Here is a 57,671-nt window from a genome sequence, read left to right as displayed (position 1 = left end):
CGCTGTTCCCGGCCGACCGTGGCTGGGACATCGAGGACCAGTTCATCGAGGACCCGGATCGTCCCGGCACGAAGTACGCGCTGGCCGGCGGGTTTCTGCATGACGCACCGGAGTTCGACCCCGCGTTCTTCGGGATCTCGCCGCGTGAGGCGCTGGCGATGGACCCGCAGCAGCGGCTGCTGCTCGAAGCATCGTGGGAGGCCTTCGAGCGCGCCGGGATCGACCCGGCGTCCGTACGCGGCAGCTCAACCGGTGTCTTCGCCGGCGTGATGTACCACAACTACGCCGCTCGCGTGACGGACATCCCTGACGGCGTCGGCGGCTTCCTCGGCACCGGCAACTCCAGCAGCGTCGTGTCCGGCCGTGTCTCGTACACGTTCGGCCTTGAGGGTCCGGCCGTGACCGTGGACACCGCATGCTCGTCCTCGCTGGTCACGCTGCACCTGGCTGTTCAGGCGCTGCGCCGGGGAGAGTGCTCGCTGGCGCTTGCCGGCGGCGTCACCGTCATGCCGAACCCGGACACCTTCATCGACTTCGCACTCCAGGGCGGCCTGGCCGGAGACGGCCGCTGCAAGGCCTTCGCCGGCGCCGCGGACGGAACCGCGTGGTCCGAGGGTGTGGGCATGCTGCTCGTCGAGCGGCTGTCGGACGCCGAGCGCAACGGCCACAAGGTGCTTGCGGTCGTCCGCGGCTCCGCCGTGAACCAGGACGGCGCGTCGAACGGTCTGACCGCTCCGAACGGTCCCTCGCAGCAACGCGTCATCCGCCAGGCACTGGCGGGCGCGGGCCTGTCCACGGCCGATGTCGATGTGGTCGAGGCGCACGGTACGGGCACGCGGCTCGGCGACCCGATCGAAGCTCAGGCGCTGCTGGCCACGTACGGCCAGGGGCGCGAGGGCGGGGAGCCGTTGTGGCTCGGCTCGATCAAGTCCAACCTCGGCCACACCCAGGCAGCGGCCGGTGTCGCCGGCATCATCAAGATGGTCCTGGCGCTGCGTAACGGCGTCATGCCCAAGACCCTCCACATCGACGAACCCTCACCGCACGTCGACTGGTCGGCGGGTGACGTCTCCCTGCTGACCGAGGCGCGGGAGTGGTCCGAGCTCGACCGTCCACGGCGAGCGGCAGTGTCGTCCTTCGGCATCAGCGGCACGAACGCGCACATCATCCTGGAACAGGCGCCGGTCGAGAACTCCGATGCGGTGGCTGTGGCTCCGGTGGTTGGCGGGGTCGTTCCGTGGGTGCTGTCGGGCAAGACTGAGGATGCGCTGCGGGCGCAGGCCGATCGGCTGTACTCCTTCGTGGAGGAGAGCTCTGAGCTGGGTCTCGCGGATGTGGGTTACTCGCTGGCGGTGTCGCGGGCGCGGTTCGAGCACCGGGCCGTCGTCACCGGCACTGACCGGGACGAACTCCTCGCGGGAGTACAGGCGTTGGCCGCCGGTGAACCGTCCGGCGTACTGACCACCGGCAGCGTGAACCGTGGCCGGTTGGCGTTCCTGTTCACGGGACAGGGCAGCCAGCGGACCGGAATGGGCCGGGAGCTGTACGAGGCGTATCCGGTCTTCGCTGAGGCCTTCGACGAGGTCTGTGCGCACTTTGACGGGCACCTCGAGCGCCCACTGAAGGACCTCATCTTCGGCACGGACAACGCGGACTCCGGTCTGCTGGACCAGACGGTATTCACGCAGGCCGCACTGTTCGCCATCGAGGTCGCACTCTTCCGCCTGGTCGAAGCCTGGGGCCTGACCCCGGACTTCCTCGTCGGCCACTCCGTCGGCGAACTCGCTGCCGCACACGCAGCAGGCGTCTTCACCCTCGAAGACGCCACCAAGCTGGTCGCTGCGCGAGGCCGTCTCATGCAGGCCCTCCCGGCCGGTGGAGCCATGGCCGCGATCCAGGCCACCGAAGCGGAGATCCAGCCGCTGCTGGAAGGCCGCGAGACGGAGATCGCCATCGCCGCGATCAACGGACCTTCGTCGGTAGTGGTCTCCGGTGACGAGAACGCTGTCGTGGAGGTGCTGGAGTACTGGCGGGAGCAGGGCCGCAAGGTCCGCCAGCTCCGCGTCAGCCACGCCTTCCACTCCCCCCGCATGGAACCCATGCTCGAGGAGTTCCGCACCATTGCCGCAAGCCTGACCTACTCGACCCCGAGCATCCCGGTCGTCTCCAACCTCACCGGCCAACTGGCTGCACCCGAGGACCTCGGCACCGCCGACTACTGGGTACGCCACGTCCGCCAAGCAGTCCGCTTCGCCGACGGCATCACCCACCTCGCCACCCAAGGCGTCACCACCTTCATCGAGCTGGGCCCCGACGGAACCCTCTCCGCCATGGCCCAGGAAACCCTCACCGACGCCCATGACGACATGGTCTTCACCCCCGTCCTGCGCAAGAACCGCCTCGAAGCCGACACCCTCACTCAGGCCATCGCCCACGCACACGTCCACGGGACAGAACTCGACTGGAACGGCGTATACGCGGGCCGTGGTGGGCAACGTGTGGAGCTGCCGACCTACGCCTTCCAGCACCAGCACTACTGGCTGCGGGCCACAGCCGCAGCCGGTGACGCCACCAGCCTCGGACTCGGCAAGACCGGCCACCCGCTCCTCGGCGCGGCGATGTCGCTGCCCGAGACGGACAGCATCGTCCTTACCGGCCGTCTCTCGCTGCAGTCGCACGCTTGGCTGGCCGACCACACCGTCATGGACACCGTCCTCGTCCCCGGCACCGGACTGGTCGAGCTCGCGATCCACGCCGGCGACCAGGTCGGCTGCAGTTCCTTGGAGGAGCTGACGCTCCAGGCCCCGCTGGTCCTTCCCGAACGCGGCGGTATCGCTGTCCGGGTGGCGGTCGACGCTGCCGACGACAACGGGCGGCGGCAGGTCGCGATCTTCTCGCGGCTGGACGAGGCGGATGTTGCGGAGCCGTGGACCCGTCACGCGGTCGGCTTCCTGACAGAAAGCACGCCAGACGCGTCATTTGATCTGTCGGTGTGGCCGCCGAAGGGCGCTGAGTCCGTTGGAGTTGAGGATCTCTACGAGAACCTCGCCAGTACGGGCCTGTCCTACGGCCCGGTGTTCCAGGGTCTTCGGGCTGCGTGGCGACTGGGCGGCGACGTGTTCGCCGAGGTCGCACTTCCCGAAGGCACCACCACCGACGGCTTCGGACTGCACCCCGCACTCCTCGACGCCGCCCTGCACGCCGTGGCCCTCGGGGACTTCGTCGAAGCATCGGACCAGGCACGACTGCCCTTCGCCTGGAGCGGCGTGTCTCTCCACGCCACCGGCGCCTCCGTGCTCCGCGTCAAGCTCTCGGTAGCCGGCACCGATGCCGTATCGATCAGCGCAGCCGACGAGACCGGAACCCCCGTCGCAACCGCAGACGCCCTGGTACTCCGCACCGTCACAACCGAACAGCTCACAGCAGGCTCTGAGGGCTTCAACGACTCGATGTTCAGCATCGAGTGGCCGGAGCTGTCGCTGCCGTTGGTCGAGCCGGGTACGTGGGCAGTGCTCGGCGGTCAGCAGGGCGTCTTTGCCGACGGCCCGGTGTTCTCGAGCCTGGCCGAGCTCACTACCTCCGACACGATCCCCGAGGTCGTCTTCGCTCCCCTCGCGGCGTACGAAGGCACGGACACAGCCACCGCCGCTCACGAAGCGACATACCGCGCGCTGGCTCTCGTGCAGGGCTGGCTGGCAGAGGACCGCTTCGCCGACTCCCGCCTGGTGTTCGTCACCCACGGCGCAATCGCTGCCGGCTCGGCCGACACCGTCAGCGACCTGGCCAACGCACCCATCTGGGGCCTCGTACGAACGGCCCAGTCCGAAAACCCCGACCGCTTCGTACTCCTCGACACCGACGACAAGTCACCCGAACTCAACTCGCTGTGGCTGGTCCTCGGCTCCGACGAACCCGAAGCCGTACTCCGCAACGGCGCCATACGTGCACCCCGCCTGGCCCGCCCGACGATCGCCGAGACCACCACACCCCTGGACGCCTCCGGCACCATCCTCATCACCGGCGGCACCGGCGCCCTCGGCTCCCTCGTCGCACGCCACCTCGTCACCCAACACGGCGCACGCAACCTCATCCTCACCAGCCGCCGCGGACTCGACGCCAACGGTGCACCCGAACTGGCCACCGAACTGGCCGAACTCGGCGCGGACAAGGTAGAGATCGCCGCCTGCGACGCTGCGGACCGCGAGGCCCTCGCAACCCTCTTCGCCGCCGTCCCCGCCGAGCGCCCCCTCACCGCCGTGATCCACACGGCCGGTGTCCTGGACGACGGCGTCATCAACTCCCTCACCCCCGACCGACTCGACGCGGTCCTCCGCCCCAAGGCCGACGCCGCCCTCAACCTCCACGAACTGACAGCCGACACAGACCTGACCGCATTCGTCCTCTTCTCCTCCGTGGCCGGCGTCATGGGCAGCCCGGGTCAGGGCAACTACGCCGCCGCCAACACTTTCCTCGACGCACTCGCCCACCACCGCCGCTCGCTCGGCCTGGCCGCAACCTCTCTCGCCTGGGGCGCCTGGGAGCAGGCAGGCGGCATGGCCGGAAACCTCGGAGACGCCAACGCCAACCGCATGAGTCGCGGTGGCATGACCGGTCTCTCCCACGCCGAGGGCCTGGAACTCCTCGACGCCGCATGGCCCACCGACAAGGCCCTGCTCGTACCGATGCACATGGACCTGGCCGCCGTACGCGCCCAGGCATCATCGGCCGGCGTACCGCCCCTGATGCGCGGACTCGTACGAACTCCCGTCCGCCGCACCGCCCACACCGCAACCGTCGAGACCGGAGCCCTGGCACAACGCCTCACCGGCCTCTCACACGAAGAGCGCCACACACTCCTCCTCGACCTGGTCCGCACACACGTCGCCAATGTCCTGGGATACGAGAACGCCACTACCGTCGAACCCGCCCGTGCCTTCAAGGAGTTGGGCTTCGACTCACTCACCGCAGTCGAACTGCGCAACCAACTCGGCACAGCCACCGGACTCCGACTCCCCGCCACCCTCGTCTTCGACTACCCGAACGCAACTGCCGTCGCCGATTACCTCATCGCCGAAGTCATGGGCACCCAGCCCGAGGTGACCGCCGCCGTAGCGGTCCGCGACAACACCGACGACGAGCCGATCGCAATCGTCGGCATGGCCTGCCGCTACCCGGGCGGAATCACCACTCCCGAGGAGATGTGGCAGTTCCTCCTCACGGACGGCGACGGGATCACGCCCTTCCCGACCGACCGCGGCTGGGACCTGGACGGACTCTTCGACGGCGACACGGATCGGCCGGCGTCGGAGTACGCGCTGGAAGGTGGCTTCCTGCACCAGGCCGCCGACTTCGACCCGACCTTCTTCGGTATCTCGCCGCGTGAGGCAGTGGCGATGGACCCGCAGCAGCGGCTGCTGCTCGAGGCTTCATGGGAAGCGCTGGAGCGCGCGGGCATCGATCCGGCATCCGTACGCGGCAGTTCAACAGGTGTCTTCGCCGGCGTGATGTACCACAACTACGCCTCCCGGCTCACCGAAGTGCCGGACGAGGTGGCGGGCTTCCTCGGCAACGGCAGTGCGAGCAGCATTGCGTCCGGCCGTGTCTCGTACACGTTCGGTTTCGAGGGTCCGGCTGTCACTGTGGACACCGCGTGCTCGTCCTCGCTGGTCGCCCTGCAGATGGCGACGCAGTCGCTGCAACGTGGCGACTGCTCGATGGCGCTCGTCGGTGGTGTCACCGTCATGCCGACACCGGACACGTTCGCCAGCTTCGCCCTCCAGCGCGGCCTCGCGCTGAACGGCCGCTGCAAGCCCTTCGCCGGCGCAGCCGACGGCACCGGCTGGTCCGAAGGCGTGGGCATGCTGCTCGTCGAACGCCTCTCGGACGCACAGCGCAACGGCCACAAGGTCCTTGCGGTCGTACGCGGCTCCGCCGTCAACCAGGACGGCGCATCCAACGGCCTGACCGCTCCCAACGGCCCGTCGCAGCAGCGCGTCATCCGCCAGGCCCTCGCCAATGCCGGTCTGTCGACAACCGATGTGGATGTCGTCGAGGCGCACGGCACGGGCACACGCCTGGGAGACCCGATCGAAGCTCAGGCGCTGCTGGCCACGTACGGCCAGGGACGCGACACCGACCAGCCCCTGTGGCTCGGCTCGATCAAGTCCAACCTCGGCCACACCCAGGCAGCGGCCGGCGTCGCCGGCATCATCAAAATGGTCCTGGCACTGCGCGCAGGTGTCATGCCAAAAACCCTCCACGTGGACGAGCCCTCACCGCACGTCGACTGGTCGACGGGTGACGTCTCCCTGCTCACCGAGGCACGGGAATGGCCCGACCTGGACCGCCCGCGCCGCGCCGCCGTCTCGTCCTTCGGCATCAGCGGCACCAACGCTCACGTGATTCTGGAGCAGGCGCCGGCCGTGGAAGCTGTTGAAGCTTCCGAGACTCCGGTGGTTGGTGGGGTCGTTCCGTGGGTGCTGTCGGGCAAGTCTGAGGGTGCGCTGCGGGCGCAGGCCGAGCGGCTGTACTCCTTCGTGGAGGACTCCGAGCTGGGTCTGGCGGATGTGGGTTACTCGCTGGCGGTCTCGCGGGCGCGGTTCGAGCACCGGGCCGTGGTCTCGGGTGCGAGCCGTGAGGAGCTGCTGTCCGGGCTGGAGGCTCTCGCCGCCGGACGGACGGCCCCAGGACTGGTCGACGGATCGACCGGTACGGGCGGCAAGCTGGCGTTCCTGTTCACGGGACAGGGCAGCCAGCGGACCGGCATGGGCCGCGAGCTGTACGAGGCGTATCCGGTCTTCGCGGCGGCCTTCGACGAGGTCTGTGCGCACTTTGACGGGCACCTTGAGCGTCCGCTGAAGGACCTCGTCTTCGGCACGGACAACGCGGACTCCAGTCTCCTGGACCAGACCGCGTTTACGCAGGCCGCGCTGTTCGCCATCGAGGTCGCCCTGTTCCGACTGGTCGAGGCGTGGGGACTGACCCCCGACTTCCTCGTCGGCCACTCCGTCGGCGAGCTCGCTGCCGCACACGCAGCAGGCGTCTTCACCCTCGAAGACGCCACCAAGCTGGTCGCGGCGCGCGGCCGTCTCATGCAGGCCCTCCCGGCCGGCGGAGCCATGGCCGCGATCCAGGCCACCGAAGCCGAGATCCAGCCGCTGCTGGAAGGCCGGGAGACGGAGATCGCCATCGCCGCGATCAACGGACCTTCGTCCGTGGTCATTTCCGGTGACGAGAACACTGTCGTGGAGGTGCTGGAGTACTGGCGGGAGCAGGGCCGCAAGGTCCGCCAGCTCCGCGTCAGCCACGCCTTCCACTCCCCCCGCATGGAACCCATGCTGGACGAGTTCCGCACCATCGCCGCAAGCCTGACCTACTCGACCCCGAGCATCCCGGTCGTCTCCAACCTCACCGGCCAACTCGCCACACCCGAAGACCTCGGCACCGCCGACTACTGGGTACGCCACGTCCGCCAAGCAGTCCGCTTCGCCGACGGCATCACCCACCTCGCCACCCAAGGCGTCACCACCTACCTGGAACTCGGCCCCGACGGAACCCTCTCCGCCATGGCCCAGGAAACCCTCCCCGACGCCCATGACGACATGGTCTTCACCCCCGTCCTGCGCAAGAACCGCCCCGAAGCCGACACCCTCACTCAGGCCATCGCCCACGCACACGTCCACGGGACAGAACTCGACTGGAACGGCGTATACGCGGGCCGTGGTGGGCAACGTGTGGAGCTGCCGACCTACGCCTTCCAACACGAGCACTACTGGCTCCACGCAACAGCCTCGTCCAGTGACGCCACCAGCCTCGGACTCGGCACGACCAAGCACCCGCTGCTCGGCGCCGCGATCGCTCTCCCGGACTCCGACGGCGTACTGCTTACCGGCCGCCTGTCCCTCCAGTCCCACCCCTGGCTCGCCGACCACATCGTCATGGACACCGTTCTCCTCCCCGGCACAGCACTGGTCGAGCTCGCCATCCACGCCGGCGACCAAGCCAGCTGCAACTCACTCGAGGAACTGACGCTCCAAGCCCCACTCGTACTCCCCCAACACGGCGGCATCGCCCTCCGCGTGACCGTCGGCGCCGCCGATGACAACGGGCACCGCCACGTCACCATCCACTCACGCCTCGACAACGCCGAGGCAGAAACACCGTGGACCCGCCACGCCACCGGGCTCCTGTCCGAGGGAACTGCCGACGGCAGCGCCGACTTGTCCGTCTGGCCGCCCAAGGGCGCCGACACCGTCGAGCTCGACGGGCTGTACGACGGTCTGGCAAGCATCGGCCTCACCTACGGCCCGGTCTTCCAGGGTCTGCGCGCCGCCTGGCGACTCGACAACGACATCTACGCCGAAGTGGCACTGCCCGAGGGCACCGCAACCGACGGCTTCGGACTGCACCCCGCACTCCTCGACGCCGCCCTGCACGCCGTGTCCCTGGGCGACTTCACCGAGGCCTCGGACGAGGCACGACTGCCCTTCGCCTGGAGCGGCGTGTCTCTCCACGCCACCGGCGCCTCCGTGCTCCGCGTCAAGCTCTCGGCAGCCGGCACCGACGCCGTATCGATCAGCGCAGCCGACGGCAGCGGTGCACCTGTCGCAACCGTGGAGTCGCTGATGCTGCGGCCGGTGGACTCCGCGCAGCTCTCGACCGCTCAGCGTGCATTCCACGACTCTCTGTTCCAGGTGGACTGGACGGACATCTCCGTCCCGGCTCCCGTGTACAAGACCCTGTCCGTGATTGGCACAGATGCTGTCCTGTCCTCCGTCCCCTCGGAGCTCGCGACGTACGCCGACCTCGATGTCCTCGCCAAGGCCTTCGAGTCCGGTACGCCGGTGCCGGAGCTGGTCCTCGTACCACTGGCAGCAGCCGATGAGGGTACGGACACGGCTGATGCTGCACACCAGTCCGCACATCACGCACTGAGCCTGGTGCAGAACTGGCTGGCCGAAGACCGGTTCGCAGACTCGCGCCTGGTCTTCATCACCCACGGTGCCGTCGCCGCGGGCCCGGCTGAAGCCGTCAAGGATCTGGCGAACGCGCCCGTCTGGGGTCTCATCCGCTCCGCACAGGCCGAAAACCCCGACCGCTTCGTCCTCCTCGACACCGACGACGCGTCGCCCGCTTGGGACCGACTCGCCTCGGTGGCCTCGACCGGCGAGCCGGAGGCGGCACTGCGCGGTGGTGTCGTACGAGCGCCTCGCCTGGCCCGCGTGCCCGCCTCCGAGACCGCCTCACCCATCGAGCTGGACCCGTCCGGCACCATCCTCATCACCGGCGGCACCGGCGCCCTCGGCTCCCTCGTCGCACGCCACCTCGTCACCCAACACGGCGCACGCAACCTCATCCTCACCAGCCGCCGCGGACTCGACGCCAACGGTGCACCCGAGCTGGCGGCCGAACTGGTCGAACTCGGCGCAACCACCGTCGACATCGCCGCCTGCGACGCATCCGACCGCAGCTCGCTCGAGACGCTGCTCAAGTCGATCGACAGCGAGCGTCCGCTGACCGCCGTGATCCACACGGCCGGAGTCCTGGACGACGGTGTCGTCAACTCCCTCACCCCGGAACGCCTCGACGCGGTCATGCGCCCCAAGGTCGACGCCGCCCTCAACCTCCACGAACTGACAGCCGACACAGACCTGACCGCATTCGTTCTCTTCTCCTCCGCCGCCGGCGTCATCGGCAACCCCGGCCAGGGCAACTACGCCGCCGCCAACACCTTCCTCGACGCACTCGCCCACCACCGCCAAGCACTCGGCCTCCCCGCAACCTCCCTCGCCTGGGGCGCCTGGGAACAAGCCGGCGGCATGGCCGGAGACCTCAGCAACGCAGACCGCCACCGCCTCAACGGCCTCACCGACACCGAGGGCCTCGAACTCCTCGACGCCGCATGGCCCACCAACACAGCCCTGCTCGTACCGATGCACCTGGACCTGGCCGCCGTACGGGCCCAGGCATCATCGGCCGGCGTACCGCCGCTGCTGCGCGGACTCGTACGCACCCCTGGCCGCCGCAGCGCGCAGCAGACCGCGGTCGTTGAGTCGGAGGCATTCGCGAAGCGTCTGGCCGGTCTCACGGCGGACAAGCGTGCGGAGCTGCTGCTCGACCTCGTACGTACGCAGACGGCAGCCGTCCTCAGTTTCGCGGGACCCGATGACATCGACCCGAAGCGCGGCTTCCTGGAGCTGGGTGTCGACTCGCTGACGGCTGTCGAACTGCGCAACCAGCTCGGCAAGGCGACCGGACTGCGGCCGCCCGCCACGCTGATCTTCGACTACCCGGCGCCGGCCGCCGTGGCCGACTACCTGGCAGCGGAGCTCGGTACGGAGACGGGCGCGACCGCGCTGTCCGTCCACTCCGAGCTCGACAGGCTCGAATCGCTGCTCGCAGCGATCGGCGGCGGCGCCGACGAGCGTTCCGGAATCACCGCCCGGCTGCGGGCCGTGATGTCGAAGTGGACCGACGCCCAGACCGAAGCGGACGGCGCAGCACCGGACGACGCGCTGGAGTCGGCGACAGCCGACGAGTTGTTCGACCTGCTCGACAACGAACTTGGCCAGTCCTGAACCCGCACGTCGTAGCCCTCACAGTGGAGTGACCTCAGTGTCGAACGAAGAGAAATTGGTCGACTACCTCAAGCGGGCGACGGCCGACCTGCGCGATACCCGACGCCGCCTGCGCGAGGCGGAGGACAAGGACCGCGAGCCGATCGCGATCATCGGCATGGCCTGCCGCTATCCGGGCGGGATCACCACGCCCGAGGCGCTGTGGCAGCTCGTGATCGATGGGCGTGACGGCATCACGGAGGTCCCCGCCGACCGTGGGTGGGACATCGATGCCTTGTCCCTCGCGGACGAGAACGCCGCGGGCGACCCCGGCCACGACGGTGAGAAGCGGGTACCGCGCGGCGGATTCCTGGAAGGGGCCGGGGACTTCGATCCCACCTTCTTCCGGATCTCACCGCGTGAGGCGCTGGCGATGGACCCGCAGCAGCGGCTGCTGCTCGAGGCCTCCTGGGAGGCGTTCGAGCGGGCCGGGATCGACCCGGAGTCGGTACACGGCAGCAAGACCGGCGTGTTCGCGGGCTTGATGAACAACACCGACTACACGCCGTCCCCCGCGCAGGAGGGCATCCCCGAAGGCATCGAGGGCTTCCTCGGCACGGGCGGTTCCGGCAGTGTCGCCTCCGGCCGCGTCTCCTACACCCTGGGCCTCGAAGGTCCGGCCGTCACCGTGGACACGGCCTGCTCGTCGTCCCTCGTGACGCTGCACCTCGCGGCGCAGGCACTGCGCAACGGCGACTGCACCCTCGCCCTGGCCGGCGGCGCCACCGTGATGGCCACTCCGGGTACGTACCTGGAGTTCTCGCGGCAGCGAGGCCTCGCGCTCGACGGCCGCTGCAAAGCCTTCGCTGACGCGGCCGACGGAACGGGCTTCTCCGAGGGCGTCGGCATGCTGCTTCTGGAGCGGCTGTCGGACGCCGAGCGCAATGGCCACAAGGTCCTTGCGGTCGTCCGCGGCTCCGCCGTCAACCAGGACGGCGCAAGCAGCGGCCTCACCGCTCCGAACGGCCCGTCCCAGCAGCGCGTCATCCGCCAGGCCCTGACCAACGCCGGCCTGTCGACGGCCGATGTGGATGTGGTCGAAGCGCACGGTACGGGTACACGGCTGGGTGACCCGATCGAGGCCCAGGCGCTGCTGGCCACATACGGCAAGGACCGTCCTGCGGAACAGCCTCTGTGGCTGGGGTCGTTCAAGTCGAATGTCGGCCACACGCAGGCGGCGGCCGGTGCCGCGGGCATCATCAAGATGGTCCTGGCACTGCGCGCGGGTGTCATGCCGAAGACCCTGCATGTGGACGCCCCTTCTCGGAAAATCGACTGGTCGGCGGGGGCGGTGTCGCTGCTGACCGAGGCGCGGGACTGGCCGGAGACCGGGCGTCCGCGGCGGGCCGCGGTGTCTTCGTTCGGCGTCAGTGGCACGAATGCGCATGTGGTGCTGGAGCAGGCGCCGGTCGTGGAGGCCGCTGTGGCTCCTGTGACTCCGGCGGTCGGCGGGGTGGTTCCGTGGGTGCTCTCGGGCAAGACTGAGGACGCACTGCGGGCACAGGTCCAGCGGCTGCACTCCTTCGTGGAGGAGAGCCCTGAGCTGGGTCTGGCCGATGTGGGTTACTCGCTTGCCGTGTCACGGGCGCGGTTCGAGCACCGGGCGGTCGTCTCGGGCGCGAGCCGTGAGGAGCTGTTGTCCGGGTTGGAGGCTGCCGCTGCCGGCGATCTGTCGGGGGCGGTGACTGCGGGAAGCGTGAGTCGTGGGCGGGTTGCGTTCCTGTTCACGGGTCAGGGCAGTCAGCGGGTCGGGATGGGCCGGGAGCTGTACGAGGCGTATCCGGTGTTCGCTGAGGCCTTCGACGAGGTCTGTGCGCACTTTGACGGGCACCTCGAGCGCCCGCTGAAGGACCTCGTCTTCGGCACGGACAACGCGGACTCCGGTCTGCTGGACCAGACCGCGTTTACGCAGGCCGCACTGTTCGCGGTCGAGGTCGCACTCTTCCGCCTGGTCGAAGCCTGGGGACTGACCCCGGACTTCCTCGTCGGCCACTCCGTCGGCGAGCTGGCTGCCGCACACGCAGCAGGCGTCTTCACGCTGGAGGACGCCACGAAGCTGGTGGCTGCGCGCGGCCGGCTGATGCAGGCCCTCCCGGCCGGTGGAGCCATGGCCGCGATCCAGGCCACCGAAGCCGAAATCCTGGCGACGGTCGAAGGCCGGGAGACGGAGATCGCCATCGCCGCGATCAACGGCCCTTCGTCGGTGGTCATTTCCGGTGACGAAGCCGCTGTCGTGGAGGTGCTGGAGCACTGGCGGGAGCAGGGCCGCAAGGTCCACCAGCTCCGCGTCAGCCACGCCTTCCACTCCCCCCGCATGGAACCCATGCTCGAGGAATTCCGCACCATCGCAGCGACCCTGACCTACTCGACCCCGAGCATCCCGGTCGTCTCCAACCTCACCGGCCAACTCGCCACACCCGAAGACCTCGGCACCGCCGACTACTGGGTACGCCACGTCCGCCAAGCAGTCCGCTTCGCCGACGGCATCACCCACCTGGCTGAGCAGGGCGTCACCACCTTCATCGAGCTGGGCCCCGACGGAACCCTCTCCGCCATGGCCCAGGAAACCCTCACCCACACCGACAACACCCTCTTCACCCCCCTCCTGCGCAAGAACCGCCCCGAAGCAGACACGTTCACCCAAGCCATCGCCCACGCACACGTACGCGGTACAGAGCTGGACTGGGACGGCGTCTTCGCAGGCCACCACCCGAACCGCATCGACCTCCCCACCTACGCCTTCCAGCACCAGCGCTACTGGCTGGACATGCCTTCTGTTGGTGGTGACGCGACCAGCCTCGGTCTCGGCTCGACGGGTCATCCGCTGCTGGGCGCCGCCGTAACCATCCCGGAGTCGGACGGGGTGCTTCTCGCAGGCCGCCTGTCCCTCCAGTCGCACCCATGGCTGGCGGACCACGCCGTCATGGACACCGTTCTCCTCCCCGGCACAGCACTGGTCGAGCTCGCCATCCACGCCGGCGACCAGGTCGGCTGCGGTGCGCTGGAGGAGCTGACGCTCCAAGCCCCGCTGGTCCTCCCCGAGCAAGGGGGTGTCGCGCTGCGCGTGACGGTGGATGCCGCCGATGACGGAGGTCGTCGGTCGGTAGCCATCTACTCGCGCCTCGACGACGCCGAGCCCGACACTTCGTGGACCCTCCATGCGGTTGGCGCCCTGGACGAGACAGTCTCGGATGCCTCGCTCGACCTGTCGGTGTGGCCGCCGAAGGGCGCCGAGGTCGTGGAGCTCGACGGTCTGTACGCCGGCTTGGCGGGGGTCGGTCTCTCGTACGGCCCGGTGTTCCAGGGTCTTCGGGCTGCGTGGCGACTGGGCGGCGACGTGTTCGCCGAGGTCGCACTTCCCGAAGGCACCACCACCGACGGCTTCGGACTGCACCCCGCACTCCTCGACGCCGCCCTGCACGCCGTGGCCCTCGGGGACTTCACCGAAACATCGGACCAGGCACGACTGCCCTTCGCCTGGAGCGGCGTGTCTCTCCACGCCACCGGCGCCTCCGTGCTCCGCGTCAAGCTCTCCACAGCCGGCACCGACGCCGTATCGATCAGCGCAGCCGACGAAACCGGAACCCCCGTCGCAACCGCAGACGCCCTGGTACTCCGCACTGTCACAACCGAACAGCTTTCGGCGGGCCGTAGCGGCTTCCACGACTCGCTGTTCTGCGTGGAGTGGCCGGAGCTGTCGCTGCCGTCCGTCGAGCCGAGGTCATGGGCCGTACTGGGCGAGCAGGGCATTTTTGGCGACAGCCCACTGTTCGCAGACTTGACCGGACTCGGCGCCGCCGACACGATCCCCGAGGTCGTCTTCGTCCCGCTGACCGACTATGAGGGAGCAGACACGGCCGCTGCCGCTCACCAGGCGGCACACCATGCCCTGGCTCTCGTCCAGGACTGGCTGGCGGAAGAACGGTTCGCGGACTCCCGCCTGGTGTTCGTCACCCGTGGCGCCGTCGCTGCCGGCCCGAACGAAGCCGTCACAAACCTGGCGAACGCGCCGGTCTGGGGCCTCGTACGCTCCGCACAGGCCGAAAACCCCGACCGCTTCGTCCTCCTCGACCTCGACGAGACCTCGGAACTCACCCGGCTGTGGCCGCTCCTCGGCTCCGACGAACCAGAAGCAGCCCTCCGTAACGGCGTCGTACGGACCCCTCGCCTGGCCCGCACGCCCGCCTCCGAGACCCCCTCACCCATCGAGCTGGACCCGTCCGGCACCATCCTCATCACCGGCGGCACCGGCGCCCTCGGCTCCCTCGTCGCACGCCACCTCGTCACCCAACACGGCGCACGCAACCTCATCCTCACCAGCCGCCGCGGACTCGACGCCAACGGCGCACCCGAACTGGCCACCGAACTGGCCGAACTCGGCGCGGACAAGGTAGAGATCGCCGCCTGCGACGCTGCGGACCGCAGCTCGCTGGAGACGCTGCTCAAGTCGATCGACAGCGAGCGTCCGCTGACCGCCGTCATCCACACCGCCGGCGTCCTGGACGACGGTCTGATCAGCTCTCTCACCTCCGACCGCCTCGACGCGGTCCTTCGTCCGAAAATCGACGCGGCTCTCAACCTCCACGAACTGACAGCCGACACAGACCTGACGGCATTCGTCCTCTTCTCCTCCGCCGCAGGCGTCATCGGCAACGCGGGTCAAGCCAGCTATGCCGCGGCCAACACCTTCCTCGACGCACTCGCCCACCACCGCCAAGCGCTCGGCCTCCCCGCAACCTCCCTCGCCTGGGGCGCCTGGGAACAGGCCGACGGCATGGCCGGAGACCTCAGCGACGCAGACCGCCACCGCCTCAACGGCCTCACCGACACCCAAGGCCTCGAACTCCTCGACACCGCATGGCCCACCAACACAGCCCTGCTCGTACCCATCCGACTCGACCTCGCCACCATCCGCGCCCAGGCATCATCGGCCGGCGTACCGCCCCTCATGCGCGCACTCGTACGCACCCCCACCCGCCGCACCGCCCACACCACCGCTGCGGTGGTGGCGCGTGGCGAGTGGGCAAAGCAACTGGTCGCCCATGCGCCCGGCGAGCGGCATGCGTTCGCACTCGACCTGGTCAGGGCGCGGGTCGCCGCGGTGCTCAGCTACCCCAATGCTGAATCGGTGGACCCCGAGAAGGCGTTCAAGGAGTTCGGGTTCGACTCGCTGACAGCCGTCGAGTTCCGCAACCAGCTCGGCACGGCTGTTGGGCTCCGTCTCCCCGCCACCCTTGTCTTCGACCACCCGAACGCGACGGCCGTCGCCGATTTCGTGGTCGCTGAGCTCACCGACACCCATGCGGCGATTGAGGTCAACGCCTCGACTGTCGACCTTGCGGATGACGAGCCGATCGCGATCGTCGGCATGGCCTGCCGCTACCCGGGCGGAATCACCACTCCCGAGGAGATGTGGCAGTTCCTGCTCACGGACGGCGACGGGATCACGTCCTTCCCGACCGACCGCGGCTGGGACCTGGAGCGAGTCTTTGGCGAGGATCCGGAGAACCCCGGAGAGTCGTACGCACTCGAAGGCGGATTCCTGAAGGACGCGGGTCACTTCGACCCGACCTTCTTCGGTATCTCGCCGCGTGAGGCAGTGGCGATGGACCCGCAGCAGCGGCTGCTGCTCGAGGCTTCATGGGAAGCGCTGGAGCGCGCGGGCATCGATCCGGCATCCGTACGCGGCAGTTCAACAGGTGTCTTCGCCGGCGTGATGTACCACAACTACGCCTCGCGTCCCACGGAGATCCCGGAGGGTGTGGAGGGCTTCCTCGGCACAGGCGGTTCGAGCAGCGTCATCTCGGGACGGGTGTCGTACACGTTCGGGTTCGAGGGTCCGGCTGTCACTGTGGACACCGCGTGCTCGTCCTCGCTGGTGGCCCTTCATCTGGCCGCGCAGTCGCTGCGTCGAGGCGAGTGCTCCATGGCCTTGGCCGGTGGTGTCACCGTCATGCCGACACCGGACACGTTCGCCAGCTTCGCCCTCCAGCGCGGCCTCGCGCTGAACGGCCGCTGCAAGCCCTTCGCCGGCGCAGCCGACGGCACCGGCTGGTCCGAAGGCGTGGGCATGCTGCTCGTCGAACGCCTCTCGGACGCACAGCGCAACGGCCACAAGGTCCTTGCGGTCGTACGCGGCTCCGCCGTCAACCAGGACGGCGCATCCAACGGCCTGACCGCTCCCAACGGCCCGTCGCAGCAGCGTGTCATCCGCCAGGCCCTCGCCAACGCGAAGCTCACGCTCGGGGATGTGGACGCGGTGGAGGCGCACGGCACGGGCACGCGCCTGGGAGACCCGATCGAAGCTCAGGCGCTGCTGGCCACGTACGGCCAGGGGCGCGAGGGCGGCGAGCCGTTGTGGCTGGGCTCGGTGAAGTCCAACCTCGGCCACACCCAGGCAGCGGCCGGTGTCGCCGGCATCATCAAGATGGTCCTGGCACTGCGCGCAGGTGTCATGCCCAAAACCCTCCACGTGGACGAGCCCTCACCGCACGTCGACTGGTCGACGGGTGACGTCTCCCTGCTCACCGAGGCACGGGAATGGCCCGAACTGGACCGCCCGCGCCGCGCCGCCGTCTCGTCCTTCGGCATCAGCGGCACCAACGCTCATGTCTTGATCGAGCAGTTCCCGGCCGAAGCCGAGACTGTGTCGTCGAATCCCCCGCGTGTGGTTGGTGGGGTCGTACCGTGGGTGCTCTCCGGCAAGTCCGAGGGCGCGCTGCGGGCCCAGGCTGAGCGGCTCGCGACATTCGTCGGCGAGCGGTCCGACCTGGGTCTGGCGGATGTGGGGTACTCGCTTGCCGTGTCACGTGCGCGGTTCGAGCACCGGGCCGTCGTCACCGGCACTGATTGGACTGAACTCCTCGCCGGACTGAAGGCGTTGGCCGCCGACGATCTGTCGGGTGCGGTGACCACGGGCAGCGTGAACCGCGGCCGGGTCGCGTTCCTGTTCACGGGACAGGGCAGTCAGCGGGCCGGGATGGGTCGGGAGCTGTACGAGACCTACCCGGTGTTCGCGGCGGCCTTCGACGAGGTCTGTGCGCACTTTGACGGGCATCTTGAGCGTCCGCTGAAGGACCTCGTCTTCGGCACGGACAACGCGGACTCCGGTCTGCTGGATCAGACGGTGTTCACGCAGGCCGCACTGTTCGCGGTCGAGGTCGCACTCTTCCGCCTGGTCGAAGCCTGGGGACTGACCCCGGACTTCCTCGTCGGCCACTCCGTCGGTGAACTCGCTGCCGCACACGCAGCAGGCGTCTTCACCCTCGAAGACGCCACGAAGCTCGTCGCGGCGCGCGGCCGTCTCATGCAGGCCCTCCCGGCCGGTGGAGCGATGGCTGCGATCCAGGCCACCGAGGCGGAGATTCTGCCGCTGCTGGAGGGCCGGGAGCACGAGATCGCGATCGCCGCGATCAACGGCCCTTCGTCGGTGGTCATTTCCGGTGACGAAGCCGCTGTCGTGGAGGTGCTGGAGTACTGGCGGGAGCAGGGCCGCAAGGTCCGCCAGCTCCGCGTCAGCCACGCCTTCCACTCCCCCCGCATGGAACCCATGCTCGAGGAATTCCGCACCATCGCCGCAAGCCTGACCTACTCGACCCCGAGCATCCCGGTCGTCTCCAACCTCACCGGCCAACTCGCCACACCCGAAGACCTCGGCACCGCCGACTACTGGGTACGCCACGTCCGCCAAGCAGTCCGCTTCGCCGACGGCATCACCCACCTCGCCGCCCAAGGTGTCACCACCTACCTGGAACTGGGCCCCGACGGAACCCTCTCCGCCATGGCCCAGGAAACCCTCACCCACACCGACAACACCCTCTTCACCCCCCTCCTGCGCAAAAACCGCCCCGAAGCAGACACCCTCACCCAAGCCATCGCCCACGCACACGTCCACGGGACAGAACTCGACTGGAACGGCGTATACGCGGGCCGTGGTGGGCAACGCGTGGAGCTGCCGACCTACGCCTTCCAACACGACCGCTACTGGCTCGAGTCGCTCTCTCCCAGCGGCGACGCCGCCGGACTTGGCCAGTCCGCCACCAGCCACCCCCTGCTCGGCGCCGCCATCGCTCTCCCTGACTCCGACGGCGTACTGCTCACCGGCCGCCTGTCCCTCCAGTCCCACCCCTGGCTCGCCGACCACGCCGTCATGGACACCGTCCTCGTCCCCGGCACAGGACTCGTCGAGCTCGCCGTCCACGCCGGCGACCAGGTCGGTTGCGGCCAGGTCGAGGAGCTGACGCTCCAGGCCCCCCTTGTCCTCCCTGAGCGCGGCGGTATCGCCCTCCGGGTGACAGTGGGTGCCGCCGAGGACAACGGGCTGCGTCAGGTCGCGATCTACTCCCGGCTGGACGAAGCAGATTCTGCGGAGCCGTGGACCCGTCACGCCTCCGGTCTCCTGGCAGAGAACGCGCCGGACACCTCATTCGATCTGTCGGTGTGGCCGCCCAAGGGCGCCGATTCGATTGACACGGACGGCCTCTACGCAGACCTGGCGGGGGCCGGCCTCTCATACGGCCCGGTCTTCCAGGGGCTGCACGCCGCCTGGCGACTCGGCGCCGACATCTACGCCGAAGTGGCACTGCCCGAGGGCACCGCAACCAACGGCTACGGACTCCACCCCGCACTCCTCGACGCCGCCCTGCACGCCGTGGCTCTGGGCGACTTCGTGGGAGCGTCGGACGAGACTCAGCCGGAAGGCGGCCCCTGGCTGCCGTTCGCGTGGAACGGCGTGTCTCTCCACGCCACCGGCGCGTCGGCGCTGCGCGTGAAGCTGTCCCCGTCCGGTGCCAATGGCTCCAACGGCGCCAATGCGGTGTCGCTGACCGTTGCCGACGACACCGGCGCCCAAGTGGCATCGGTGGAGTCGATGATGCTGCGCGCGCTCGCGGCCGAGCAGCTGACTGCGGGCCGCGAGGCGACGCACGACGCTCTCTTCCGTGTCGACTGGTCCGATCTCACCACCCTTCCCACCGTCACGGCGCCCTCCTGCGCGATCCTCGGATCCGACGGCCATCTCCAGCGCCTCCTCAAGGGCTCCGGTATCGACGCGGCGACCCCCATGGATCTGGCGGAACTGGCTACCGCCGACGCCATCCCCGAGGTCGTCCTCGCCCCCATTGCGGCGTACGAAGGTACGGACACGGCCGCTGCCGCTCACCAGGCGGCACACCATGCCCTGGCTCTCGTCCAGGACTGGCTGGCGGAAGAACGGTTCGCCGACTCCCGACTCGTCTTCATCACACACGGCGCCGTCGCCGCCGGCCCGAACGAAGCCGTCACAGACCTGGCGAACGCACCCGTCTGGGGCCTCGTACGCTCCGCACAGGCCGAAAACCCCGACCGCTTCGTCCTCCTCGACCTCGACGAGACCTCGGAACTCACCCGACTGTGGCCGCTCCTCGGCTCCGACGAACCAGAAGCAGCCCTCCGTAACAGCGCCGTACGAACCCCTCGCCTGGCCCGCACGCCCGCCTCCAAGACCACCACACCCATCGAGCTGGACCCGTCCGGCACCATCCTCATCACCGGCGGCACCGGCGCCCTCGGCTCCCTCGTCGCACGCCACCTCGTCACCCAACACGGCGCACGCAACCTCATCCTCACCAGCCGCCGCGGCCCCGACGCCAACGGCGCACCCGAACTGGCCACCGAACTCACCGAACTCGGCGCAACCACCGTCGACATCACCGCCTGCGACGCATCCGACCGCAGCTCGCTCGAGACGCTGCTCAACTCAATCAGCACCGCCCACCCCCTCACCGCCGTGATCCACACCGCCGGCCTCCTCGACGACGGCCTGATCAACTCCCTCACCCCGGAACGCCTCGACGCGGTCATGCGCCCCAAGGTCGACGCCGCCCTCAACCTCCACGAACTGACAGCCGACACAGACCTGACCGCTTTCGTCCTCTTCTCCTCCGCCGCCGGCGTCATCGGCAACCCCGGCCAGGGCAACTACGCCGCCGCCAACACCTTCCTCGACGCACTCGCCCACCACCGCCAAGCACTCGGCCTCCCCGCAACCTCCCTCGCCTGGGGCGCCTGGGAACAAGCCGGCGGCATGGCCGGAGACCTCAGCAACGCAGACCGCCACCGCCTCAACGGCCTCACCGACACCGAGGGCCTCGAACTCCTCGACACCGCATGGCCCACCAACACAGCCCTGCTCGTACCCATCCGACTCGACCTCGCCACCATCCGCGCCCAAGCATCATCGGCCGGCGTACCGCCCCTCATGCGCGCACTCGTACGCACCCCTGGCCGCCGCACCGCCCACACCCCCACCGCGGTGGTGGCGGACGCTCTGACGCAGCGCCTCGCCGGGCTTTCGCGTGAGGACCGCCGGGCCGCGCTGCTTGAGCTCGTACGGGCGCAGGCCGCGTCCGTGCTCGGTTTCGCGAGTGTGTCGGAGGTCCCTGCGGACCGTGCCTTCCGGGAGCTGGGGTTCGACTCGCTGACGGGCGTCGAACTACGGAACCAGCTCGGCAAGGCGACCGGACTGCGGCCGCCCGCCACGCTGATCTTCGACTACCCGAACCCGGTCGAACTTGCCGAGTACCTGTTGGGCGCGCTGCCCGTCGGCGACGGGGCCGGGCGCAGTGTGCACGACGAGTTGGACGCCCTCGAGTCGCTGCTCTCCTCGCTCGAACCCGACGGTGGTGAGCGTGTCCGTATCAGCACCCGCCTCCAGACGCTGCTGGCCCGCCTGGGCGAGGACCGGGGCGAAGAGGGTGCCGGGGAGGCGGAGTCGGTGACGGACACGATCGACAGCGCCACCGACGACGAGATGTTCCAGTTCATCGGCCGAGAATTCGGCATTTCCTGACCCGCTAGGAGAAGAGACGTCACCATGTCCAACGAGGAAAAGCTCCGTCACTTCCTTAAGCAGGTCACGGCCGATCTGCACCAGACCCGCCAGCGCCTCGGCGAGCTGGAGGCCGGCGCGCACGAGCCCATCGCGATCGTCGGCATGAGCTGCCGTTTCCCGGGCGGGGTCGAAGACCCCGACGGGCTCTGGGAGTTGGTGCGCGACGGCCGCGACGGTGTCACGGAGTTCCCCACCGACCGCGGCTGGGACATTGCGGCGCTGCAGGGCTCCGGCAAGGGGGACGAGGGATACACCTCCGACACCGTGTACGGCGGATTCGTGCACGGCGCCGCCGAATTCGACCCCGCATTCTTCGGTATTTCGCCGCGCGAGGCGCTCGCGACGGAGCCGCAGCAGCGGCTGCTGCTCGAAGCCTCCTGGGAGGCGTTCGAGAGCGCGGGTATCAACCCGGCCGAGCTGCGTGGCAGCAGGACCGGTGTGTTCGCGGGTCTGATGAACAACACCGACTATCTGGCGCAGGCTCCCGTTCTGCCGGAGGGCGTCGGCGGCTTTCTGAGTACGGGCACGTCCGGGAGCGTCGCCTCCGGCCGAGTCTCGTACACCTTCGGTCTTGTCGGCCCGGCCGTGACCGTGGACACCGCGTGCTCGTCCTCGCTGGTGACGCTGCATCTGGCTGTTCAGGCGCTGCGCAACGGCGAGTGCTCCATGGCGCTGTCGGGCGGCGCGACCGTCATGTGCGCGCCGGGCACCTTCATTGAGGTCAGTAAGCAGCAGGGGCTGGCAGCGGACGGCCGGTGCAAGGCGTTCTCGGAGGACGCGGACGGCGCGGGCTTCTCCGAGGGTGCGGGCATGCTTCTGCTGGAGCGGCTCTCCGACGCGCGCCGTAATGGCCGCCGGATCTTTGGCGTCATTCGCGGTACGGCGGTAAATCAGGACGGCGCGTCCAACGGCCTGACCTCGCCGAACGGCCCCTCCCAGCAGCGCGTCATCCAGGAGGCGCTGGCCAACGCCCGTCTTGCGCCCGAGCAGGTGGACGCGGTGGAGGCGCACGGCACCGGGACCACGCTCGGCGATCCGATCGAGGCGCAGGCGCTGATCGCCACGTACGGGCAGGGGCGCGACGCCGAACGGCCCTTGTGGCTCGGCTCGTTCAAGTCCAACGTGGGTCATACGCAGGCTGCGGCGGGTGTCGGCGGCGTCATCAAGATGGTGATGGCCATGCGGCACGGCGTGCTCCCGAAGACGCTGCATGTCGGCGAAGTGACGCGGAAGGTCGACTGGTCCGGCGGTTCGGTCGCGGTGCTCACCGAGGCGCGACCGTGGCCGGAATCGGATGAGCCCCGTCGCGCGGGTGTCTCCTCGTTCGGGGTCAGCGGCACCAACGCGCATGTGATCCTGGAGCAGGCCCCGGAGCCGGCGAGCGCGGCAGCCGCACCACTGACCCAGGCCGACACAGCCACCGTCGTGGAGAACTCCCGGCCGGCCGCCGCCCGCCCGCTCCCGCAGGCCCCCTCGCCCTGGCTCCTGTCCGCCAAGTCCGAGCAGGCACTGCGCGGCCAGGCCGGGCGCCTTCGAGCCCATGTCGCGGCCCGGCCCGAGCTGGACCCGGCGGATGTGGCGCACTCCCTGGTGGCCACGCGCGCTTCGTTCGACTACCGGGCCGCCGTGGTCGCCGACGACCGTGAAGGGCTGCTGCGCGGTCTCGCGGCGCTCGCCGACGGCACTCTGGAAGCCGGCGAGCAGCCCGAGGGTGCGCAGCTCGTCCGGGGCATGGCCCGCCCGGACCGGAAAATTGCCTTCGTCTTCCCGGGTCAGGGCTCGCAGTGGCTCGGCATGGCCGCCGGTCTGCTCGAAGCGTCGCCGGTGTTCGCGGCCTCCGTCGCCGAATGTGACGCGGCCTTCGCCGAGTTCCTGGACTGGTCGGTTGCCGACGCGCTGCGCGGGTCGAAGGGCGCACCGGACGCCGAACGGCTCGATGTGCTCCAGCCGATGCTGTTCACCACGATGGTGTCGCTTGCCGCGCTGTGGCGCTCCTGCGGTGTCGAGCCCGCTGCCGTCGTGGGCCACTCGCAGGGCGAAGTCGCCGCCGCGTATGTCGCGGGCGCGCTCTCGCTCCAGGATGCCTCCCGCATTGTCGCGCTGCGCAGCAAGGCGCTGCTCGCGCTGATCGGCAAGGGGGCGATGGCGTCCGTGCTGGCCCCGGTGGAGTCCGTACGGGAGCAGATCGCGCCGTATGGCGACCGGCTGTCGGTCGCGGTGGTCAACGGGCCCGGCGCGTGCGTGGTGGCCGGTGTGCCGGACGCCGTCGACGAGTTCGTCGCCGCGATGGAGGCCGCGGAGATACGGGTCCGGCGGGTGCCGGGTGCGCTCGGTGCCGGACACTCCGCGCAGGTCGAGCCGCTGCGCGAGCAGATCCTTGCCGATCTTGGCCCGGTCGTGCCGCGCGCGGCTCGGGTGCCGCTGTACTCGACCGTCACCGGTGAGCTGCTCGACACCGGCACCATGGACGCCGAGTACTGGTACGAGAACATGCGGCGGACGGTTGAATTCGACCGCACTGTGCGTGAGTTGCTGGCGACCGGTCACCAGATGTTCATTGAGGTCAGCCCGCATCCGGTGCTGACAGTGCCGCTCCAGGGCATCCTCGAGAGCGCCGGCAGCGAGGCCGCCGTCTTCGGCACGCTGCGACGCGACGAGGGCGGCTCGCAGCGCTTCCTCACCGCCCTGGCCACCGCACATACCGCAGGCGCTGAGCCCACCTGGGACGCCGTGATCACCCCCGGTCGTGAGGGGCGGGTGGAGCTGCCGACGTATGCGTTCCAGCGCAGCCGGTACTGGCTGGAGCCGGGGCTGTACGACGGTGATGTGACCTCCGCCGGCCTCGTTCCGGCCGGTCATCCGCTGCTGGCCGCTGCCATCGAACGAGCTGACGAGGACGGTCTGTTGCTCTCGGGGCGGCTCTCCCTGCGGACGCATCCCTGGCTCGCGGACCATGCCGCGCTGGACACGGTGCTGCTGCCCGGAACGGCCTTCGTGGAGCTGGCCCTGCATGCCGGCGACCGGGTCGGCTGCGGTGTGCTGGAGGAGCTGACGTTCGAGGCCCCGCTGATCCTGCCCGAGCAGGGCGGCGTCGCGGTGCAGCTCGTGGTTGGTGTCCCGGACGGTACGGGGCGGCGCAGTGTCAGCATCCACGCCCGCCCCGACGATGTTCCCGGCGAGCAGCCGTGGACCCGCCACGCCACGGGCACCCTCGCCGGATCCGCCGCGCCGGCGTCGTTCGACTTCACGGTCTGGCCGCCCGAGGGCGGCGAGGAAGTGCCCGTCGACGGGCTGTACGACGAGTTCCACGCCGCCGGAATCGGCTACGGACCGGCGTTCCAGGGGCTGCGCGGTGTGTGGCGGCGCGGTTCGGAGATCTTCGCGGAGATCGACCTGCCGGAGGAACTGCACTCTGCGGCACAGGAGTTCGGTGTGCACCCCGCTCTGTTGGACGCGGCGATGCACGCCGTGGCGGCCGGGACGGTCGACGGATCGGACGGGGCGGAGACGGGCGGGCTGTGGCTGCCCTTCTCGTGGCGTGGCGTCAGCCTGTACGCGACGGGCGCGAAGGCCCTGCGAGTCCGTTTCGCTCCGGTCGAGGGCGAGGACGCGCTCTCCCTCCAGGTCGGTGACGCCACCGGGCGTCCGGTCGTGGCCGCCGACGCGCTGGTGGTGCGGCAGATCTCGGCCGAGAAGCTGAGTGCGGCGAGCACGCGCCACCACGAGTCGCTGTTCCAGGTCGACTGGGTGCCTCTGCCGCTGTCGGCGGTCGGCGCGAAGGCGTCGTACGCAGTGATCGGTGAGGGTCTGGCCGGTGCGGCGGGCGCGAGTCACGCCGATCTCGGCGCCCTGACTGCCGCGTTGGCGGCGGGCGGCCCGGTTCCGGAGCTGGTTTTCGCGCCGTTCGGCCTGGAGGCCGGCGCTGAATCCGGCAGTACGGGCGGTACCGCCGCGGCCGCGCACCTCGCGGCCCGTGAAGCGCTCGAGTTGGTCCAGGCGTGGCTGGCGGACCAGCGTCTCGCAGATGCGCGTCTTGTCGTCGTGACCCGGAACGCGGTTGCCACCGGACCCGACGAGGACGTACCGGGCCTGGTCAACTCCCCTGTGTGGGGCCTGCTGCGCTCCGCCCGCGCGGAGAATCCGGACCGGTTCATCACTGTCGACCTCGACGGTGAGCAGTCCTCGGCCCATGCGCTGTGGGCCGCGGCGGCCTCCGGGGAGCCGGAGATCGCGCTGCGTGCGGGCAGCGCGCTGGCACCGCGGCTGGCGCGGGTTCCGGTGGCCGGCGAGACCGGCCCGGAGACGGATCCGGCAGCCAAGGGGACGGGGACGGACGGCACGGTCCTCGATCCCGACGGGACCGTGCTGATCACCGGCGGCACCGGCACTCTCGGCGCCCTGGTGGCTCGTCATCTGGTGACCGAGCACGGCGCGCGCCGTCTGCTGCTGACCAGCAGGCGCGGCGCCGATGCCGCGGGGGCCGCCGAGCTGACGGCCGAACTCACCGGGCTGGGCGCCGATGTCCAGCTGGTGGCCTGCGACACCTCGGACCGGGCCGCGCTGGAAGCGCTGTTCGCCGGTGTGCCTGCCGACCGTCCGCTGACGGCGGTGGTGCACAGCGCCGGAGTGCTGGACGACGGTGTCATCGACGGGCTCACTCCCGAGCGGCTGGCGAAGGTCATGCGCCCCAAGGTGGACGCCGCGCTCCATCTGCACGAGCTGACCGAGGGCCTGGACCTCTCCGCCTTCGTACTGTTCTCGTCCGCGGCCGGTGTGATGGGCAACCCTGGCCAGGCCAACTACGCGGCCGCCAACGCCTTCGTCGACGCCCTCGCCCAGCACCGGCGCATCAGGGGGCTGCCGGCCACCTCGATGGCCTGGGGCCTGTGGCTGGACAGCCTCGGCGTGATCAGCGAGGCCAACGGCGAGGACGCCGCCGCGCGCACCGGCAACCGGATACCCGGTCTCAGTTCGCAGGAGGGACTGGAGCTGTTCGACGCGGCGTGGCACCACGAGCGCACCCTGTTCGTACCGATGCGGCTGGATCTGGCCGACCTGCGCACTCAGGCAGATCCGGAAGGTGTGCCGCCGCTGTTGCGCGGTCTCGTCAAGACCGTCGCACGGCGGTCCGGCGGCGGGGCGCAGACCTCGGGCCCGTCGCTGGCGGAGCGGCTGGCCGGGCTGCCGGAGCACGAGCGTGGCGCGGCGATGCTGGAGTACGTCCGTATGCAGGCTGCTTCCGTCCTCGGATACGCCGACGCGGATGCGGTGGCGCCCACCCGCCGGTTCCTGGAGATGGGTTTCGACTCGCTGAGCGCCGTCGAACTGCGCAACCGGCTCGGCGCCGCGACCGGAGTACGGCTGCCTGCGACCGTCGCCTTCGAGAACCCGACCTCGGAAGCGCTGGCCGCCTATCTCACCCGGGCGATGGGGTCCGCGGCCGAGCCGCGTCCCGCAGCAGGGGACGCGCCCGCTGTGGGCGCCGGGCAGGAGAGTGTGTTCGGGGCGATGGCGCGGCGTGCGGGCGAGGTGGGACGGCTGCAGGAGTTCGTCACTCTCCTCACCAGCGCCTCGGAGTTCAGGCCGTCGTTCGAGTCGTCCGCGGAGCTCTCGGGCGAGCTGGACATGGTCCGGCTGGCCAAGGGCGAGTCCGGCGCCGAACTGATCTGCATCCCCTCGGTCCTGCCGATGTCGGGGCCGCACGAGTACGCCCGGTTCGCCGCCGCGCTCCGTGATGTCCGCAATGTATCGGTGCTGCCGGCGCCCGGTTTCGTACCCGGGGAGCCGCTGCCGGCGGATGTGGACACGCTGGCCGTGGCACACGCCGAATCGTTGCTCGCCCATACGGACGGGAAGCCGTTCGTGCTGGCTGCGCACTCCTCGGGTGGCATGCTGGCGCATTCGCTGGTGAGCCGGCTGGAGTCCTTGGGCGTACGGCCGCAGGCGCTGGTGCTGATGGACATCTATCCGCTCGATGCGCGGGCGTTCACGGGGGTTCAGGCGCGGATCGGGGGCGTCGGGTCGCCGGACGGCGAAGACAGGCCGGGCTCGGGACCGGACTCCGGCTCGGGTGCGGCGGCAGGCGGTCTGGGGGCGCTCGGCGATGTGCGGCTCACCGCGATGGCGGGCTACTTCCGCATCTTCGGCGACTGGGAGCCGCAGGCCATCGCCACACCGACGCTGCTGGTGAGGGCTTCCGAGCCACTGCCGAACTGGCGGCACACAGAGGACTGGCAGTCCTCCTGGCGGCTGGAGCACAGCGCGCTCGACACCGCGGGCGATCACTTCTCAATGATGGAGGAGCACGCCGGCAGGACCGCGCGGACCGTGCACGAGTGGCTGTCCCAACTCGACCCGTCGGCGTAGCGGTCTGCCCGGGTCCTCCCTGCGGAGGGCATGAGGGGGTGGAAACCGAAGTCTCGGTCTCCACCCCCTTTCTCCACCCGTGAACTCAGGACCGAAGACCGCGCGGATCCTAGTCTTTCAATACACCCAAGAACGAATCGGAGGTACGCAGTGACTGACGCCATGTTGGATGCTCTGTTCCTGAGCGGGATCCTGATCACCATCGTCCTTGCCACTCAGGTGGGGCGGCATCGCTTCGGAGTCCTCAAGCTGCTCATGCCACTTGGACTTGTGGCCTATTTCGCCTATGACATGCTCCACAACCTCAAGGCGACGCAGCCCAATCTCACGTCGGCCGGCGTCGGCATCGCCATTGGTGCGGCAATCGGTGTCGGACTGCTCTACACAATGCGGGTCGAGAACGATGCGGCCACCGGAAAGACCTACACCCGGGCCGGTTGGAGTTACCTCGCAATCTGGATGGCGGTACTCGTCGGTCGCCTCAGCTTCATCTGGTCGCTGGAGAACATCGATTCATTCCGGGCCGATTTCGGCAAGTGGACCGTTGAGCAGCAGATCGACCCCGACGGGGTGGCTGCCTTCTTCGTCCTGATGGCCATGGCGATGGTTCTGGTCCGCACGGTTGGCGTCGCTATTCGCTGGATGCGTCGCCCGCGGCCCGTGGCTCCCGCGCAGCGGACCAGGCAGCCCAGCGCAGTCTGACCCGGGTAACGGGAGGGGCGGATAGGGGTTGTCGCCCCCTCCCGCCGGCCGGAATTATTCACTCCAGGAAATTCGGCCGGTGCGTAACACACTGAACGTCAGGGAGATTTGGAAATGCGAGTTTTCTGCACGGTGACCGGAACACAGGGGCACGCCAATGAGGTGCTGCCGCTGGCCCGGGCGCTGGCCGAGGCGGGCCACGAGGTTCTGGCCACAGTGCCTGAGCATTTGGTTCCCGTATTCGAAGGCGCGCCTGTCACCGTGAAGCCGGTAATGCCGAGCATTCCGGAGATCATGCACTCTATCTTCTCTCTGCGGGACCGCTTCAAGGACAGCAATCCGGGCGAAGAGATCGTCGTCGACAACCGGCTGCAGATGATCCTTTGGGGCGGCGGCCCGCATATCACCACCACCTTCGAGCGGATTATTCCGATCGCCAGGGAATGGAACCCCGATCTGGTATTGCGGGACGGCGGCGAACTGACCGGTGTGCTGGTCGCCGAGGCGCTCGGCATTCCGCATGTCTCATGCCCTTCGGGACCGACGAATGTCATTGATCCCGAAGGTCTGCTGCCTTTCCTGAACGAGCGGCGCGTGGAAGTCGGGCTCGCCCCCCAGTCGGAGCCGTGGTCGGTCTACCCCCTCGACCGCATCGACTGCGTCCCCGAGACGTTCTCCTTCACCCGGTACCCGGCGCCGGAGGCGTTCGCCTATCAGCAGCCCGCGGCGCTGCACGGAACGCAGAGTCTTCCCGCCGAGCTGGCCGAACTGCCGGGCGACCGCCCGCTGGTGGTGGCCTCGGTGGGCAGCGCGCTGCCCACGGTGATGGGCATGAAGGAGCAGGGCATCGAACCGCCCGAGGGCATGCTCCACCCCTCCGACACGCTGCGAGCCATCATCGAAGGGCTCTCCGCACTCGACTGCTACGCCGTCGTGGGCACCGCCGGCTTCCCCGTCGACGGCGTCACCGTCGGGGACAACGTGATCGTGATGGACTGGCTGCCGCAGCAGCAACTCCTTGAGTGTGCACAACTGTTCGTGACGCACGGTGGTTACAACAGCGTCCGCGAGGCCATCCGGCAGGGTGTGCCCATGGTGTCGCTGCCGCAGTTCGGCGACCATCTCCACAACTCCGAGCGGCTGGCGGAGCTGGGCCTCGGCGCCCATGTCACCGATGTGACTCCCGAGGGTGTTGCCATGGCCTGCAAGCAGGTGCTCGGCGACGACCGGATCCAAGCGGGCATCCGCAGCGCGCACCGGCAGATGCTCGGTCTTCCCGGTATCGACGAGGTCGTCACCCATCTCGAGTCGCTCGTCGCCGCACACACCTCATGACCAGAGCCTGATATCACGTCAGGTTCGCATAAGCCCGCTGCCGGCCCCCCGTCCGGCAGCGTCCGGCGGGCGCCGGTCCGATTGACCATCGGAACCGGCGCCCGCCTTCTGCGTGCCTGCGGACTGCTAGCTGCGCGCGGGCACCTGGGCCTCCAGTGCAATCGCGGTGATGAGCAGCCCGTCCCTGGCCAGCCAGCGGCCGGTGAAGCCCGTCAGCGGTCCTCCGTCGGGCAGGCGTCCCGGGCGCAGGATCCGCGCCGAGAACAGTCCGGACGATTCGGTGTCATAGCTGAAGGTGATCTCCGCGTCGTCGAAGTCGATCTCCCGCCAGGTGAGCGGGAACCAGGTCTTGTAGACGCACTCCTTGGCGCTGAACAGCAAGCGGTCCCGGTGCGCGGGGCCGATCGTCGCCGGGGACAGCGCCCATGCGGCCTCACGCGGCAGCGCGATCGCCTCCAGCACCCCGTCGGGCAGCGGCCCGTCGGGTTCCGCGTCGATTCCGATCGCCAGGATGTCGTCCGCCATGGCCAGCGCCGCCGCGCGATAGCCCGCGCAGTGCGTCATGCTGCCCACCACGCCCGTCGGCCACAGGGGCACATTGCGCACCCCTGGCATCACCGGCGAGGGCAACAGCCCCAGACCGGCGAGCGCGCGCCGCGCACACGCCCGTACGGTCGCGAACTCCGCACGCCGCTCGGCCACCGTGGACGCGACCAGGGCCGCCTCCTGCGGATACAGACCCGCCTCGGGCTTGTCCCCGTCCTCGAACGCCTCGGCGCAGACGACCGTCTTCGGCAGCAACTCGTCGATCATGCCCGGCCCTTCAGCCGACCCGTGACGCCCGCCTGGGCCGGAGGCTCTTCCGTGAACGGAGCGATCCGGCGCAGCAGCCCCCGCGGGTGGCCGCGTTTGCGCCACTCGCGCGGATAGCCGATCGAGACCTCCTCGAAGCGGACCCCGTCGTACCAGGTGGTGCGCGGGATGTGCAGATGCCCGTAAACCACGGCGGCGGTGTTGAAGCGTATGTGCCAGTCGGCGGTCAGCTCGGTGCCGCACCACTGGGCGAACTCCGGGTGCCACAGTATGTCCGTGGGCTGCCGCACCAGCGGGAAGTGGTTCACGAGTACAAGGGGGACGTCCGGGTCGTGGGCTGCCAGTCGGCGTTCGGTCTCCGCCACGCGCGCCCGGCACCAGGCGGCTCGGCCGGGGTGGGGGTCGGGATGGAGCAGGAACTCGTCCGTGCACACCACGCCCGCCTCGTAGGCACGCGCCAGCGACTCCTCCTCGGTGGAGACTCCGGGTGTCCGGAAGGTGTAGTCGTAGAGCACGAAGAGCGGGGCGATGGCGACGGGCCCGCCCGGGCCGTCCCACACGGGGTACGGGTCCTCCGGCGTCACCACGCCCAGGCTTCTGCAGAGCTCCACCAGATGCCGGTAGCGGGCTTCGCCGCGGAGTTGGACCGGGTCCTCGCGAGGTGTCCACAGTTCGTGGTTGCCCGGCGCCCAGATCACCTTGGCGAAGCGGTCGGCCAGCAGGCGCAGTGCCCGTTCGATGTCCTGCGTCAGTTCGGCGACGTCTCCGGCCACGATCAGCCAGTCGCCGTCGCCGCCAGGGCGCAGCGACTCGGTGATCGGCCAGTTGTCGGCCATTCCGACATGCAGGTCACTCACGGCAAGGAGCTGTCGTCCGGCGCCCTCGGACGGAGCGGGCGCCCACTCGGGCGCGGAGGCTTCGGGCACAGCAGGTTCAGGAGTGGGGAGTTCAGGCGCAATCGGCGACATCGAAGTCCAAACTGGTCGGCAGGTCCTGGCGGCGCCTGATGTTGATCTTCCGGTAGACCCGGGTGAGGTGCTGTTCCACCGTGCTGACGGTGATGAAGAGCTTGCTGGAAATCTCGCGGTTGGTGTGGCCCAGCGCTGCCAGCCTGGCGACCCGGCGCTCGGCCTCCGTCAGGGCCTCCTCCGCACGGTTCTCCGTCCGTATGGTGTGCTCCGGCGCGGCGGGGACGGTGCCCGGCCCGGACGGGGCGACGCGGGCCGTGGTGGGCTGGGGCGCCCGGAACAGTTCGTACGCACCGCAGATGTCCGCCACCTGTCCCGCCTGCCGTACCAGCCCACGCCCCTTGACCGGTTCCCCGAGCCGCTTGTAGGCCCGGCCGAGGTCGGTCATGGCCAGGGCCATGGTGTACGAGTCGCCGACGTCGCGAAGCAGTCGGACGGCCTCCTCCAGCAGTTTGGGCCGGTGCGGGAGGGGACGCGCGGCCGCCAGCACCCGCAGGGCGGCGCCCCGGGTCCGCAGATGCTTGGGATGTGTACGGGACAGTTCGTCGTCGAGCAGAGCGACGGCCCGCTCGGGGTTCTTCAGTTCCAGCCAGGTCTCCGCCGCCCTGGTCCGCCACGGCACCAGGGTGGGTGAGTCCATGCCCCAGGCCTTCATGAGTTCGCCGCACTCCATGAAGTCGGCGAGCGCGGCATGGTGGCGCCCTGTCCGCAGTTGCAGTGCGCCACGCGCGTGGAGGTAGGAAAGTCCGTAGCGGGTCCGGAACATCGAGTCGGGTACGGGCCGGTCAAGCAGCTCGGCCGCCGCCTCGTGGTGCCCCATGTGTGTGCGGGCCTCCACCAGCACCGACAGAGGAAGTCCGATGGCTACGCCCCATCCGTGCGCCGGCAGCCGCTCCAGTGATGACTCGGCCTGCTCCACCGCGTCGGTGAGATTGCCCTGCCGCAGGGAGATGAGCGCCCGGAAGGCCGTGAGCAGGGCCGGGGCACGCCCGCTGCGGGCCTGCACAAGCAGCCGGTCGCACCAGCGGGCCGAGGAGCTGAGCAGATCACTGAGGACGAGGGTGCTCAGCGCGGCCAGCAGCGTCTCGACGGTGGCCTCGGTCAGCACGGTGGACCGCAGGGTCTGTTCGGCGTCCGACACCGCGGACGCCTCCGCCCGGAGACCGAGTACGGAATTCAGCGCGCCGAACGCCTTCACCGGCGCACTGACCACAGCAGCGGCGGTTGAGGTGGACGTGGTGGTGAACTTCGGTTCGGACCGCTGTTCGTCGTGCGGCACCTGGTCGCTTGCGGTGAGCGCACCCGGGTAGGTGCCGGCCATCTGCAGCCGGGTGGCGTTGATTTCGTCGTCGAGGCGCGGTGCGTGCGTGGCGGCCACGGTGGTGCTCGCCACCCGGAAGGCAGCGGTCGCCTCGTCCACGTACCCGTACCACATCAGCTGTGGCACCAGCCGCAGCGTGTAACGCAGCGGCAGCTGACCGTCGCGGGCCGGCAGGGCCAGCGACTGCACCTGTTGTGCGGCGGTCGCCGGCTGATGACGCCAGTTGAGCTCGGCCAGTTGGGCCCTGATGGACAGCCGGGTCGGCTCGTCGCGGCAGCAGCGCTCGGCCATCTGCAGGCATCGCATCGCGAAGTCGGGCTCGGCGGCGGCCAGCGCCTGGTGCGAGGCGTCCTGGAGGACTCGGCACACCCATGCCTCCTCCGCCTGTCCCCGCAGATCCTGGGCCAGTAGCTGGGTGGCGACCCGCACGGAGTTCGCGCCGCGCTGGTGCAGCAGCTTGGCCGCCCAGTAACGCAGCTGCGCGGCCTCCTCGGCCGGAAGGTCCTCCAGTACGGCCTTCTCCATGGCTTCGTGGCGGAACTGCTGGTCCTGGAGGATGCCCGCCTCCTCGAGGGCGGCCGCGGCCGGCCGGACCGTGTGGTCCTCGACGCTGAGAAGCAGACCCACGTTCGGCGAGGTCGACGGCTCCTGGAGCAGTGCGAGACCGCGCGCGACGGCCAGGGCGTTGTGACCGCTGCGCTGGACACATCGCAGCGCGGCCTGCCGGAAGAGGTCGCCGGCCTGTGGTGTCCCGCCTTCCCGGCGGGCGGCCGACGGCACGAACTGGTCCGCGGCCAGCGCCCTGACCAGCAGCGGGTTGCCACCCGTTGCGTGATGGAAGTCCGGTGCCAGCCGGGCGGCCTCGGCGGAGGGGAACCGGTCGGAGAGTACCCGCCCGACGCCCTCGACGCCGAGCGGGCCGAGCCGGACGCGCAGCAGTTGGTCACGCTCCAGCAACTCGTCGGCGGAGAAGGCCGCCCCGGTCGGCGCGGGCCCTTCTGTCACCACCACGGACAGGGCGGTCAGGCCGGAGTGCCGCAGCAGATACCGCAGGACCTGGAGGGACTGGACGTCCGCGAACTGGATGTCGTCGACGGCGATCAGCACATGCCCGGCAGCGGCCGGTCCACCGAACCTGCGCGTCAGTTCACGCAGTACCCGCAGGGGAACCTGGGAGGCCGGCGCGGAGGGCTCCGTGGTTCCCTCGCAGTCCCGGGCTGTCCGGTACCCCTGCTCCGCCTCCGGCGGCATGCCCTGCTGGAGCTGTTCCAGGACCGCGTACGGCAGGCTCTGCTCCGTGGGTGCGGCCACGGCGCTCACGACGGTGACCTGGTTCGCCGCAGCGAAGTCCGTCAGCGCGTGCAGGAGTTCGGTCTTGCCGATACCGGCCGCGCCGCTGATGACCGCGAGACGGGGGCAGGGTCTTGTCGCCCGGAGATTCGCCTCGAGAAACTCGCGGAGTTGTGCCGATTCCTTGTCCCGATGTATCCCCATGGCCACGTGTCCTTCCCCTCCGTCGCACGCGAGTGGCGATGAGGTACGGACACGCCAGCGGTCGGCTGGTCGATCATGTACTTCGTGCTTCCCCGTTGCGATGTGCGCAGTGCCGGCCGAGGCCGCTGTCCCGGCCGAGGCCGGGATCCGACTGCCACTGCGCTTCCCCGTTGCAACCCCGCCGTGCGGGGGTACTGCCCCCGGTTGCTCCGCGGCGGCCCCGCGGAGTAGTTGGGGTGACCGGACCATCATCTCCGGTCAGGACATCAGAAAGATGTCAAGGTCATGTAGAGATCCAGCTAGTTGTGCCGGCCAGTTCCACAGGACGTCACCTCCATCGGAACGAGGTCACCGACTGTTTGCCTGCCGTTCAGCGCGAGCTGTGAATCGCTGTTGCCTGCCAGCCTTGTCGGCAGCTCGCGTCGCCGGTTGACCTTCAACTTCCGGTAGATGCGCGTCAGATGCTGCTCCACCGTGCTCACGGTGACATACAGCCTGGCGGCGATCTCCCGGTTGGTGTTGCCATGGGCGGCCAGCACGGCCACACGGCTCTCCGCCTCGGTCAGTGAAGCCGTGTTCTGCGGCAGTACCGGCTCGTGGCGCGGTGCTTCGAAGTCGGGGTCCGTGCCGCCCGGTATCAGCTGGCGGCACAGCGGTTCGGCACCACAGGACTTGGCGACATGCCATGCCTTCCGAACCAGCATACGGGCGCGGTTGACATCGTCCATCACCCGGTAGAGGCGCCCCAACTGACCCAAAGCCAACGCCAGTTGCAGCCGGTCCCCGCCGTTCTCAAGGATCTCCACCGCCTCCTGGAGCTGCTGGAGGCCGCGCCGGCCCTCACCGGTCGCGCCAATCAGCCGCAGAGCCGTACCGCGCGCCCGTTCAGGGCTGCACAGCAGTTGCTGCTCGGCCAGGCTCCGGGCCTTTTCGGGGTGGCCGAGGGCCAGCCAGGTCTCCGCCGCGTCGAGCCGCCACGGCACCAGCTCAGGGGCGTCGACACCCCAGTCCTCGAGCGCCTCGCCGCAGGCCAGAAAGTCCCCGAGAGCGGCGTGGTAGCGGCCGGTGGCCAGGTTCCACCGGCCCCTGGCGCGTGCGTAGTGCAGACCGGGCAGGGTGTGCAGGAAGGCGTCGGGCACGGTCTGGCCGAGCAGGCTCTCCGCCTCGTCGAACTGCCCCATACCCGTGTGCGCCTGGATCAGCGTGGCGAGCGGGAAGGAACGCGCGAGAGACCAGCTCCTCGGCCCCATCTGCCGCAGTGCCGACTCAGCGTGCCCCTTCGCCCCGGGCAAGTCGCCCTGCCGTAGCGCTATCTCGGACCGTACGGAGGTGAACATGGCCTGCCAGGCCGGGGCATGGTGGTCCGCGGATTCGTTGAGCAGCCGCTCGCACCAGGGCACGGCGAGATCCAGCCGGTCGGCGTACACCAGCGCCCAGAGGGCGACGACCAGGGGCTGCACATAGCCGTCGTTGAGCCGGTAGCGCTGCAGCACACGAGTGGCTTCGGGGACCGCGTCCTCGCGCCTGCTCTCCGACAGAGCGGCTGCCACGGCGGACGAGGCGTGAAGATGGGCGATTTCCGCGTCTCCGGCAAGGGTGTCGGCAGGCCCGGGGCGCATCGGCTCCTCGCCGGCCGGCTCCATGCCCAGCGAGGGACTGAGCACGGTCAGCCAGCGGCGGGCGGCCGTCAGAGCCGTCCGTTCCTCACGCCCGGACCAGCCGTCGGCCCCTTCGAGGGTCTCCAGCACCTCCCTCGCCTCGACCAGCCGGCCCGACCAGGCGAGATACGACAAGGACACCACCAGATCGCTGGGCGAGAGGCGGGCCGCCGTCGCGTCCAGCAGGAGCGTCGAAGCCTTGATGTCCACGGCCGCCGGATCGGTGCGCCAGACGACACCGGCCAGCTTGACGGTGAGTGAGGCGCGCAGCCGGTCGTCCTCGCAGGAGTCCTGGGCGAGGGCGAGACAGCGGCGGGCGAATTCCATGTCGCCGTCCGCCAGCGCGTACTCGGCCGCTTCCTGGAGCACCGGCACTGCCCAGAGGTCCGCCGTGTCCCGGGCCACGACGAGGTGGTGGGCGATGTCGTACGCGGCCGAGCCGTCCTGGTGAAGCAGCTCGGCGGCGCGGGTGTGCAGCTGCGACAGCCGGTCCGCCGACATGGCGTCCCGCACGACCGAGGCGGCCTGCTCGTCACGGAAGCGGCCGTCACTCAGGAGTCCGCACTGTCCCAGGTCCGCGACGGCCTGCTCGACACTCCTGAGGTGGATGCCGAGAAGGCGGCCGAGCAGCCCGGGGTCGGCATGGGATCCCAGGATGGCGATGCCCTGGGCGATCTCCAGCGGTTCGGGGCCGCACCGGTGCAGGCAGTCGATCACGGCCTGTGCGTAGTTCTCGCCTCGTACGAGCGGCTGGAACGGGTCGCCCGCCTCGGTGGCGGCGAGGCGGTCCTCGACCAGCGCCCGGAGCAGGAGCGGACTGCCGCCGGTGATGTCATGCAGTTCCGGGGCGAGGCGCGCGGCTGTTGAGGGCGTGAAGTGTTCGCTCAGGAGCCCCACAGTCCCGATCGGCGACAGCAACTTCAGACGCAGCCAGGTGCAGTGCGGCAGGTGCGCGAGTTCCGCGTGGAAACTGCGCTTGCTCGATTCGAGCCTGGCGGGTTCGGTCAGTACGACCAGCATCCGGACGTGGCGAATGCGGCGGGTCAGATAGAGCAGAAACCGAAGAGAGGCCTGATCGCCGTCATGGACATCATCAACCGCGATCACCACCAGGTTTTCCTTGGCCAAGTCGAGGAGGACTGCGCTCAGTTGAGGCATGGCCAGCATCTGGTCATGCACCGATGACTCGGCTCCGGACACTCCGTCGATCAGCCGTGCCACTTCGGCGTGCGCCGCGGAGGTCAGCGGTGCACTCGCGAAGATCCTCCCGAGGAGACCGAACGGCCGGGTGCGCTCGGCGCGGACTCCCGCCGTGTCCAACAGGAGCGCGCCCTCCGCCAGCGCTTGATCGGCGCAATTCATCAAAAGCGCCGTTTTCCCGCTGGCGACCGCTCCGCTGAGCAGTGCGACCTGCCCTCGCCCCTCTCTCGCGCTTTCCAGGAGCTCTCTCAGCAGGGTCCGCTGATTTTCTCGCTCGACATAGTGAGCCTCCAACAACATATCTCTCCCCCGAGCCGCCGGGACTTTCGCAATCAAATGGAAAGTCCAGCGGTGAATATTATGTCAATGAATGCGAACCACAAACGCACTGTCGCGCGCCGGTTGAGCTGACGGTGAGTGCTAGAGCAGACAGCCGGAAACGATTCTGCCGACCTGCTCCTGATGGTCAGTCAGGAAGAAGTGGCCGCCTGTGAAAGTGTGCAGTTCGAAGTCGCCGCTGGTGTGTCGCCGCCACGCCTCGGCCTCCTCCGCGCTCGTCCGTACGTCGGTGTCACCGGTGAGCACGGTGATCGGCGCGCGCACGGTGGCGCCCGGTTCGACCCGGTACGTTTCAACCGCCGTGTAGTCGCCCCGGATGGCCGGCATCGCCATCCGGAGGAACTCCTCGTCAGCCAGGATACGTGCATCAGTGCCGCTGAGCAGGCGCATCTCGGCGATGATGCCGTCGTCGTCACGCTGGTGCACCGTCTCGTCACGGTGCGCGGAGGGTGCACGCCGACCCGAGGCGACGATCCTCCGCGGGGTGAACTCCGGGTCCCGCTCCAGCCGTCGCGCCACCTCAAAGGCAAGCGTCGCCCCCATGCTGTGGCCGAAAAGCACGGTGGGCAGATCGAGCCACGGCTGAAGAGCTGTCGCAATCTCGTCGGCGAGAGCTCCCAAATCCGTGATACAGGGCTCGGACCGGCGATCCTGACGTCCCGGATATTGCACCGCAAGGACGTCCGTATCGGGGGCGATCGCCCGGGTCATAGGAAAGTAAAAAGAGGCTGAACCACCCGCGTGAGGCAGGCAGATGAGACGAGTTCTGGCCTGTGGGGATGGCCGGAACCGTATCAGCCAGGGCGTGTTGGTCAAGGGTTCAATCATTGGCTGCCGTTCCGCCTTCAATTCAGTGCTCGATGCGACGTACCCGCCGGTGGCAGCAATAGTAGACAGCTTGATCAAAGTAGGGGGTACCCCTATTTAGGGGCTGCGCGGCCGCGACGAGGGGTTGAGCCGCCCGGCAATGGGGTTGACATACGGGCCCGGGGGCGCAAAGGCCGAGTTCCACGAGGGGTACGCCGCCTCGGGCGACGCCGAGTGATTGCCAACGTGATTTACGCCATGCCCATCCCCCGGGCCCACAAACCTCAAATGAACCTCAGGCAGTAGGGGTTCGGGGTGCCAACGGCCTTCTCGTGGCAGTCAGAACGATGCCCGAGACAGCAACCCGCGGGCGGCCGCAGCAGTGGCCGGCGCCCAACGCGGGACACCCTCGGGCCGGATGTGCGCACCTCGGCCGCGCGACTCAGGGTTGAGCCAGTCCCTGCTGATAGGCGTAGCGGACGGCATCGGCCCGGTTGCGCGCATTGATCTTGGCGAACGCATTGTTGATGTGCGTCTTGACCGTCGTCTCCTCGATGAAGAGTGACGAGGCGATCTCCCCATTGCTCAGGCCCTGGGCGATCAGTTTGAGCACATCGACTTCCCGGCCGGTCAGACCGTCGGGGTTGACCCGGCGCCGGGCCGGGGCCACAGCGGGCGGCGGCTGTTGGGCCTGGTTCGTGGCGGCTGCGGGGACTGCGGGCACACTGAGCGCCGCAGCCAGCCGACGGGTCACCGCCGGGTCGAAGGTGGACTGGCCATGGGCGGAGCTGCGGATGGCCACCGCGATCTGCTCCTGATTGGCGTCCTTCGTCAGATAGCCGCACGCCCCGGCGTTCAGCGCGGCGACCAGGGACTCGTCGTCAGCGAAGGTCGACAGCACCAGCACGGCCACGTCCGGGTGTTCGGAGAGAATCTTTCTGGTGGCCTCCGCACCGCCCATTCCCGGCATGCGCAGATCCATGAGCACCACCTGGGGTGAGGTCACGCCGACCAGGCGTACCGCCTCCGCGCCGTCGGCTGCGTCTCCCACCACCTCGATGTCGTCCATCAGATCGAGCAACGACACCAGACCTTCACGAACGATCTGCTGATCATCCACGACCAGTACGCGAATCCGCGCCGATCCGGGCTCAGCATCCACGCCGGCAACCCCCCACACACCTCTGCGATCCGAGCGCGATCGCCCAACCAGGCGTTCCCCGCTGTCCTTTGGCGACCCAACCTACCCTCAATCCGCAGAGCGGCTCGGCACTGTGGGTGACCGCGGGGAGCGCTACCGGCCAGGCCGGAAAGCACACGGACGAGGATCTCCGCCCGGATCTCCACCACAGGGTGGGCCCGCCGAAGGGTTCTCGTTTCTACCCTCTGGGCATTCCCCGGAAGGAACGCACATGAGCCTGGCCCTGGACCTCGATACGGTCATGACCATTCTGTTGATTCGCTTCGCCCTGATCGTCGCCGCCGTCTCCGTACTTGTGATCATCGCCTTCACGATTCTGATCGTCCTCAAGCGCAGCGGCCAACTCGGCGCCATCAGAAGGCGCGTGGAGACCGTCGTGCGGAATCAGCTACGCGCCCGGGCCGCAGGCCTGCCCACCGACCGTCCGAACCCGGGGCGCCGAGGGGTTCTCTCGGCCCTGGACCGCATTACCAAGGGCGGTGGCCGCACATGAGTCGGATGATCCAGACAGCACAGACGGTCATGGCCGGTCAGACAGGGGGTGAGAAGGCGGGAGACATCCTCTTCGATGTACTGCTGGACCGTCTGTGGAAAATGGGCATCGTGGTGGCAGCAGCTATTCTCGTGCTGACGGCCATGATCATCATCTATCGGAGAACGGGCACCAAATAGGCTTGCCCGCATCACTCACGGCCACCGCACGATATCGTTGGAGCAAGGTGAACAAGGCACCCGCACGCGGTAGTTGGCGCATCGTGGACCGGCTCGCACCTGCCTGGCTGGTGGTGCAGTTCCTCGGCACGGCCGTGCTCGTCGTGGCCATGGTGACGGCCAGGGAGGACACGCTCTGGATCTGGGGTGTGTACGCCGCGAGCCTTCTGTGCTGGACCCTGTTCATGGTCCTGCATCCCGTCCGGCCCGAGGCCGCCAGTTCCATGCTGGCGTTGAGCGCGCTGCTGCCCGCCCTGGTCGTGGGGTTCTCCGACGACTCGACCGCTGTGATCATGCTGGGCGTACTGCTCGGCAGATTCACCGCGATGATCACCTCCTCCGCGCGCATGCTCACGGTCGTGACCTGCGCGTGCCTGGTGGCCATCTGGATCAGTTGCGCGCTGGCCGGGCAGCCGCTCACCGACGTACTCGGCTACACGATGCTCGCTCTTGTGCTGACGCTGTTCGGCCTCAACCGGCGCCAGTACGAGGGCCGAGCCAAGCAGGCCGAGCAACTGCTGGCACAGAACCAGCTCATCCAGCAGGAGCAGGCGCGGGCCGCGGCGCTGGGTGAACGCAGCAGGATCGCAAGGGAGATGCACGATGTGCTCGCGCACTCGCTGGGCGCGCTGAGCGTCCAGCTCAAGGTCGCCACCGCGCTGATCGAGAAGGGCGACGCAGCAGGTGCCCTGACCCGGGTGCGCCGGTCCAACCGGCTGGCGGACGAGGGCCTGATAGAAGCCCGCAACGCGGTGGCCGCCCTGCGTGGAGATGTGCCTTCGCTCCCCGAAGCGCTGAAGAGCCTCACTGTGCAGCACCGCTCCAACCATCCCAGCGAGGTCCACATGGACATCCTGGGCGAGCTTCGGCCGATCTCGCCCGCGGCCACGGTCTCGCTGGTGCAGACGGCGCGCGAGGCATTGACCAACGCCGCCAAGCACGCCCCCGGGGAGACCGTCGGGGTGACGGTGGAGTACCGCGCGGACGCGCTGCGGCTCACCGTGGAGAACGCCACCCCGACCTCGAGTCTCCCCGACCCGGACCATGCGCCCGGGTACGGCCTCACAGGTATGCGGGAGCGCCTGGCGCTCGTCGGCGGCTCGCTCGTCGCGAACCGCCTGGACGGCGACACGCGTTGGGCCGTGACCGCCGAAGTACCCGAGTGACGCGGTGACCGGGACTCGTCGTATCTCGTCGCATCTCGCCGCCGCGCGTTCCAAGCCGCCGGACGCAGGCGGCCCTGCTCCGGGAATGGATCCGTGTGAGAGCAGCCTGACCCGCCCGAGCGGACCGTTCGGGCGGGCGGCGTGCGGGGTCAGTTGGTGGGCTGGGCGGCCCTCCAGGCGCGGTAGTGGACGTCAATCGCGTCGGTGAGCGAGGCGCGGCGCGGCGTCCAGCCGAGGAGGCGGTGGGCCTTGGCGCTGGTGACGAGTTCGTCCTGGTCGGCGGCCATCTGCAGCATGCCGCCGGCCTCGGCGCTCTCCAGGGTGATCTCGCCGGTGTAGCCGGCCGCGCGGACGGCGGCGTGCTGGACGTCCAGGGCGCGCAGGCGCTGCTCGTCGGCGACGACGAAGGTTTCGCCGTCGACGGCAGCGGGGACGCCACGGCACCGACGCGCGCGGCAACACCACCGTCCTCACCGACGCCGGTCAGGCCCGTGTCGAAGCGGCGCAGCCCGCCCACCTCGCCAGCGCCCGGCGCCGCGTCCTCGACCACGTTCCGCCCGTCCTGGTCCCCGTCGTCGCCAGCGTCTTGCAAGCTCTCACCGAGGCCACGATCAACCCGCGCGACTGCCCCGACGCCGAGACCGCCGAGAGCCCCGCCTGACCCGCAGCGGCTCCGGCTGAGCCACCCCATTCTTGCCGAAACGGCAAGGAACATTGCCATCCCGTTGTACGAGCCGCAGGGTGACGGCATGACTGAGATGAACAAGCGAGGCTTCGCTGATCTCGATGTGGTCGTGGTCGGGGGTGGCGCGGCTGGTCTGTCGGGTGCACTGACTCTGGCCCGGGCCCGGCGTTCGGTGCTGGTGGTCGACTCCGGGGAACCGCGCAACGCTCCCGCTGCCGGGGTTCACGGGTTCCTGTCCCGCGACGGCCTCGCGCCGGCCGAGCTGTTGCGGGCGGGCAAGGGAGAGGTCACTGGTTATGGCGGGCGGATGGTGGCGGACCTGGTCACCAGCGCCCGTCGTACCGGCGAGCGCTTCGTCGTGGACACCGAGGGCGGCGAGAGCTATGGCGCGCGGCGTCTGCTGGTGACCACGGGGCTGGTCGACGAGCTTCCCGACGTTCCTGGCGTGCGTGAGCGGTGGGGCCGTGACGTGCTGCACTGCCCGTACTGCCATGGCTGGGAGGTGCGCGACGCGCCGATCGGCGTGCTGGCGACCGGTCCGGGGGCGGTGCACCAGGCGCTGTTGTTCCGGCAGTGGTCGTCGGATGTGACCGTGTTCCTGCACACGGCGGGCGAACTGACGGAGGAACAGTGGGAGCAGTTGGCCGCCCGCGGTATCGCCGTGGTTGACGGCGAGGTGGTCGGTCTCGATGTCGACGACGACCGCCTCTGCGGCGTACGGCTGGCTTCGGGTACGTGTGTGCCGGTGCGAGCTCTGGCTGTGGGGCCGCGGTTCGAGGCGCGCGGTGAGGTGCTTTCGGGACTTGGCCTGACGACCGTGGAACACCCTTTGGGCGTGGGCAGTTACGTGGAGTCGGACGCGAGCGGGTTCACCGGGGTCGCGGGCGTGTGGGTCGCGGGCAATGTCACCGACCTCATGGCCGGCGTCGCGGTGGCCGCGGCGTCCGGAGTGCAGGCCGCGGTGGCGATCAACGCCGACCTCGTGGCCGCCGAGACCGCGGCGGCGTTGGCCCACCGCTCCGCAGCGCGGGCCCAGCAGGCATTCAACCCGGCCGCGGAGGCCGCCAACTGTGAGCGGGTCCTCGGCGAACGCCGCCACGGTATCGAGACCATGCTCCGCCCCGGGCACCGCTCGCACGACTGACCCGTCTCACAACAAGAGCCCCCGAAAGGAATCCACCCTGCCTCACTCGACCGCCCCCAGCGCCTCGCCACCGGTCCGGACGGGCAGACTGCCACCGTCACCGACCACGTCATCACCATCCGCCGAACCGCATGACGGCAGTTGGAAACGAAGGAGCATGCAGGCGTGGGACAGATGATGTTGCGTACAGGAGCGATGGTGGCCGGACTGATCAGTCTCGGCCTCGGCGTACGCGAGATCTGGACGATGGTCTGGAAGCGCAACTCCGGAATCCGGGCAGTCGCCCTCGTCACCCGGGTCGTCGAGAGGGACACGGGGGACGGGAAGTGGCGGGCTCCGGTCGTGGCCTTCACCGATGACCGCGATACAAACGGCGAGTACGAGATACGGACCGACCACAACAACCCGCCGCGCCCCGGAGCCACCGTCAACGTTATCTACCGGCCGGGAAGACCGGCGTCCGTCCGCCTGGACACTCCACAACGCTCGTTGGCCGCCGCGTTCGGCATCATCGTCGCCTTCGCCTTGGGCATGACGTTCCTCGCGCTGGGCGCGTTCGTCGTCTGACTCACCCCCGCGCCCGGTGCCACGTCCTCCGCCGGCTCCCGGGAGCCGGTCAACCGACGCCAGGCCGCCCCCAGATGCACGAACCGGGTGTCCTCGACGCCGACGATCTGGCTGATCCGGTCGGACGGGCAGGTCACGGACGGAGGTTGAGGCGAGTAAACGGTTATGAGGCGCCGCCTCCCGCGGGTGCGCCTGCCCATGCGGCCAGTGCGGCGGTCCGCTCTGAACTGCGGGTGTCGGCATCGGTGTTGCGGGTGGACCAGGCGATGTGCCCGTCGGGGCGGACGAGCACTTCGGTCACGCCGTGCAGGTCCGCGTGTTCGTCGTGCTTCGTGACGGCATGAGCACTGACCCGTGAGCGCCATCCGGGCGCGAGGGCCTGCGGCAGATTCGTGTCCCCGGCGAGGTCGAGGAGGACGAAGCGGCCCCGGGGCAGCAGTTCGTAGACGCGTATCGCCTCCGAACCGACGGCGATCAGACCTATGTCGGGCACCCGCCGTCCCACCAGCGGGTCGGCGTCGGCGGTCATGGGCGGGTAGAAGGTGCTCAGCGCGGAGACCCGTCCCGCGAGCAGCCGGTTGACCTCCTCGAGGGACAGGAGTTCGTCGAGGAGCCTGCGCAGGGCGACGGCGGGCACCTGGTATTGCGGTACGAGGGTCAGCTCGGCGAGCAGGGTCTGGACTTCGGTGTTCTCGGTGACTGCCTGCCCGACGGGGCGGCGTTCGGCGTCGTACGTGTCGAGGAGCCCGGGCGGAGCCCAGCCGTTGACGGTGGCGGCCAGCTTCCAGCCCAGATTCATGGCGTCCTGGAGGCCTGTGTTCAGTCCCTGACCGGCCGCGGGGAAGTGAATGTGGGAGGCGTCCCCGGCGAGCAGGATGCGGCCGGACCGATAGGCGGCGGCAAGGCGGGTGGCATTGCCGAAGCGCGAAAGCCAGCGCGGCCGCGCGACCCCGCAGTCGGAGCCGCAGATCCGCGTCAACGAGGTACGGAACTCCTCCAAGGACACCGGCTGCCCGGCCGGGATCCGCATCCGCTCCGGATCGATGCAGACGAACCGGGTGAGCCCGCCCTCCAGCGGCACGACCAGCACGCCACGAGTTCGTGCGGCAGCAAGGACGGCAGGATCTGCGTCGACGTCCGCGAAGTCCCCGAGCATGCCGGTCAGTGTCTCGTCGGTGCCCGGGAAGCCGATGCCGGCGGCCTGCCGCACCAGGCTGCGCCCGCCGTCGCAGCCGACCGCGTACTGCGCCCGTACGGTGTCGACGGCCCCGCCTGGCCCGCGCACCTCCACCTCGACGCCAGTGGCGTCCTGGCGCAGCCCGGTGGTCTCGTATCCGCGGCTGATGCGGATGCCCAGCTCGCCCGCCCGCTCCTCCAGCAGCGCCTCGGTGCGGGCCTGGGCCAGGAAGAGGGTATAGCCGTGGCGGGAGTCGAGCGCCGCAAAGTCCAGCCGGGTGTCCAGGCCGGCGAAGTGCCAGCCCGGCACCGGCTTTCCGAAAGCGAGGAAACGGGGCGCGAGACCCCTCATGTCCATCAGTTCCACACTGCGCGGGTGCAGGGTCAGAGCCCGTGAATCATGCTGCGGCTCGGTGCGCCGCTCCACGATCCGGGCCCGTACGCCCGCCAGCGCCAGCTCGCAGGCGAGCATCAGCCCGGTCGGGCCCGCACCCACGACAAGCACGTCGGTGTCCATCAGAATGACCTCCACCATTTAGTGAACAACGTTCACGTGAACGGTGTTCACTATAATGGCGCGCATGAGCAACCCGTCAACCCCCGCACGTGGGCGCCCCGCACGGCTGGACCAGGCGCGCACCGTCGAGACAGCCCTGGACCTGCTGGACAAGGCCGGGCTCGACGCGCTGACCATGCGGCGTCTGGCTGATGCGATGGGCGTCCAAGCCGGCGCGCTGTACCGCTACTTCGCCACCAAGCAGGACCTGCTGACCGCGATGGCGGAGCGGATGCTGTCCGACGTGAGCGCGCCCAGGGGTCCCTTTGGCGGAGACTGGAGCGAGCGGCTGGCCGGCCTGGCCGGAGCGATGCGTACAGCGCTGCTCGCCCACCGCGACGGCGCCCGCGTCTTCGCCGGCACGCACTCGACCGGGGCGCACACCCTGCACTTCGCCGACACCGCGATCGGCGTCCTGCGTGAGGCCGGCTTCGACGATGCGGACGCGGCGCGCGCCCTGATGGCGGTGGCGAATTTCACCGTCGGCCACACCCTGGAAGAGCAAGCCGCTCTGGAGCCGGACGCAGAGGCCCCCGCAGATCCGGGTCGCCTGCGCGACGCCGTGGCGGCCGGGTCGTACCCGCACCTCACGGCCACCCTCCCCGTGCTCACCAGCACGGACTTCACCGCCCACTTCGAGTTCGGTCTGCGCCTGCTCATCGAGGGGCTGCATGCCCTGCGACAGCAGCGCTGACCTCCGCGAAGGCCGGCTCGCGGCCCCACAGGTCGGAGATCCGGCCGCACGTCGGTCGCGCCGAACTCGCAGCCCAGGTCGGTGCGGTCCTTGCGGCGGCCCATGAGAACGATTCGCTCGACGCCGAGCTGCTTGGCGGACAGCACTGCCATCAGCCCGACCGCGCCGTCACCGATCACCGTCACCGTCACCGTCGTGCGCGGGTTCACCTGAGCCAGGTTCGCGGCGTGGTACCGGTGCCGTACACGTCGGACAGGGTCAGCAAGGGAAGCCGCCAAGTACCCCCGAGGACCCCCGGCTGACCGCCCGCGTCGGCGAACTGACCGTGCAGGACCCGCATTTCGCCAACGGTGGGCCACCCACCACGATCTTGGCTTGCGCAGAGAGAAGCTGCCGCTCCCGTCGGCCGTCTCAGCGGCCCAGGCACTGGCCTAGAGTGCGGGTGTGCCGTCGTACAGCATTGGTCAGGCAGCAGAGCTGCTGGGTGTGAGTTCGGAGACCGTTCGCCGGTGGGCGGACGGCGGTCGGCTGCGTATGGACCGGGACGGCTCGGGGAACCGTGTGATCGACGGGGTGGGTCTGGCGGCGTTCGCGAAGGAGCGGGCCGCGGGTATGCATCCGGTACCGGACGGCGTAGCCACCTCCGTACGCAACTCGTTCGCCGGGATCGTGACAGCCGTACGCGTCGACGATGTGGCCGCTCAGGTGGAGATCCAGTCCGGTCCGCACCGGCTGGTCTCTCTGGTGACCCGGGAGTCCGTCGAGGAACTCGGCATCGAGGTCGGGGTCACCGTCACGGCGAGGGTGAAGTCGACGAACGTCCACGTCGATGTCCCATGACAAGCAGGACGTGTCAGCGGCAGAGCAGCGCGGCGCGCAGGTCGAGCTTGTGGTCGAGGCGGGACAGGTCCCGGCCGGTGAGGGCTTCGACGCGCTGGATGCGGTAGTGGACGGTGTTCACGTGCAGATGCAGGGCCTCGGCGGTCCGGGCCCAGGAGCAGTTGTGCGCGAGGAAGACCTCGAGCGTTTCCAGCAGCATGTTGTGCGACGCCCGTCCGCTGAGCAGCAGCCGTCCCAGGGTTCTGCTGCTGTACGCCGCTCTCACGTCGTCGGGGACACCCGCGAGTAGGGACTCCAGGGTGGAGAGGTCCTCGACAGCCGTCACATGGGCGGTCTGCGGGGCCGTGGTCCGGGCCGCGGCCAGTGCATAGCGGGCCTGGGTGAGAGCCGCTCCCAGCCCTGCCGGGTTCGGTATGAGGGCACTGACGCCGGCATGCAGTGCGGCGTCCGACCGGCAGTTTCGAGTTCTGGCAGGGAGACAAACAGCGAAATCACACCCGTCTCAACTACACGCTTCACGAGGGTGTCTGGGACAGGCAGTTGCTGTGGCCTTGACCGCCGCGTCGCCGGCTTGAGCCAACGACCCCGCACAGGACGCGTGCGAGGTCTTCTCGTGATGGCGACGAGTTGTCGGCCATGCGCGGAGGGCTGGCATGGACGCTGACCAGGGTGCCCCGGCGGGAACCGGAGCCCACTCCCACTCGACCGACGCGGATCAGTAGACGTCGCGGACATACCGCTTGTCGGCGGCGAGCTGCTTGACGTACAGAGCCGCCGCGTCCCGGTCGAGCCCGCCGTGGGTGACGGCGATGTCGCGCAGCGCCTGGTCGACGTCCTTGGCCATCCGAGCGGCATCGCCGCAGACGTAGAAGTGTGCGCCGTCCTGGAGCCAGGACCAGAGCTGGGGACCGTGTTCGCGCATCCGGTCCTGGACGTAGATCTTGGCGCGCTGATCGCGCGAGAAGGCTGTGTCGAGGCGGGTGAGGGTGCCGTCGGCGAGGAAGGCGGTCAGCTCGTCCTCGTAGTAGAAGTCGGTGGCGCGGTGCTGTTCGCCGAAGAAGAGCCAGCTGGGGGCCCGGTGGCCACGTGCTCGGCGTTCCTCGAGGAAGCCGATGAAGGGAGCCACTCCGGTCCCGGGGCCGACCATCACCATCGGGGTGTCGGGGGCCGCCGGAGGCCGGAAGTGCGGGGAGCACTGGACAAAGATCGGCACCGTGGCGTCATCCGTGGCATCGGCGAGGAACGGCGAGCACACGCCCTTGCGGAGGCGGCCCTTCAGGTTCTCGTACCGGACGACGGAGACCGTCAATGACACCTGGTGAGGGTCGGTGAGCGGGCTGGAAGATATCGAGTACAGGCGGGGCTGCAGGCGCTTGAGGACGTCTGCCCACTCTTGCGGTGTGGCGCGCACGGGGTGCTCGGTAATGACGTCTACGGCCTGGCGGCCCCAGGACCACCGGGCGAGCTCGCCCTTGTTGTCGGGTCGCAGCATCTTCTTCAGGTCGCGGTCGCCGGTGCGCTCGGTGATGAAGCCCAGCAGGGCCGGGGAGAGCTTGGTGATGTCCAGGTGCCGGTGAAACGCGTCGGTCAGGGGGATCTCGCCGATGTCGGCGACGTCGACAGCGGCGGCAGGGTCGAGACCGGTGACGGCCAGCCATTCGGTCACGAGATCAGGGCAGTTGACGGGGTGCACGCCGAGAGCATCACCGGCCTCGTAGGCAAGCGGAGTCCCGCTGACGCTGGTATCGAAGGTGAACCGGCGGACCTCCTTGCCCGCGCCGGGGAGGCTGAGAAGCCGGTTGCCGGTCAGCCGGGCTGCGGCGGGGGGCTGCTTGGCGCTGCGGACAGGTGCGGCAGCCGGGGCAGGGGCCGAGCCTGTCGCCGGCTGTGCGGTGAGGTTGGTGAGGACCTGGTCGAGCCATGCGTGGGCGGAGGGCTCGTAGTCGGGTTCGCAGTCGGTGCGCGGGGCCAGGCGCACGGCCCCCAGCTCGTCCAGACGCTGGTCCAGGCGTCGGCCGTGGCCACAGAAGTCGTCGTACGAGGAGTCGCCGAAGGCCAGGACCGCGTACCGCCTGCCGTCCATGGGCGGGATGTCGGCAGCGGTCAGGGCGTCCCAGAACCCGGACCCGTTGTCGGGCGCGTCGCCGTCTCCGAAGGTGCTGGTGATCAACAGGAGGTCGGCGGCGGGAGGGAGGGCGCGCGGGTCCGCGTCGTCCATGCCGACGAGTTCGGCACGGTGTCCAGTTGCGGTGAGTCGGTCGGCGGCGGCCACGGCGAACTCCTCGGCATTGCCGGTCTGCGAGGCCCACAGCACGACCACCTCACGGCCCTGAGGAGTGGCCTGCGTCGTCGTCGATTCCGCTGTGGTCTGCGGGGCGCGCGAGTACATGCCGGCGAGGACACCGTTCACCCACCGCGCGTGCTCCTCGCTGAACGGCGCACCGGCCGGCAGCACGGGAACGCCAGGAGCGCCTGATTCCAGTCCGGCCAGGAAGCCGACCAGGTACTGACGTTCGTGCTCGGCGAGCACGGGCGGTGGCGTGCTCTCCAGCCCGAAGACCGAGGCCGCGCCGGGCTGGACGGCGGTCGGCACGATCACCGCCGGCTCCGCGGTAGGGGTGTCAGGGGGCGCCGGAGCGATCGCTACCGGAGTGGCGACCTTCGCCAGCGTCACCGCGCACACCTTGAACTCGGGCTGGAAGGAGATCGGGTCGACGGCGTCGCTGGTCACCGCATTGACACTCAGGTACTCCCCGAACAGGTCGTTCCAGTGGAACGGTGCGAAGCAGCACCCCGGCCGCACCCGGTCCGTCACCACGGCCGGCAGCACGGCCCGGCCGCGCCGGGACGCGATCTCGACCGAGTCGCCCTCCACGATCCCCAGGTGTTCGGCGTCCTGGGGGTGGAGCTCGACGAACGGTGTCGGATTGAGCTTGTTGAGCTTGGCGACCTTTCCGGTCTTGGTGAGGGTGTGCCATTGGTGCTGGAGCCGCCCAGTGTTGAGGACGAACGGGTAGTCGTCATCGGGCATTTCGGCAGCCGGAATGTGCGGACGGGCGAAGAAGACCGCGCGACCGCTCGCCGTCGGGAACACCGGAGCGCCGTCCTCATCCAGATAGCGGATCGGGTTACGGTCCGGGCCATCGCCGGACGCGGCAGGCCACTGGACAGATGCGGTGCGCAGCCGCTCGTACGTCACACCGCGCAGGTCATAGCCGGTCTTCGGATTCGCTGCGCGCTTGATCTCCTCGAAGATCTCCTCGGCGCTGTCGTAGGAGAAGGCATGCTCGAAGCCCATCTCGCAGGCGATACGCGCGATGATCCGCCAATCCGCGAGTGCCTCCCCCGGCGGGTCCACGGCCGGCTGAGCGAGGGTGAGATTGCGCTCGCTGTTGATCAGTACGCCCTCGGTCTCGGTCCACAGGGCGCCGGGCAGCACGACGTCGGCGTAGGCGTTGGTCTCGGTGTCGGTGAACACGTCCTGAGTGATCACGAGTTCGGCCGTCTCCAACGCTTCAATGACCGTCTTGCGGTTGGCGACCGAGGCGACGGGGTTGGTGCAGATGATCCAGCAGGCTTTGATCTCGCCCTCGGCCATGCGCTGGAACATCTCGACGGTGCCCTTGCCCGATCCGTCCTTGCGTACGGTGCCGGGCTCGAGGTCCCACAACTCCTCGACGAAGGCGCGGTCCTCATCCACAAGCACCGACCGCTGACCGGGCAGCCCCGGCCCCATATAGCCCATCTCCCGCCCGCCCATCGCATTGGGCTGACCGGTGAGCGAGAACGGGCCGCTGCCCGGGCGGCAAATCGCACCGGTGGCCAGGTGCAGATTGATCAGGGCGTTGGTGTTCCAGGTGCCATGGGTGGACTGGTTGAGCCCCATGGTCCAGCAGCTCATCCACTCCCCGGCTTCGCCGATCCACTCCGCCGCCCGGCGAATGTCGGCCTCCGGGATTCCCGTGATCTCGGCGACGGTGGCGGGCGGGTAGTCGGCCAAGAATTCCGGCATCGCCTCCCAGCCGTCGGTGCGCTCGGCGATGAAGGCGGGGTCCGTGTGCCCGTTCTCGTACAGGAGGTGCAGCAGGCCGTTGAGCAGCGCGAGGTCCGTTCCGGGCCTGATCTGCAGGAAGAGACCGGCCTTGTCCGCGGTGGCACTACGCCGCGGGTCGACGACGATCAGCCTTGCGCCCGCCTTCACCCGCTCCATCAGCCGTAGGAAGAGGATCGGGTGGCAGTCCGCCATGTTGGAGCCGATGACGAGGAAGACATCCGCCTTCTCGAAATCCTGATACGAACCCGGCGGGCCGTCGGCGCCGAGCGAGAGCTTGTAGCCGGTGCCGGCGCTGGCCATGCACAGCCGGGAGTTGGACTCGATCTGGTTGGTGCGGACGAAGCCCTTCGCGAGTTTGTTCGCCAGGTACTGGGCTTCCAGGCTCATCTGCCCGGACACATAGAAGGCGACGGCGTCCGGGCCGTGCTCGTCGATGATCGCCCGCAGCCGCCGCGCCGTGCCCGTGATCGCCTCGTCCACACCGGCGGGTACCGGCTCGACACCGCGCTCGGGGCGCACGAGCGCCGTCGTCAGCCGCCCGGGGGCGGCGAGCATGTCGGCTGTCGTCGCACCCTTGGTGCACAGTCGGCCGAAGTTGGCCGGGTGTGCCTTGTCGCCCGATGCCTTGAGAACCTTGCGGCGGCCGTCGGGGCCGGACGCGATGTCGAGGACCATCCCGCAGCCCACACCGCAGTACGAGCAGACCGTCCGCACCTGGGCGCTACCGGTCCGCGACTCCTGTGTGGTCACCGGGTGGCCTCTCTGTGGATCGGATCGTGCCCCCCGACGGTACGAAATGCCCATTACGCCGATGTGACCTCGGCCGATGATGGACGGTAACGCCCGTCACACACGCGCTGGACCAGCACTGTGAGATTGAGCAGAACCACGCATGTGCCAAGCGAAACTTCGGCACTCTCTCGCATATGCCGCATATTCACGCCATGCGGGATGCATCTGTGGATCGGGCAGCCGAGGGATGGGGCGATGAGCGTCGTAGTCGTGCAACACGTGCCCGGCGAGGCCCTCTACGCGATCGACACGGCGCTGGAATGGGCAGGGCTGCGCACGCGAGTGTGCCGGGTCCTGGCCCGCTGACAGGCCGCCATCAAACGAGCCGTCCGACCTGCACTCCAGGCGACTGATGACCCATCAGAACGTGCGTCAGGCACCCTTTGTGGCAGGCTCAAGGATCGCCACGCACTCGACATGGTGCGTCATCGGGAACAGATCGAACGCCCGCAGCGTCCTCGGCTTGTAGCCGTTGTCGCGGAAGTACGCCAGGTCGCGCGCGAGCGCCGCCGGGTCGCACGCCACATACGCGATGCGCCGCGCGCCCAGGCCCGCCAGGTGCTTCACCGTCTGCTTGCCGGCGCCCGCGCGCGGCGGGTCGAGGACGATCAGATCCGCCTCGGTGATGCCGGTGCGCGGCAGGATCTGCTCGACCTTGCCGTGTTCGATGCGTACGCGCTCCAGGTCCTGGAGGTTGTGCCGGGCGTCCTCGACGGCGCGCTTGGTGGACTCGATGCCGAGCACCGCGCCGTTCTCGCCGATCCGTTCCGCGATCGCGCCCGCGAAGAGGCCCACGCCGCAGTACAGATCGAGCGCCGTCTCGCCCTTGCGCGGCATCAGACCCTGCATCACGGCCTTGACCAGGATGTCCGCGGCCTGCGGATGGACCTGCCAGAAGCCGCCCATGCCGACGCGGTAGGTGCGCTCGTCGGCGCGCTCCCGGACGAAGGCGCGGCCGTGCACCCGGTGCACTCCGCCGTCGCGCTCGTCGACGCGCAGCACCGAGACCGGCTTGTCCAGTTCGACCAGCGGCAGTCGGCCGCCGGGCCGCGGGGTGAGGATGACCTGGCGGTCGCTGGATCCCGTCGCCGCGATCGCCTCGACCGTGGCCATCTGGGCCCAGTCCTGCTTCTCGATGCCGAGCTCGGTGACCCCCGGGGCGGCGATCATGCAGTGGTCGATCGGCTGGACATCGTGCGAGCGGTGCTTGCGCAGCCCCGCGCGGCCCTCCGTGTCGATCGCGTACTGCACGCGCGTGCGCCAGGCAGGCACCTCGCCCTGCGGCAGTTTGTCACCGGCGGCGGGCATGACCGTGCCGTCCCAGCCGGCCTCCTCAGGGGTGAGGCCTGCGAGCCGCTGCAGCTGCTCGGCGATCACCTCGCCCTTGAGCCGGCGCTGGGCGCCGGGCTTGGCGTGCTGCCAGTCGCAGCCGCCGCAGTTGCCGGGGCCGGAGTACGGGCAGGGCGCCTCGATGCGGTCCTTCGACGCCTCGATGATCCGCACGGCGTCGGCGCGCAGGAAGCGGGAGTCCTCCTCGCCCTCGGTGACACGGGCGACGACCCTCTCACCGGGCAGCGTGTGCCGTACGAACAGCACCCGCCCCTCCTCGGTGCGGGCGATGCAGTGGCCGCCGTGTGCGACGGGCCCGACCTCGACCTCGTACTCCTCCCCGACCAGCGAAGACTCAGGTGCGTTCTGCATGGCGGGGTGACTCCAGAGGATCAAAGGAAAACGGCCGGACAACAACCCACCACTCTACGTGGGTGTCGACCGGCCGCCTGCCATGAACGTTCGAGCGGAAGCCTCAGCTCGTGCGCGAGGGCTCGAAGACTCGAGCCTCAGCTCTTGTTGGTGGGCTCCTTGGGCCGCTGGTCCACGGGCCCGCGCCGTACCGAACCGGGCGCGTTCCACTCCTGGCGCTTCCTCGCCCGCTGCTTCGCGGCCTCCGAGGACTCCAGCTGGTACGGCACCGAGGTCACCATCACTCCGGGCGTGAACAGCAGCCGGCCCTTGAGGCGCAGCGCGCTCTGGTTGTGCAGCAGATGCTCGTACCAGTGCCCCACCACGTACTCGGGAATGATGACGCTGACCACGTCCCGCGGGCTCTCGCGCCGCAGCCCCTTGACGTACTCGATGACAGGCCGGGTGATCTCTCGGTACGGAGAGTCGAGGATCTTCAGCGGCACATTGATGCCGCGCCGCTCCCACTCGTCCTTGAGCGCCTTGGTCTCGGCCGGGTCGACGCTGATGCTGAGCGCTTCGAGCTTGTCGGAGCGCATCAGCTTGGCGTACGCGAGGGCGCGCAGGGTCGGCTTGTGGATCTTGGAGACCAGGACGATGGAGTGCACGCGCGACGGGCGCACATAGTCGTCGGGACGCTCCTCCGCCGCGGCGATCTCCTCCGACACCCGGTCGTAGTGCTTACGGATCGCGGTCATCGTCCCGTAGAAGATCACCATGCCCAGCAGCGCCACCCAGGCGCCGTGCGTGAACTTGGTGGCGAGCACGACGACCAGCACCAGGCCCGTGAAGAAGGCGCCGAAGGTGTTGATCGCGCGGGAGCGGATCATATGGCGGCGCTTGGCCGGTTCCTTCTCGGTCTTCAGATGGCGGTTCCAGTGCCGCACCATGCCGGTCTGGCTGAGCGTGAAGGAGACGAAGACGCCGACGATGTAGAGCTGGATGAGCTTGGTCGAGTCGGCGCCGTACAGCCAGATCAGGAGTACGGCAGCGCCCGACAGCAGCACGATGCCGTTGGAGAAAGCGAGCCGGTCGCCGCGGGTGTGCAGCTGGCGCGGCAGATAGCGGTCCTGGGCGAGGATCGAGCCGAGCAGCGGGAAGCCGTTGTACGCGGTGTTGGCGGCCAGGAACAGGACCAGCGCGGTCGCTGCGGCGAGCACCACGAAGAAGAACGTTCCATCACCGAAGACGGCGGCGGCGACCTGCGAGATCACCGGGTTCTGGACATAGCTTTCGCCGACCGGGCTGCCGTTGTTCAGCAGGTCCTGCGCGGGCTGCTCGGCCATCTTCACATCGGTGGCCATGGCCAGGCCGATGATGCCGCAGAACATGGTGACGGCGAGACCGCCCATCAGGGCCAGCGTGGTCGCGGCGTTCTTGCTCTTCGGCTTGCGGAAGGCGGGCACGCCGTTGCTGATCGCCTCGACGCCGGTGAGCGCGGCACAGCCGGAGGAGAAGGCCCGCAGCAGCAGGAAGACGAGGGCGAAGCCGGCCAGTCCCTGGTGCTCGGCCTTGATCTCGAAACCGGCGGTGGGGGCCTTCATGGTCTCGTCGAGCACCAGGCCCTTGAAGGCGCCCCAGGCGATCATGATGAAGACGCCGGTGACGAAGACGTACGTCGGGATGGCGAAGAGCTTGCCCGACTCCTTCACGCCGCGCAGGTTCATCAGCGTCAGCAGGACGATTGTCCCGATGGCGCAGAGGACCTTGTGCTCGACGACGAAGGGGACCGCCGAGCCGAGGTTCTCCACTCCGGAGGCGATCGAGACCGCGACCGTGAGGACGTAGTCCACCAGCAGGGCGCTGGCGACGGTGAGGCCGGCCTTGGGCCCGAGGTTGGTGTTGGCGACCTCGTAGTCGCCACCGCCGCTCGGGTAGGCACGCACGTTCTGACGGTAGGAGGCGACGACGGTGAACATCAGCACCACGACGGCCAGCGCGATCCAAGGGCTGAAGTGGTAGGCCGACACGCCCGCGATGGAGAGCACCAGGAGGACTTCGCCTGGTGCATACGCCACCGAGGACAGCGGGTCGGAGGCGAAGACGGGAAGCGCGATGCGCTTGGGGAGGAGCGTTTCTCCCAGTCGGTCGCTTCGCAGCGCCCGCCCGATCAGGATCCGTTTGGGCACGTCGGTCAGTTTGGGCACGCAGAGGATCGTAAGCGTTCCGTATGAACGCCGCCCACCCACCACCCCCTACCGCTGCGGAATCTCCCGTTCCCCCCGCACAGGGGGTCCCTGGGCGGACCGCGCGTGTGTAGCTTGGGCCGCGGTCTGAGACCCTGACCCTGTTAAACCTGAGCAAAAAACCATTGACAGCCGGAAGGACGGTCGTGCACATCGTCATCATGGGATGCGGGCGAGTGGGAGCCGCTCTCGCGCAGACCCTGGAGCAGCAGGGGCACACGGTCGCCGTCGTCGACCAGGACCCCACGGCCTTCCGCCGCTTGGGCTCCGGGTTCGGCGGCCGCCGCGTCACCGGAGTCGGTTTCGACCAGGACACCCTGCGAGAAGCGGGGATCGAGGACGCCGGCGCCTTCGCCGCTGTCAGCAGCGGCGACAACTCCAACATCATCGCCGCGAGGGTGGCGCGCGAGATGTTCGGCATCGAGAACGTCGCGGCCCGTATCTACGACCCGCGGCGCGCCGAGGTGTATCAGCGCCTGGGCATTCCGACTGTCGCCACGGTCCGCTGGACCGCCGACCAGATGCTGCGGCGGCTGCTGCCGTCCGGCGCGGAGCCGCTGTGGCGCGACCCCAGCGGCGGTGTGCAGCTCGCCGAGGTGCACACCTCGGCCTCCTGGATAGGCCACAAGGTCAGCACCCTGCAGGAGGAGACCGGCGTGCGCGTCGCCTTCCTCACCCGGCTGGGCGAGGCGATTCTGCCGACGTCGCAGACGGTGCTGCAGGAGGGCGATCTCGTCCACGTGATGATGCGTACGGACGAGGTCGAGAAGGTCGAGGCGGCCTTCGCCGAGGGCCCTGAGGAGGGCGGTCACTGATGCGGGTCGCTATTGCGGGCGCCGGCGCGGTGGGCCGTTCCATCGCGGGCGAGCTGCTGGAGAACGGTCACGAGGTCCTTCTGATCGACAAGGCGCCGACCGCCATCTCGGTGGAGCGGGTGCCGCAGGCGGAGTGGCTGCTGGCCGACGCCTGCGAGATCACCTCGCTCGACGAGGCGGCGCTGCAGCGCTGCAACGTCGTGATCGCGGCGACCGGTGACGACAAGGTCAATCTGGTCGTCTCGCTGCTGGCGAAGACCGAGTACGGGGTGCCGCGGGTGGTCGCCCGGGTCAACAACCCCAAGAACGAGTGGCTGTTCAACGAGTCCTGGGGCGTCGACGTCGCGGTCTCCACGCCGCGTCTGATGTCGGCTCTGGTCGAGGAGGCGGTGAGCGTCGGCGACCTCGTACGGCTGCTGCGCTTCAGCCACGGCGACGCCAACCTGGTCGAGCTCACACTGCCCCCGGAGTCGGCCCTGGCCGGCACCCAGGTCAGCGATGTGGCCTGGCCCGAGGACACCTCGCTGGTCACGATCATCCGCGGCTCGCGGGTGCTGACGCCGGGCTCCGAGGAGACTCTGGAGGCCGGCGACGAGCTGCTGTTCGTGGCCGCGCAGGCGCGCGAGGAGCAGCTGGAGGACCTGCTCTCGGTACGCCGGGAGGACGCTTCGAGCTGAGTCCCGCAGGCAGTACGCGGATGGGGCGCCCGGAATGATTCCGGGCGCCCCATCGGCGTATGAGCGAGAAAACCGCGAGAGAGCTAGGTGTTCTGTCCACGGAGGTTGGTGACGCAGGTCTCGGCTGAGTGATCTTGAAATGGGTGAGGGCCTTCTGGCCTGGTGTGGATTGCGACAT

At 69.2% G+C, this 57,671-nt stretch carries 26 protein-coding genes and 2 pseudogenes (1 of these 28 running past the window's edge); 15 read left to right on the top strand and 13 right to left on the bottom strand.

Translation table 11 applies throughout. The features are described from left to right. The 5 genes and pseudogenes from ACFYXH_RS40165 to ACFYXH_RS40145 all read left to right on the top strand — a co-directional run. Nucleotides 1–10,577 carry part of the coding region annotated (locus ACFYXH_RS40165; protein WP_389574161.1) for an SDR family NAD(P)-dependent oxidoreductase on the top strand (this coding region is incomplete at its 5' end). 1,138 nt of the annotated region lie to the left of the window's left edge, so 10,577 of the 11,715 annotated nt are shown. 37 nt (nt 10,578–10,614) lie between these two features. Further along, nucleotides 10,615–21,444, top strand: a complete 10,830-nt coding sequence (locus ACFYXH_RS40160; RefSeq protein ID WP_389574159.1) for a type I polyketide synthase — start codon at nt 10,615–10,617, stop codon at nt 21,442–21,444. Nucleotides 21,445–21,498: 54 nt separating this feature from the next. Then, nucleotides 21,499–27,852, top strand: a pseudogene (locus ACFYXH_RS40155) (type I polyketide synthase); the annotation flags it as partial. Between the two features lie 150 nt (nt 27,853–28,002). Next, nucleotides 28,003–28,554 carry a hypothetical protein gene (locus tag ACFYXH_RS40150; protein ID WP_389574157.1) on the top strand — a complete coding sequence of 184 codons (552 nt, stop codon included), beginning with the start codon at nt 28,003–28,005 and terminating at the stop codon, nt 28,552–28,554. Between the two features lie 114 nt (nt 28,555–28,668). Continuing rightward, nucleotides 28,669–29,889 carry a glycosyltransferase gene (locus tag ACFYXH_RS40145; RefSeq protein WP_327326568.1) on the top strand — a complete coding sequence of 407 codons (1,221 nt, stop codon included), beginning with the start codon at nt 28,669–28,671 and terminating at the stop codon, nt 29,887–29,889. Nucleotides 29,890–30,015: 126 nt separating this feature from the next. Here the strand turns inward: ACFYXH_RS40145 and ACFYXH_RS40140 are convergent, their stop codons facing one another. The 6 genes from ACFYXH_RS40140 to ACFYXH_RS40115 all read right to left on the bottom strand — a co-directional run bounded on the left by ACFYXH_RS40140 (nt 30,016) and on the right by ACFYXH_RS40115 (nt 39,609). Next, the gene (locus ACFYXH_RS40140; protein ID WP_389574153.1) at nt 30,016–30,702 is read right to left on the bottom strand and encodes a 4'-phosphopantetheinyl transferase; all 687 of its coding nucleotides are present in this window, start codon (nt 30,700–30,702) and stop codon (nt 30,016–30,018) included. Continuing rightward, the gene (locus tag ACFYXH_RS40135; protein WP_389574151.1) at nt 30,699–31,670 is read right to left on the bottom strand and encodes a metallophosphoesterase family protein; all 972 of its coding nucleotides are present in this window, start codon (nt 31,668–31,670) and stop codon (nt 30,699–30,701) included. Before ACFYXH_RS40135 ends, ACFYXH_RS40140 begins: the two co-directional genes overlap by 4 nt. Beyond that, on the bottom strand, nt 31,651–34,485 hold the full coding sequence (locus tag ACFYXH_RS40130) for an AAA family ATPase (RefSeq protein WP_389574148.1): 2,835 nt from the start codon (nt 34,483–34,485) through the stop codon (nt 31,651–31,653). The genes ACFYXH_RS40135 and ACFYXH_RS40130 overlap by 20 nt, the downstream gene beginning before the upstream one ends. 299 nt (nt 34,486–34,784) lie before the next feature. Beyond that, on the bottom strand, nt 34,785–37,643 hold the full coding sequence (locus ACFYXH_RS40125) for an AAA family ATPase (RefSeq protein WP_389574146.1): 2,859 nt from the start codon (nt 37,641–37,643) through the stop codon (nt 34,785–34,787). Between the two features lie 120 nt (nt 37,644–37,763). Beyond that, complete coding sequence (locus ACFYXH_RS40120; protein ID WP_389574169.1) at nt 37,764–38,510, bottom strand: thioesterase II family protein; 747 nt, start codon at nt 38,508–38,510, stop codon at nt 37,764–37,766. 421 nt (nt 38,511–38,931) lie between these two features. Beyond that, nucleotides 38,932–39,609, bottom strand: a complete 678-nt coding sequence (locus ACFYXH_RS40115) for a response regulator (RefSeq protein WP_389574144.1) — start codon at nt 39,607–39,609, stop codon at nt 38,932–38,934. A gap of 292 nt (nt 39,610–39,901) precedes the next feature. On the opposite strand from ACFYXH_RS40115, the gene ACFYXH_RS40110 reads away from it, so the two are divergent. Genes ACFYXH_RS40110 through ACFYXH_RS40100 form a run of 3 tightly spaced genes read left to right on the top strand, consistent with a single transcriptional unit; the run spans nt 39,902 to nt 41,567 of the window. Next, nucleotides 39,902–40,183: a hypothetical protein gene (locus ACFYXH_RS40110; RefSeq protein ID WP_389574141.1), complete on the top strand. Its 282-nt coding sequence runs from the start codon at nt 39,902–39,904 to the stop codon at nt 40,181–40,183. A gap of 5 nt (nt 40,184–40,188) precedes the next feature. Beyond that, the gene (locus ACFYXH_RS40105; protein WP_389574138.1) at nt 40,189–40,362 is read left to right on the top strand and encodes a hypothetical protein; all 174 of its coding nucleotides are present in this window, start codon (nt 40,189–40,191) and stop codon (nt 40,360–40,362) included. Between the two features lie 47 nt (nt 40,363–40,409). Next, on the top strand, nt 40,410–41,567 hold the full coding sequence (locus ACFYXH_RS40100) for a sensor histidine kinase (RefSeq protein ID WP_389574135.1): 1,158 nt from the start codon (nt 40,410–40,412) through the stop codon (nt 41,565–41,567). 149 nt (nt 41,568–41,716) lie between these two features. On the opposite strand, the gene ACFYXH_RS40095 is transcribed toward ACFYXH_RS40100, so the two are convergent. Continuing rightward, on the bottom strand, nt 41,717–41,863 hold the full coding sequence (locus ACFYXH_RS40095) for a hypothetical protein (RefSeq protein WP_389574132.1): 147 nt from the start codon (nt 41,861–41,863) through the stop codon (nt 41,717–41,719). 453 nt (nt 41,864–42,316) lie between these two features. Here ACFYXH_RS40095 and ACFYXH_RS40090 point away from each other — a divergent pair, with 453 nt between their 5' ends. Both ACFYXH_RS40090 and ACFYXH_RS40085 read left to right on the top strand, forming a co-directional pair. Further along, on the top strand, nt 42,317–43,396 hold the full coding sequence (locus tag ACFYXH_RS40090) for an NAD(P)/FAD-dependent oxidoreductase (protein WP_389574130.1): 1,080 nt from the start codon (nt 42,317–42,319) through the stop codon (nt 43,394–43,396). Nucleotides 43,397–43,570: 174 nt separating this feature from the next. Beyond that, a complete protein-coding gene (locus ACFYXH_RS40085; protein ID WP_389574166.1) occupies nt 43,571–43,963 on the top strand; it encodes a DUF3592 domain-containing protein in 393 nt (130 codons plus the stop codon). Nucleotides 43,964–44,126: 163 nt separating this feature from the next. Here ACFYXH_RS40085 and ACFYXH_RS40080 read toward each other — a convergent pair whose 3' ends face one another. Further along, nucleotides 44,127–45,656 carry a monooxygenase gene (locus ACFYXH_RS40080; protein ID WP_389574127.1) on the bottom strand — a complete coding sequence of 510 codons (1,530 nt, stop codon included), beginning with the start codon at nt 45,654–45,656 and terminating at the stop codon, nt 44,127–44,129. A 64-nt stretch (nt 45,657–45,720) separates the two neighbouring features. Here ACFYXH_RS40080 and ACFYXH_RS40075 point away from each other — a divergent pair, with 64 nt between their 5' ends. Next, complete coding sequence (locus ACFYXH_RS40075; protein WP_389574124.1) at nt 45,721–46,389, top strand: TetR/AcrR family transcriptional regulator; 669 nt, start codon at nt 45,721–45,723, stop codon at nt 46,387–46,389. 47 nt (nt 46,390–46,436) lie between these two features. Here the strand turns inward: ACFYXH_RS40075 and ACFYXH_RS40070 are convergent. After that, a pseudogene (locus ACFYXH_RS40070) lies at nt 46,437–46,654 on the bottom strand (IMP dehydrogenase); the annotation flags it as partial. 179 nt (nt 46,655–46,833) lie between these two features. Between ACFYXH_RS40070 and ACFYXH_RS40065 the strand changes: the two are divergent. Next, nucleotides 46,834–47,229 (top strand): molybdopterin-binding protein, encoded by a 396-nt coding sequence (locus ACFYXH_RS40065; RefSeq protein WP_389574121.1) that lies wholly within the window; start codon nt 46,834–46,836, stop codon nt 47,227–47,229. A gap of 13 nt (nt 47,230–47,242) precedes the next feature. On the opposite strand, the gene ACFYXH_RS40060 is transcribed toward ACFYXH_RS40065, so the two are convergent. Continuing rightward, nucleotides 47,243–47,554 carry a PucR family transcriptional regulator gene (locus ACFYXH_RS40060; protein ID WP_389574118.1) on the bottom strand — a complete coding sequence of 104 codons (312 nt, stop codon included), beginning with the start codon at nt 47,552–47,554 and terminating at the stop codon, nt 47,243–47,245. 113 nt (nt 47,555–47,667) lie between these two features. Here ACFYXH_RS40060 and ACFYXH_RS40055 point away from each other — a divergent pair, with 113 nt between their 5' ends. Next, complete coding sequence (locus ACFYXH_RS40055; protein WP_389574115.1) at nt 47,668–47,784, top strand: pyridoxine 5'-phosphate oxidase C-terminal domain-containing protein; 117 nt, start codon at nt 47,668–47,670, stop codon at nt 47,782–47,784. Between the two features lie 160 nt (nt 47,785–47,944). Here the strand turns inward: ACFYXH_RS40055 and ACFYXH_RS40050 are convergent, their stop codons facing one another. The 3 genes from ACFYXH_RS40050 to ACFYXH_RS40040 form a co-directional block, all read right to left on the bottom strand. Next, complete coding sequence (locus tag ACFYXH_RS40050) at nt 47,945–51,958, bottom strand: molybdopterin-dependent oxidoreductase (protein ID WP_389574164.1); 4,014 nt, start codon at nt 51,956–51,958, stop codon at nt 47,945–47,947. A gap of 489 nt (nt 51,959–52,447) precedes the next feature. Then, on the bottom strand, nt 52,448–53,776 hold the full coding sequence (locus ACFYXH_RS40045; protein ID WP_389574112.1) for a class I SAM-dependent RNA methyltransferase: 1,329 nt from the start codon (nt 53,774–53,776) through the stop codon (nt 52,448–52,450). 137 nt (nt 53,777–53,913) lie between these two features. Then, nucleotides 53,914–55,962: an APC family permease gene (locus ACFYXH_RS40040; protein WP_389574109.1), complete on the bottom strand. Its 2,049-nt coding sequence runs from the start codon at nt 55,960–55,962 to the stop codon at nt 53,914–53,916. Nucleotides 55,963–56,147: 185 nt separating this feature from the next. Here ACFYXH_RS40040 and ACFYXH_RS40035 point away from each other — a divergent pair, with 185 nt between their 5' ends. Beyond that, on the top strand, nt 56,148–56,816 hold the full coding sequence (locus ACFYXH_RS40035) for a TrkA family potassium uptake protein (protein ID WP_327326541.1): 669 nt from the start codon (nt 56,148–56,150) through the stop codon (nt 56,814–56,816). Next, nucleotides 56,816–57,493, top strand: coding sequence for a TrkA family potassium uptake protein (locus ACFYXH_RS40030; protein WP_326653121.1), 678 nt, complete (start codon nt 56,816–56,818; stop codon nt 57,491–57,493). Before ACFYXH_RS40035 ends, ACFYXH_RS40030 begins: the two co-directional genes overlap by 1 nt. Nucleotides 57,494–57,671: the final 178 nt, after the last annotated feature.

The organism is Streptomyces sp. NPDC002730 (genome assembly GCF_042888805.1).
Taxonomy (GTDB): domain Bacteria; phylum Actinomycetota; class Actinomycetes; order Streptomycetales; family Streptomycetaceae; genus Streptomyces.
The sequence above is the reverse complement of the archived record's forward strand: the minus strand, read 5'-3'. Positions and strand labels throughout refer to the sequence as shown.

Coding starts and splice junctions, on each gene's coding strand:
- ACFYXH_RS40050 (WP_389574164.1), bottom strand. CDS start 51,958: ATGGTCCTCGACATCGCGTCCGGCCCCGACGGCCGCCGCAAGGTTCTC.
- ACFYXH_RS40135 (WP_389574151.1), bottom strand. CDS start 31,670: ATGTCGCCGATTGCGCCTGAACTCCCCACTCCTGAACCTGCTGTGCCC.
- ACFYXH_RS40030 (WP_326653121.1), top strand. CDS start 56,816: ATGCGGGTCGCTATTGCGGGCGCCGGCGCGGTGGGCCGTTCCATCGCG.
- ACFYXH_RS40120 (WP_389574169.1), bottom strand. CDS start 38,510: ATGATTGAACCCTTGACCAACACGCCCTGGCTGATACGGTTCCGGCCA.
- ACFYXH_RS40110 (WP_389574141.1), top strand. CDS start 39,902: ATGAGCCTGGCCCTGGACCTCGATACGGTCATGACCATTCTGTTGATT.
- ACFYXH_RS40085 (WP_389574166.1), top strand. CDS start 43,571: ATGATGTTGCGTACAGGAGCGATGGTGGCCGGACTGATCAGTCTCGGC.
- ACFYXH_RS40080 (WP_389574127.1), bottom strand. CDS start 45,656: ATGGACACCGACGTGCTTGTCGTGGGTGCGGGCCCGACCGGGCTGATG.
- ACFYXH_RS40090 (WP_389574130.1), top strand. CDS start 42,317: ATGACTGAGATGAACAAGCGAGGCTTCGCTGATCTCGATGTGGTCGTG.
- ACFYXH_RS40105 (WP_389574138.1), top strand. CDS start 40,189: ATGATCCAGACAGCACAGACGGTCATGGCCGGTCAGACAGGGGGTGAG.
- ACFYXH_RS40145 (WP_327326568.1), top strand. CDS start 28,669: ATGCGAGTTTTCTGCACGGTGACCGGAACACAGGGGCACGCCAATGAG.
- ACFYXH_RS40130 (WP_389574148.1), bottom strand. CDS start 34,485: ATGGGGATACATCGGGACAAGGAATCGGCACAACTCCGCGAGTTTCTC.
- ACFYXH_RS40125 (WP_389574146.1), bottom strand. CDS start 37,643: ATGTTGTTGGAGGCTCACTATGTCGAGCGAGAAAATCAGCGGACCCTG.
- ACFYXH_RS40045 (WP_389574112.1), bottom strand. CDS start 53,776: ATGCAGAACGCACCTGAGTCTTCGCTGGTCGGGGAGGAGTACGAGGTC.
- ACFYXH_RS40140 (WP_389574153.1), bottom strand. CDS start 30,702: ATGATCGACGAGTTGCTGCCGAAGACGGTCGTCTGCGCCGAGGCGTTC.
- ACFYXH_RS40075 (WP_389574124.1), top strand. CDS start 45,721: ATGAGCAACCCGTCAACCCCCGCACGTGGGCGCCCCGCACGGCTGGAC.
- ACFYXH_RS40095 (WP_389574132.1), bottom strand. CDS start 41,863: ATGCTGCAGATGGCCGCCGACCAGGACGAACTCGTCACCAGCGCCAAG.